Annotated in this window: 51 protein-coding genes and 1 pseudogene (1 of these 52 only partly in view); 23 read left to right on the forward strand and 29 right to left on the reverse strand. The window is 71.6% G+C overall.

What is annotated here, in order from left to right:
- Positions 1–80: 80 nt before the first annotated feature.
- On the forward strand, positions 81–530 hold the full coding sequence (locus ACIRC0_RS06875; RefSeq protein ID WP_403612213.1) for an ATP-binding protein: 450 nt from the start codon (positions 81–83) through the stop codon (positions 528–530).
- On the opposite strand, the gene ACIRC0_RS06880 is transcribed toward ACIRC0_RS06875, so the two are convergent.
- From ACIRC0_RS06880 to ACIRC0_RS06905, 6 genes are all read right to left on the reverse strand, one after another.
- Positions 490–1944 (reverse strand): amino acid permease, encoded by a 1455-nt coding sequence (locus tag ACIRC0_RS06880; protein WP_403612216.1) that lies wholly within the window; start codon positions 1942–1944, stop codon positions 490–492. The two genes, ACIRC0_RS06875 and ACIRC0_RS06880, sit on opposite strands and share 41 nt — an antisense overlap.
- Positions 1945–2093: 149 nt before the next feature.
- Entirely contained in the window at positions 2094–3101 is a 1008-nt protein-coding gene (argF, locus tag ACIRC0_RS06885) for an ornithine carbamoyltransferase (RefSeq protein ID WP_403612219.1), read from the reverse strand.
- A 93-nt stretch (positions 3102–3194) separates the two neighbouring features.
- Complete coding sequence (locus ACIRC0_RS06890; RefSeq protein ID WP_403612222.1) at positions 3195–4424, reverse strand: arginine deiminase; 1230 nt, start codon at positions 4422–4424, stop codon at positions 3195–3197.
- A 356-nt stretch (positions 4425–4780) separates the two neighbouring features.
- Positions 4781–7360: a polynucleotide kinase-phosphatase gene (locus ACIRC0_RS06895; RefSeq protein WP_403612225.1), complete on the reverse strand. Its 2580-nt coding sequence runs from the start codon at positions 7358–7360 to the stop codon at positions 4781–4783.
- Entirely contained in the window at positions 7357–9012 is a 1656-nt protein-coding gene (locus tag ACIRC0_RS06900) for a 3' terminal RNA ribose 2'-O-methyltransferase Hen1 (RefSeq protein WP_403612227.1), read from the reverse strand. Before ACIRC0_RS06900 ends, ACIRC0_RS06895 begins: the two co-directional genes overlap by 4 nt.
- A gap of 104 nt (positions 9013–9116) precedes the next feature.
- The gene (locus ACIRC0_RS06905) at positions 9117–10040 is read right to left on the reverse strand and encodes an LLM class F420-dependent oxidoreductase (protein ID WP_403612230.1); all 924 of its coding nucleotides are present in this window, start codon (positions 10038–10040) and stop codon (positions 9117–9119) included.
- A gap of 223 nt (positions 10041–10263) precedes the next feature.
- On the opposite strand from ACIRC0_RS06905, the gene ACIRC0_RS06910 reads away from it, so the two are divergent.
- Positions 10264–10434: a hypothetical protein gene (locus ACIRC0_RS06910; RefSeq protein WP_403612232.1), complete on the forward strand. Its 171-nt coding sequence runs from the start codon at positions 10264–10266 to the stop codon at positions 10432–10434.
- Positions 10435–10480: 46 nt separating this feature from the next.
- Here ACIRC0_RS06910 and ACIRC0_RS06915 read toward each other — a convergent pair whose 3' ends face one another.
- The 4 genes from ACIRC0_RS06915 to ACIRC0_RS06930 form a co-directional block, all read right to left on the reverse strand.
- Entirely contained in the window at positions 10481–10957 is a 477-nt protein-coding gene (locus tag ACIRC0_RS06915) for a DUF6099 family protein (RefSeq protein WP_403612234.1), read from the reverse strand.
- Positions 10958–11134: 177 nt separating this feature from the next.
- Positions 11135–11488: a nucleotide pyrophosphohydrolase gene (locus ACIRC0_RS06920; protein ID WP_403612237.1), complete on the reverse strand. Its 354-nt coding sequence runs from the start codon at positions 11486–11488 to the stop codon at positions 11135–11137.
- On the reverse strand, positions 11485–12663 hold the full coding sequence (locus ACIRC0_RS06925) for an AAA family ATPase (protein WP_403612239.1): 1179 nt from the start codon (positions 12661–12663) through the stop codon (positions 11485–11487). Before ACIRC0_RS06925 ends, ACIRC0_RS06920 begins: the two co-directional genes overlap by 4 nt.
- 103 nt (positions 12664–12766) lie before the next feature.
- Positions 12767–13156, reverse strand: a complete 390-nt coding sequence (locus ACIRC0_RS06930) for a cell division protein SepF (RefSeq protein ID WP_403612242.1) — start codon at positions 13154–13156, stop codon at positions 12767–12769.
- 246 nt (positions 13157–13402) lie between these two features.
- Here ACIRC0_RS06930 and ACIRC0_RS06935 point away from each other — a divergent pair, with 246 nt between their 5' ends.
- Positions 13403–17425, forward strand: a complete 4023-nt coding sequence (locus tag ACIRC0_RS06935) for a molybdopterin-dependent oxidoreductase (RefSeq protein WP_403612245.1) — start codon at positions 13403–13405, stop codon at positions 17423–17425.
- Between the two features lie 186 nt (positions 17426–17611).
- Positions 17612–19315, forward strand: coding sequence for a hypothetical protein (locus tag ACIRC0_RS06940; protein ID WP_403612767.1), 1704 nt, complete (start codon positions 17612–17614; stop codon positions 19313–19315).
- Positions 19316–19322: 7 nt separating this feature from the next.
- On the opposite strand, the gene ACIRC0_RS06945 is transcribed toward ACIRC0_RS06940, so the two are convergent.
- Entirely contained in the window at positions 19323–19670 is a 348-nt protein-coding gene (locus ACIRC0_RS06945; protein WP_403612248.1) for an ArsR/SmtB family transcription factor, read from the reverse strand.
- Between the two features lie 487 nt (positions 19671–20157).
- Between ACIRC0_RS06945 and ACIRC0_RS06950 the strand changes: the two genes are divergently transcribed.
- The gene (locus ACIRC0_RS06950) at positions 20158–21261 is read left to right on the forward strand and encodes a HoxN/HupN/NixA family nickel/cobalt transporter (RefSeq protein ID WP_403612251.1); all 1104 of its coding nucleotides are present in this window, start codon (positions 20158–20160) and stop codon (positions 21259–21261) included.
- Between the two features lie 22 nt (positions 21262–21283).
- On the opposite strand, the gene ACIRC0_RS06955 is transcribed toward ACIRC0_RS06950, so the two are convergent.
- A complete protein-coding gene (locus ACIRC0_RS06955; RefSeq protein WP_403612254.1) occupies positions 21284–22039 on the reverse strand; it encodes a YcnI family protein in 756 nt (251 codons plus the stop codon).
- Positions 22040–22080: 41 nt separating this feature from the next.
- Positions 22081–22668 carry a hypothetical protein gene (locus ACIRC0_RS06960; protein WP_403612257.1) on the reverse strand — a complete coding sequence of 196 codons (588 nt, stop codon included), beginning with the start codon at positions 22666–22668 and terminating at the stop codon, positions 22081–22083.
- 119 nt (positions 22669–22787) lie between these two features.
- Between ACIRC0_RS06960 and ACIRC0_RS06965 the strand changes: the two genes are divergently transcribed.
- From ACIRC0_RS06965 to ACIRC0_RS06995, 7 genes are all read left to right on the forward strand, one after another.
- Positions 22788–23186, forward strand: a complete 399-nt coding sequence (locus ACIRC0_RS06965) for a molybdopterin-binding protein (protein WP_403612260.1) — start codon at positions 22788–22790, stop codon at positions 23184–23186.
- 181 nt (positions 23187–23367) lie between these two features.
- Positions 23368–24186 carry a molybdate ABC transporter substrate-binding protein gene (modA, locus tag ACIRC0_RS06970; RefSeq protein ID WP_403612769.1) on the forward strand — a complete coding sequence of 273 codons (819 nt, stop codon included), beginning with the start codon at positions 23368–23370 and terminating at the stop codon, positions 24184–24186.
- Positions 24183–25034 (forward strand): molybdate ABC transporter permease subunit, encoded by an 852-nt coding sequence (gene modB, locus ACIRC0_RS06975; protein ID WP_403612262.1) that lies wholly within the window; start codon positions 24183–24185, stop codon positions 25032–25034. The genes modA and modB overlap by 4 nt, the downstream gene beginning before the upstream one ends.
- A complete protein-coding gene (locus ACIRC0_RS06980) occupies positions 25031–26122 on the forward strand; it encodes an ABC transporter ATP-binding protein (RefSeq protein ID WP_403612264.1) in 1092 nt (363 codons plus the stop codon). Before modB ends, ACIRC0_RS06980 begins: the two co-directional genes overlap by 4 nt.
- 229 nt (positions 26123–26351) lie before the next feature.
- Complete coding sequence (locus tag ACIRC0_RS06985) at positions 26352–26771, forward strand: molybdopterin-binding protein (protein WP_403612267.1); 420 nt, start codon at positions 26352–26354, stop codon at positions 26769–26771.
- 116 nt (positions 26772–26887) lie between these two features.
- Entirely contained in the window at positions 26888–27553 is a 666-nt protein-coding gene (locus ACIRC0_RS06990) for a DedA family protein (RefSeq protein WP_403612270.1), read from the forward strand.
- Complete coding sequence (locus ACIRC0_RS06995) at positions 27550–28203, forward strand: phosphatase PAP2 family protein (RefSeq protein ID WP_403612273.1); 654 nt, start codon at positions 27550–27552, stop codon at positions 28201–28203. The genes ACIRC0_RS06990 and ACIRC0_RS06995 overlap by 4 nt, the downstream gene beginning before the upstream one ends.
- A gap of 54 nt (positions 28204–28257) precedes the next feature.
- On the opposite strand, the gene ACIRC0_RS07000 is transcribed toward ACIRC0_RS06995, so the two are convergent.
- The gene (locus ACIRC0_RS07000; protein WP_403612276.1) at positions 28258–29235 is read right to left on the reverse strand and encodes a YbhN family protein; all 978 of its coding nucleotides are present in this window, start codon (positions 29233–29235) and stop codon (positions 28258–28260) included.
- Positions 29232–30743, reverse strand: coding sequence for a hypothetical protein (locus tag ACIRC0_RS07005; protein WP_403612279.1), 1512 nt, complete (start codon positions 30741–30743; stop codon positions 29232–29234). The genes ACIRC0_RS07000 and ACIRC0_RS07005 overlap by 4 nt, the downstream gene beginning before the upstream one ends.
- Positions 30744–31004: 261 nt before the next feature.
- Between ACIRC0_RS07005 and ACIRC0_RS07010 the strand changes: the two genes are divergently transcribed.
- Together ACIRC0_RS07010 and ACIRC0_RS07015 are read left to right on the forward strand one after the other, a co-directional pair.
- The gene (locus ACIRC0_RS07010) at positions 31005–31406 is read left to right on the forward strand and encodes a BlaI/MecI/CopY family transcriptional regulator (RefSeq protein WP_403612281.1); all 402 of its coding nucleotides are present in this window, start codon (positions 31005–31007) and stop codon (positions 31404–31406) included.
- A complete protein-coding gene (locus tag ACIRC0_RS07015; protein ID WP_403612283.1) occupies positions 31403–32305 on the forward strand; it encodes a M48 family metalloprotease in 903 nt (300 codons plus the stop codon). The genes ACIRC0_RS07010 and ACIRC0_RS07015 overlap by 4 nt, the downstream gene beginning before the upstream one ends.
- A gap of 60 nt (positions 32306–32365) precedes the next feature.
- On the opposite strand, the gene tatA is transcribed toward ACIRC0_RS07015, so the two are convergent.
- Positions 32366–32632: a Sec-independent protein translocase subunit TatA gene (gene tatA, locus ACIRC0_RS07020; protein WP_403612286.1), complete on the reverse strand. Its 267-nt coding sequence runs from the start codon at positions 32630–32632 to the stop codon at positions 32366–32368.
- A gap of 147 nt (positions 32633–32779) precedes the next feature.
- Between tatA and ACIRC0_RS07025 the strand changes: the two genes are divergently transcribed.
- Entirely contained in the window at positions 32780–34306 is a 1527-nt protein-coding gene (locus ACIRC0_RS07025; RefSeq protein WP_403612289.1) for an LCP family protein, read from the forward strand.
- Between the two features lie 102 nt (positions 34307–34408).
- On the opposite strand, the gene ACIRC0_RS07030 is transcribed toward ACIRC0_RS07025, so the two are convergent.
- Entirely contained in the window at positions 34409–35083 is a 675-nt protein-coding gene (locus ACIRC0_RS07030; RefSeq protein ID WP_403612292.1) for a lytic transglycosylase domain-containing protein, read from the reverse strand.
- 191 nt (positions 35084–35274) lie between these two features.
- On the reverse strand, positions 35275–36363 hold the full coding sequence (locus tag ACIRC0_RS07035) for a TerD family protein (protein ID WP_403612294.1): 1089 nt from the start codon (positions 36361–36363) through the stop codon (positions 35275–35277).
- A gap of 796 nt (positions 36364–37159) precedes the next feature.
- Between ACIRC0_RS07035 and ACIRC0_RS07040 the strand changes: the two genes are divergently transcribed.
- A complete protein-coding gene (locus tag ACIRC0_RS07040) occupies positions 37160–37990 on the forward strand; it encodes a hypothetical protein (protein ID WP_403612296.1) in 831 nt (276 codons plus the stop codon).
- Positions 37991–38136: 146 nt separating this feature from the next.
- Positions 38137–38913 carry a class F sortase gene (locus tag ACIRC0_RS07045; RefSeq protein ID WP_403612299.1) on the forward strand — a complete coding sequence of 259 codons (777 nt, stop codon included), beginning with the start codon at positions 38137–38139 and terminating at the stop codon, positions 38911–38913.
- Positions 38914–39029: 116 nt separating this feature from the next.
- On the opposite strand, the gene ACIRC0_RS07050 is transcribed toward ACIRC0_RS07045, so the two are convergent.
- Entirely contained in the window at positions 39030–39158 is a 129-nt protein-coding gene (locus tag ACIRC0_RS07050) for a hypothetical protein (protein WP_403612302.1), read from the reverse strand.
- Positions 39159–39577: 419 nt separating this feature from the next.
- Between ACIRC0_RS07050 and ACIRC0_RS07055 the strand changes: the two genes are divergently transcribed.
- Positions 39578–40516 carry a YcxB family protein gene (locus tag ACIRC0_RS07055; protein WP_403612305.1) on the forward strand — a complete coding sequence of 313 codons (939 nt, stop codon included), beginning with the start codon at positions 39578–39580 and terminating at the stop codon, positions 40514–40516.
- Here ACIRC0_RS07055 and ACIRC0_RS07060 read toward each other — a convergent pair.
- The 4 genes from ACIRC0_RS07060 to ACIRC0_RS07075 all read right to left on the reverse strand — a co-directional run bounded on the left by ACIRC0_RS07060 (position 40504) and on the right by ACIRC0_RS07075 (position 43324).
- Complete coding sequence (locus ACIRC0_RS07060) at positions 40504–41160, reverse strand: hypothetical protein (protein WP_403612308.1); 657 nt, start codon at positions 41158–41160, stop codon at positions 40504–40506. The genes ACIRC0_RS07055 and ACIRC0_RS07060 overlap by 13 nt on opposite strands.
- Before the next feature lie 28 nt (positions 41161–41188).
- The gene (locus ACIRC0_RS07065; RefSeq protein WP_403612310.1) at positions 41189–41581 is read right to left on the reverse strand and encodes a nuclear transport factor 2 family protein; all 393 of its coding nucleotides are present in this window, start codon (positions 41579–41581) and stop codon (positions 41189–41191) included.
- 50 nt (positions 41582–41631) lie between these two features.
- Positions 41632–42291 carry a flavodoxin family protein gene (locus ACIRC0_RS07070; RefSeq protein WP_403612772.1) on the reverse strand — a complete coding sequence of 220 codons (660 nt, stop codon included), beginning with the start codon at positions 42289–42291 and terminating at the stop codon, positions 41632–41634.
- Between the two features lie 157 nt (positions 42292–42448).
- Positions 42449–43324, reverse strand: coding sequence for a helix-turn-helix domain-containing protein (locus ACIRC0_RS07075; protein ID WP_403612312.1), 876 nt, complete (start codon positions 43322–43324; stop codon positions 42449–42451).
- A gap of 372 nt (positions 43325–43696) precedes the next feature.
- Here ACIRC0_RS07075 and ACIRC0_RS07080 point away from each other — a divergent pair, with 372 nt between their 5' ends.
- The 3 genes and pseudogenes from ACIRC0_RS07080 to ACIRC0_RS07090 all read left to right on the forward strand — a co-directional run.
- Complete coding sequence (locus ACIRC0_RS07080) at positions 43697–44713, forward strand: zinc-dependent alcohol dehydrogenase family protein (RefSeq protein ID WP_403612315.1); 1017 nt, start codon at positions 43697–43699, stop codon at positions 44711–44713.
- A 195-nt stretch (positions 44714–44908) separates the two neighbouring features.
- Positions 44909–45283 carry a DUF2255 family protein gene (locus ACIRC0_RS07085; protein WP_403612318.1) on the forward strand — a complete coding sequence of 125 codons (375 nt, stop codon included), beginning with the start codon at positions 44909–44911 and terminating at the stop codon, positions 45281–45283.
- 86 nt (positions 45284–45369) lie between these two features.
- Positions 45370–45810 (forward strand): annotated as a pseudogene (locus ACIRC0_RS07090) (cation:proton antiporter); the annotation flags it as partial.
- A gap of 51 nt (positions 45811–45861) precedes the next feature.
- On the opposite strand, the gene ACIRC0_RS07095 reads toward ACIRC0_RS07090, so the two are convergent.
- The 5 genes from ACIRC0_RS07095 to ACIRC0_RS07115 all read right to left on the reverse strand — a co-directional run bounded on the left by ACIRC0_RS07095 (position 45862) and on the right by ACIRC0_RS07115 (position 53001).
- On the reverse strand, positions 45862–46479 hold the full coding sequence (locus tag ACIRC0_RS07095) for a VOC family protein (protein ID WP_403612321.1): 618 nt from the start codon (positions 46477–46479) through the stop codon (positions 45862–45864).
- Positions 46480–46835: 356 nt separating this feature from the next.
- Complete coding sequence (locus ACIRC0_RS07100; RefSeq protein WP_403612324.1) at positions 46836–47363, reverse strand: hypothetical protein; 528 nt, start codon at positions 47361–47363, stop codon at positions 46836–46838.
- Between the two features lie 29 nt (positions 47364–47392).
- Positions 47393–49060, reverse strand: a complete 1668-nt coding sequence (locus ACIRC0_RS07105) for an alpha/beta hydrolase (protein ID WP_403612327.1) — start codon at positions 49058–49060, stop codon at positions 47393–47395.
- 415 nt (positions 49061–49475) lie between these two features.
- Positions 49476–50804 carry a class I SAM-dependent RNA methyltransferase gene (locus tag ACIRC0_RS07110; RefSeq protein WP_403612330.1) on the reverse strand — a complete coding sequence of 443 codons (1329 nt, stop codon included), beginning with the start codon at positions 50802–50804 and terminating at the stop codon, positions 49476–49478.
- A gap of 136 nt (positions 50805–50940) precedes the next feature.
- On the reverse strand, positions 50941–53001 hold the full coding sequence (locus ACIRC0_RS07115; protein WP_403612332.1) for an APC family permease: 2061 nt from the start codon (positions 52999–53001) through the stop codon (positions 50941–50943).
- Positions 53002–53282: 281 nt separating this feature from the next.
- Between ACIRC0_RS07115 and ACIRC0_RS07120 the strand changes: the two genes are divergently transcribed.
- Together ACIRC0_RS07120 and ACIRC0_RS07125 are read left to right on the forward strand one after the other, a co-directional pair.
- Positions 53283–53954, forward strand: coding sequence for a potassium channel family protein (locus ACIRC0_RS07120; protein WP_403612335.1), 672 nt, complete (start codon positions 53283–53285; stop codon positions 53952–53954).
- Positions 53954–54631 carry a TrkA family potassium uptake protein gene (locus ACIRC0_RS07125; RefSeq protein ID WP_103839170.1) on the forward strand — a complete coding sequence of 226 codons (678 nt, stop codon included), beginning with the start codon at positions 53954–53956 and terminating at the stop codon, positions 54629–54631. Before ACIRC0_RS07120 ends, ACIRC0_RS07125 begins: the two co-directional genes overlap by 1 nt.
- 422 nt (positions 54632–55053) lie before the next feature.
- Here the strand turns inward: ACIRC0_RS07125 and ACIRC0_RS07130 are convergent, their stop codons facing one another.
- Positions 55054–55608, reverse strand: partial view of a DUF3159 domain-containing protein gene (locus ACIRC0_RS07130; RefSeq protein ID WP_366028160.1) — the 3' portion only. Its footprint extends 168 nt past the window's final position; only the last 555 of its 723 coding nucleotides appear in the window; its start codon lies off the right edge, out of view — the gene reads right to left on this strand; it ends in the stop codon at positions 55054–55056.

Here is a 55608-nt window from a genome sequence, read left to right on the forward strand (position 1 = left end):
GCCCCCGGCGAAACCCGCCGACCGCCCCGCAGGGGGCGCGCCGTACGATGCCCTTTGTTGAAAGCAGGACCGCCTGCGCCATGAACGGACCCGCCTTGTACGAATCCCCCGCACTCGCCTCCTGGCGCATCGCCCTGCCGCACACCACCGCCGCCGTGCCCGTCGCCCGCGCGCTGGTCCGTACGGCGCTGGCGGAGCTGGAGCACGCGGCCGACAGCGACACCGCGGAGCTGCTGACCGCGGAGCTGGTCGCGAACGCGGTGGAGCACACCGCGGGGGACGGGCCGATCGAGCTGGTCGTGGAGCTGCTGCCGACCGGCTGCACGGTGGAGGTGCACGACCCGGACCCGGCGCCGCCCGGCAACCTCACCCACCCGCTCCCGGTGGCCCCCGACCCCTGGCAGGAGCACGGCCGGGGGCTGCTGCTGATCCGCGCGCTCAGCTCGTCCTGCGGGCACCGCCCCACCGATTCCGGCAAGGCGGTGTGGTTCAGACTGCCTGTGGTTCCCGCTCAGCGGCGTCCGCTGTGACGGCCCCGGCCGTGAGCCGGGAGTGCCGGCGCCCGTAGAGCGCGTACACGAGGGACCCGACCACGAGGAACACCGCGAACTGCGCCCAGGTCGCCCAGCCCGTCTCGTACATCAGGTACAGGCAGAAGCCGACGCCGAGCAGCGGCATCACCGGGTAGAGCGGCACGCGGAAGCTGCGGGCGAGGCCCGGTTCACGGCGGCGCAGCGCGATCACGGCCACATTGACCACCGCCATCGTGGCGAGCGTGCCGATGGTGCACAGGTTGACCACCGAGTCCAGCGAGGCGAAGGCCGCCGGGATCGCGAAGACGATCGCGATGATCAGGGTGCCGCCGACCGGCGTCGACGTCCTCGGCGAGACCCGTTCGAACACGCGCGGGATGAGTCCGTCGCGCGCCATGGACATCAGGATGCGGGTCTGGCCGTACATCACGGCGAGCACGACCGAGGCGATGGCGACGACCGCGCCGAAGGCGATGACACCGCCGCCGACCGTGGAGCCGGTGACCTGGTTGACGACGTACGACAGCGCGGCGGGCCGGCCGCCGACCGCGGGCCCGCCGATGGCGCCGATCGCGGCGAGCGCGACCGCGCAGTACAGCAGGGTGACAAGTGAGATGCAGAGCAGGATCGCGACGGGGATGTCGCGCCGCGGGTTCCGGGCCTCCTCACCGGCGGTGGTGATCGCGTCGAAGCCGATGTACGAGAAGAAGGCGGCCGTGGTGCCCGCGCCGATGCCGCCGAGGCCGGCCGGCGCGAACGGGGTCAGGTTGCCGTGCTTGAAGGCGGTGAACCCGATGGCGCAGAAGGCGACCAGGATCGCCAGCTTGAGGACGGCCATGGCGGCGGTGGCCCGGGCGCTCTCGCGTACGCCGCGTACGAGGAGGACGCAGGCCAGGGCGATGACGATCACGGCCGGCAGGTTGACGATCCCGCCGTCGCCCGGCCCGGCGGAGAGCGCGGCGGGCAGCTGCCACCCGGTGAGACTGTGCAGCAGCTCGTTGACGTACTGGCTCCAGCCGACCGCGACGGCCGACACGGACACGCCGTACTCCAGGAGCAGGCACCAGCCGACGAGGAAGGCCGTGCCCTCGCCGAGCCCGGCGTAGGCGAAGGAGTACGACGACCCGGAGACCGGGATCGCGCCGCCCAGCTCGGCGAAGGCGAACGCGGTGAACACGCAGGTCAGCGCGGCGAGGACGAAGGAGACGACGACGCCGGGCCCGGCCTGGGCGACCGAGTCGGACAGTCCGACGAAGATGCCGGTGCCGACGATCGCGCCGATGCCGAAGCACACGAGCTGGAACAGGCCCATGTGGCGCTTGAGGCCGTGCCCGGCGAGATCGGTACCGGCCTCGGCGACGAGCAGCTGGGGGGACTTGATGCGGAACGGGTTGGCAGGACTGCCGGGCATACGGGTGGTGCTCTTTTCAGTGGTGGGGTGCGACCGGGTGGGCCGCTCGACGGGCGCGGAAGGGGTGGTTCCGGGCCGCCGGAGATCGTACGGGAGGGTGCGGGGCTTGCGCTGTGGCCGTCGTCGCAGCCGGTCAGGCGAGGGCCCGGTCAGGCGAGGGTCGCGACGAGGACCGCCTTGATGGTGTGCATCCGGTTCTCCGCCTCGTCGAAGACGACGGAGTGCCCCGACTCGAAGACCTCGTCGGTGACCTCCAGCTCGGTGAGCCCGTGCCGCTCGTGGATCTCACGGCCGACGGCCGTGCCGAGGTCGTGGAAGGCCGGCAGGCAGTGCAGGAACCTCACCTCGTCGTTGCCGGTGGCGCGCAGCACGTCCATGGTCACCGCGTACGGGCCGAGCAGGGCGATGCGCTCGTCCCAGACCTCCTTGGGCTCGCCCATCGACACCCACACGTCGGTGGCGACGAAGTCGGCGCCGCGCACGCCCTCCTTCACGTCCTCGGTGAGCGTGATCCGGGCGCCGGAGTCCTCGGCGAGCCGCTGGGCCGCCTCGACGACGGTCTGCTCAGGCCACAGCACCCGGGGCCCGACGACGCGGACGTCCATCCCGAGCAGGGCGCCGGTGACCAGGTAGGAGTTGCCCATGTTGTTACGGGCGTCGCCCAGGTAGGCGCAGGCGATCTCCGTCAGCGGCTTGTCGCAGTGCTCGGTCATGGTGAGCACGTCGGCGAGCATCTGGGTGGGATGCCACTCGTCGGTGAGGCCGTTGTAGACGGGGACCCCTGCATGCGCGGCCAGTTCCTCGACGATGCCCTGCCCGTGTCCGCGGTACTCGATGGCGTCGAACATCCGGCCGAGCACGCGGGCGGTGTCCTTGACGGACTCCTTGTGCCCGATCTGGGAGCCTGCGGGGTCCAGGTAGGTGGTGTGGGCGCCCTGGTCGGCGGCGGCCACCTCGAACGCGCACCGCGTACGCGTCGAGGTCTTCTCGAAGACGAGCGCGATGTTCTTCCCCGTGAGGTACCGCGTCTCGGTCCCGGCCTTCTTGGCCGCCTTCAGCTCGGCGGCCAGCTCGATCAGGCCACGGAACTCCTCGGCGGTGAAGTCCAGCTCCTTGAGGAAGTGGCGTCCGGCGAGGGCGGTCGGGACTGTCGCCATGGGGGCGCTCCAGAAGTACGAGGGGACGGTACGAACACGGGAACGGATGGAAGTCTATACGACGCCCCACATTTCTATACGTGCCCGACTCTTTCACGCACCCACCCGGTCCCTCTCCACCGGACAGCTCATGCACCGGGGCCCACCCCGTCCCCTCCCCAGCTCACTCCCCGGAATCTCGATCACTTCGATCCCCCGCTTGCGCAGATACGTGTTGGTGGTGGAGTTCCGCTCGTAGGCGATGACGACCCCCGGCTCCACCGCCAGGACGTTGCACCCGTCGTCCCACTGCTCCCGCTCGGCCGCGTGCACGTCCTGCGTGGCGGTCAGCACCCGGATCTCGCTGAGCCCCAGCGCGGCGGCGATCGCCCGGTGCATGTGCTCCGGCGGATGATCGGTGACCTTCAGCTCCTTGTCCCCGGCGCCGGGCTCGATCGTGTAGGAGCGGAGCATGCCGAGCCCCGCGTACTGGGTGAACGTGTCGCCGTCGACCATGGTCATCACCGTGTCGAGGTGCATGAAGGCGCGGCTCTTCGGCATGTCGAGCGCGACGATGGTCCGGGCCGACCCGGCGGCGAAGAGCTTGGTCGCGAGCATCTCGACGGCCTGGGGCGTGGTCCGTTCGCTCATGCCGATGAGCACCGCGCCGTTGCCGATGACGAGCACGTCGCCGCCCTCGATGGTGGACGGGTAGTCGGACTGGCCCTCGGACCAGAGGTGGAAGTCCTCGTCACGGAAGAGCGGGTGGTGCCGGTAGATCGCCTCGAAGTGCACGGTCTCGCGCTGACGCGCGGGCCAGCGCATGGCGTTGATGGAGACCCCGTCGTAGATCCAGGCGGAGGTGTCGCGTGTGAACAGGTGACTGGGGAGGGGCCACAGGAGGAAGTCGTCGAGTTCCATCACATGGAACCGCACGGAGGTCGGCTCCGGATGGCCTTCGAGGAACTCCCGCTTGGTCATGCCGCCGACGAGGGCCTCGGCGAGCTCCGCGGAGGGCAGGGCGTCGAAGGTGGCCCGGAGGTGGTCGGTGGCGAGCGGACCGTACTCCTTCTCGTCGAAGACCCGGTCCAGGACCAGGGACCGGGCCGCCGGGATGTCGAGGGCCTCGGTGAGCAGGTCACCGAAGAGATGCACGGTCACCCCGCGGTCGCGCAGCACGTCGGCGAACCCGTCGTGCTCCGCGCGCGCCCGCCGTACCCACAGCACGTCGTCGAAGAGGAGCGCGTCCTTGTTGCTGGGGGTGAGCCTTTTGAGCTCGAGATCGGGCCGGTGCAGAATGACGCGCCGCAGCCGCCCGGCCTCGGAATCGACGTGGAATCCCATGCCTCCATCCTGACCATTCGGGCACGCGTTCACCCCTCGTTCGCGCCGAATCGGACGGATACCGATTCGGGCCGACACCGATCCGGGCCCACACCGATCCGGGCCGACACCGATCCGGGCCGACACCGATCCGGGCCCACACCGATCCGGGCCGACACCGACTCGGGCCGACACCGATCCGGGCCCACACCGACTCGGGCCCACACCGATCCCGGCCCACACCGACTCGGGCCCACACCGATCCCGGCCCACACCGATCCGGGCCGGCTGGTTCGAGGCCTCGCGGCACGGGGCCGGGGCTGATGCCCCGACCGCGGCCCCGTGCCGCGTGCCGCGTGCCGGCGACGGTCGCGTCTTTACAGGCGCGGGTCCACCGGCTCCGACTCCAGGGCCAGCACCGCGAACACCGCCTCGTGCACCCGCCACAGCGGCTCGCCCTCCGCCAGGCGGTCCAGGGCCTCGAGGCCCAGGGCGTACTCGCGGATCGCCAGGGAGCGCTTGTGGTTCAGGAACCTCTGACGGAGCCGGGCGAGGTTGTCCGGGCGCGTGTACTCCGGGCCGTAGATGATCCTGAGGTACTCGCGACCACGGCACTTGATGCCCGGCTGCACCAGGCGGCCGGCCGTACTGCGGACCAGCGCCTGAACGGGCTTGACGACCATGCCCTCGCCGCCCCGGCCCGTCAGCTCCAGCCACCAGTCGACCCCGGCCCGCACCGACTCCGGGTCGCCGGTGTCGACATGGAGACGACGGGTCGTCTGCAGCAGGCCGGTTCCGTCGTGCTCGACCATGCGGTCGATCAGCGCAAGCTGCTGGTCGTGCGGCACGGCCGCGAGACTGCGGCCCTGCACCGCCAGCAGCTGGAACGGGGCCAGGCGGACGCCCTCCAGACCGTCCGTCGTCCAGCAGTAGCGGCGGTAGGCCGCCGTGAAGGCCGCCGCGTCGGCAGCACGTTCGCGCTGGCGGACCAGCAGGCCTGCCACGTCGACGCCCCGGGCCGCCGCGCCCTCCAGCGCGGCCAGCGCGCCCGGGAACGCGGCACCGGACGCGGCGCCCACCGCCGCGTACTGACCGCGCAGCAGTCCCGACGCCTTCAGCGACCACGGCATCAGCTCCGCGTCCAGCAGCAGCCAGTCCGTCTCGAGTTCCTCCCACAGGCCCGCGGCACCGATCGCCGTGCGCAGCCGGCCGAGGATCTGCTCCGTCACCGACTCGTCGTCGAAGAACGGGCGGCCCGTGCGCGTGTAGAGCGAACCCGTCGGACCTCCCCCACTCTCGACCACGCTCGAGCGGGAGGTACCCCCGACTCCGAAGCGCTTCCGGGCCGCCTCCGCGTCCCGGCACACCAGAGCCACCGCCCGCGACCCCATGTGCTTCTCCTCGCACACGACCCGCTCGACACCGTCCTCCCGGTACTGCGCGAAAGCCTCCTCCGGGTGCTCCAGGTAGCCCTCGACACGCGAGGTGGCCGTGGGCGCCATGGTCGGCGGCAGGTACGGCAGCAGGCGCGGGTCCACCGCGAAGCGGCTCATGACCTCCAGGGCCGCCGCCGCGTTCTCCTCGCGGACCGAGACCCGGCCCGCGTGCCGGGTCTCCACCACCCTGCGGCCGTGGACGTCCGCCAGGTCCAGCGGACGGCCCTCGTGGCCGCCGGGCGCCTCGGTGGCCAGCGGCCGGGCCGGCTCGTACCAGACCCGCTCCGCCGGTACGTCGACCAGCTCCCGCTCGGGCCAGCGCAGCGCGGTCAGCCTGCCGCCGAACACCGCACCGGTGTCCACGCAGATGGTGTTGTTCAGCCAGGTGGCCTGCGGGACGGGCGTGTGACCGTACACCACCGCCGCCCTGCCCCGGTAGTCCTCCGCCCACGGGTAGCGCACCGGCAGCCCGAACTCGTCCGTCTCCCCCGTGGTGTCGCCGTACAGCGCGTGCGAGCGGACCCGGCCGGAGGTGCGGCCGTGGTACTTCTCGGGCAGGCCGGCGTGGCAGACGACCAGCCTGCCGCCGTCGAGGACGTAGTGGCTGACCAGTCCGTCGATGAACTCCCGTACCTGCTGCTTGAACTCCTCGCTCTCGTCCTCCATCTGCGCGATGGTCTCGGCGAGTCCGTGCGTGTGCTGGACGCCCCGGCCCTTGAGGTACCGCCCGTACTTGTTCTCGTGGTTGCCCGGCACGCACAGCGCGTTGCCCGACTTCACCATCGACATCACGCGGCGCAGCACGCCCGGGCTGTCCGGGCCGCGGTCCACCAGGTCGCCGACGAAGACCGCCGTACGGCCCTCGGGGTGCACGCCGTCGACATAGCCCAGCTTGCCGAGCAGCGCCTGGAGTTCCGAGGAGCAGCCATGCACGTCGCCGATGATGTCGAAGGGGCCGGTGAGGTGGGTCAGGTCGTTGAAGCGCTTCTCGGTGACGACGGTCGCGTTCTCGACCTCCTCCACGCCCCGCAGGACGTGCACCTTGCGGAAGCCCTCGCGCTCCAGGTGCCTGAGCGAACGGCGCAGTTCGCGGGTGTGGCGCTGGATGACCCGGCGGGGCATGTCCGCCCGGTCGGTGCGGGCCGCGTTGCGTTCGGCGCACACCTCCTCCGGTACGTCCAGCACGATCGCGATGGGCAGGACGTCGTACTGCTTGGCCAGGTCGATCAGCTGGCGGCGGGCGTCCTGCTGCACGCTCGTCGCGTCCACGACGGTGCGACGGCCGGCCGCGAGGCGCTTGCCGGCGATGTAGTGCAGCACGTCGAAGGCGTCCCGGGTGGCGCTCTGGTCGTTCTCGTCGTCGGACACCAGGCCGCGGCAGAAGTCGGAGGAGATGACCTCGGTCGGCTTGAAGTGCCTGCGGGCGAAGGTCGACTTGCCCGATCCGGAGGCGCCGATCAGCACCACGAGGGAGAGGTCGGTGACGGGCAGGGTGCGCCCCTTGGTGTCGGTCACGGTCATGCTGCCTTCCCCTCCTTCGCGGTGGTCGTGGTGGCGGTGGTCGTGGTCGCCGTGGCGGTCAGGGTGAACACGGCCATCTGCGTGGGCGGCCCCACCTCGGGGTCGTCTGGGCCCACGGGCCGGAACTCGACGGTGTATCCGTGCCGCTCGGCGACCCGGACCGCCCAGGCGCGAAACTCCTTCCGCGTCCACTCGAAGCGGTGGTCGCCGTGCCGTACGTGGCCGGCCGGCAGGCTCTCCCAGCGCACGTTGTACTCGACGTTCGGCGTCGTCACGAGGACCGTGCGCGGGCGGGCCGCGCCGAACACCGCGTACTCCAGGGCGGACAGCCGGGGCAGGTCGACGTGCTCGATCACCTCGCTCAGGACGGCGGCGTCGTAGCCCTTGAGCCGGCGGTCGGTGTACGCGAGCGAGCTCTGGAAGAGCTTGACGCGGGACGCCTGCCGCTCCCCCATGCGGTCCAGTTTCAGCCGCCGGGAGGCGATGGTGAGGGCCCGCATCGACACGTCGACACCGACGATCTCGGTGAACCGCGCGTCCTTCAGCAGGGCCTGCACCAACTGGCCCTGCCCGCAGCCGAGGTCCAGGACCCGGGCGGCGGCGGACTCCTTCAGCCCCGCGACGATGGCCTCCCTGCGCTGCACGGCGAGCGGGACCGGCTTCTCCTCCGTCCCGGTCTCCTCCTCGACCGCGTCGTCGGCCCCTTCGACCGCGTCGTCGGCGTCCAGGACCGCGTTGTCGATCTCCTCCACCTCGCTGTCGTCCGTCTCCGCGAGCCGCACCAGCTCCAGCCGCTCCATCGCCTGCCGGGTCAGCGACCAGCGGCGCGCCAGGTAGCGGCCGGTGATCAGCTTCTGCTCCGGGTGGTCGGGCAGCCAGCCCTCACCGGCCCGCAGCAGCTTGTCGACCTCCTCGGCGGAGACCCAGTAGTGCTTGGCGTCGTCGAGGACGGGCAGCAGCACGTACAGGTGGCGCAGGGCCTGCGCGAGGGTCAGGGCGTCGGACTCCAGAACGAGACGCACATAGCGGGAGTCGCCCCACTCCGGGAACTCGGCGTCCAGCGCGACCGGTTCGGCGGTGACCGCCCACCCCAGGGGCTCGAACAGCCGCTCTACGAGGGCCGATCCGCTGCTTTTTTCCGGCTCCGCCTCCGGGGCGCCGAAGCCGGGGTCGAGCGGACGACCGTGCTCAGCCCTTCGGGCCTCCGCGCGCTCGTCCGCTCGACCCCGGCGCGCCCCTGCGGCTCCGCGGGCCGGCAGCGCGGGTATCTCGATGCGCAACGGCAGCGGCTGCCCGGCACGTCCCGGCAGGGCCTTGCACACGCCCCTCATCGCGGTGGAGAACACGTTGCTCAGCGCCACGGCGAGCAGGGAGGACGCCGCGTAGGGGCGGTCGTTGACGTACTGCGCGAGCGCCGCGTCGGGCGCGCCGCCGCGGCCCTTGCCCTTGCCCCTGCGCACCAGGGACACCGCATCGACCTCCAGCAGCAGCGCGGCCGTGCAGCGCTCGGCATCCGCCTCGGGGTAGAGGACGTGCGCCGTGCCGTAGGAGGTGGAGAACGCCTGCGCGGTGTCGGGATGCTTGTGCAGCAGGAAGCCGAGGTCGGTCGCGGGGCGCTCGGGCGTGCCGGTAGTGCCGATGGTCAGGAACATGCCCTGAGTCTCCCGGTCCCGGGGCACCGAGGACCACCGGATTTCGCACCGTGCCGCCCCGCCCCGAGGGGCGGGGCGGCACACGTCCCCGGGGGCCGTCCGGGCTACTTCAGCTGGGACTGGACCCGGGAGGAGATCAGCTCCAGGTGGTCCAGGTCGTCCAGGTCGAGGATCTGGAGGTAGACACGCTGGGCGCCGATCTCCGCATAGCGGCCGATCTTGTCGACGACCTCGGCCGGGGTGCCGACCAGACCGTTGGCCTTCAGCTCGTCGACCTCGCGGCCGATCGCGGCGGCACGGCGCGCCACCTCCTGGTCGTCCTTGCCGACGCAGACCACGAGGGCGGTGGAGTACGTCAAGGCGTTCGGGTGCCGTCCGGCCTCCTCCGCGGCGGCCCGGACCCGGCCGAACTGGCGCTCGCTGTCCTCGATCGACCCGAACGGGATGTTGAACTCGTCGGCGTACCGGGCGGCAAGCCGCGGGGTGCGGGTGGCGCCGTGGCCGCCGATGAGCACCGGGATCCTGCCCTGGGCGGGCTTGGGCAGGGCCGGCGAGCCTGTCAGGTCGTAGTACTTCCCGTGGAAGTCGAAGGTCTCGCCGGTCTTGGTCGCCCACAGCCCGGTGACGATCTCCAGCTGCTCCTCGAGGCGGGCGAACTTCTCCGTCGGGAACGGGATGCCGTACGCCCTGTGCTCCTCCTCGAACCAGCCCGCGCCCAGGCCCAGTTCGACGCGTCCGCCGGACATCTGGTCGACCTGGGCGACCTGGATGGCGAGCACGCCGGGGAGCCGGAAGGTGGCGGCGGTCATCAGCGTGCCGAGGCGGATGCGCTTGGTCTCACGGGCGAGGCCCGCCAGGGTGATCCAGGCGTCGGTGGGGCCGGGGAGGCCGTCCACGTTGCCCATCTTCAGATAGTGGTCGGAGCGGAAGAAGGCATCGAAGCCGAGGTCCTCGGTGGCCTTGGCGACGGCGAGGAGCGTGTCGTAGGTGGCGCCCTGCTGGGGCTCGGTGAAGATGCGAAGATCCATACCTCCATCCTGCACGGTCGATCACCGGTCGACCGAACCCTCCCGCCGCTGCCCTGCGACCCCGGGCGGGTGAAAATCCGTTCGTCCGACAGGCCGATCCGCGGATGATCGGTGACCGTGTCCGGTGGTGATCGTTGCTGGTGCGGAGCCGGACCGCCCGGCACCCGTCACCGGCGGCCGCGCCCGGGGACGTCAGGGCCGAGGAGGTCTCAAGTCCCAGCACATGTCCCAGGAAGCCGTGTCCCCCGGCGATGTGCCGCACGAGGCTGCATCCGGGCAGCCCGAGGGGCTGCTGGAGCGGATGGAGAGGCTGATGGCGACGCTCACCGCGGACCTGACGGAACTGGGGGCGGAGCTGCGGGGGCCGAAGACCGGCGACGGCGACCGAGGCTGAGCCACCGCACTCCCGCCCGGGGCCGGGGCGCGGACGGTGCCGTCACTCAGCCCGCCGCCCGGTCCCGCTCGCGTATCTCGCCGTCTCTCGCCGTCAGTCTGCGCAGCATCTCCCTGACCCGGTCCCTCGACTCGTCCGCCGCGTCTATCGCCTCCATGCACTGCCAGTACGTGCCCTCGTCCTCCGCCGAGCTCGCCACCGCGACGAGGGCCATGCCCAGTTCCATGAGGAGGGAGCCAAGGTCCAGGAGCGCCTTGCGGGCGTCGCCCAGCTCGGTGAGCTGGGCCGCGCGCAGATCGGCCACGTCGACGGGCGGCGTGTCCAGCACGCCGCATCCCCTGCCCGCCAGCTCCGTCAACCCCAGTGCCTCGCCGCGCAGTTCGGGTGGGCCCGAGACCGCCAGGCGGCTGCCGATCGCCTGTGCCAGGGCGTACGCCTGCCACGCCTCCGCCATGATCCTCGGCCCGTCCTCGCTCCCCGCCAGGGCGCGCCTGCTCGCCACGATGAGCCGCACCGCATCCATGCCCTGCCCCCGCTCCGTCCGACGCGCGCTCCCGCACGTCTGCCCGCACTCCGGTGTCCACTACCCAGAGTGAGTGCAGTCGGGCCGAAAAGCCAGAGCTGGTACGAAATCTGTGGACAACCAGGGGGATGTGGACAACTCAACGACTCCGGAGAGTGACGATCCGAGCTCCTGTGATCACTCCTGCCCGGGCGCCGGAAACCTCTCCTCGTTGCGGTCGATCTTCGCGTCCAGTGCCGCCAGCGCGTCGATGCCCAGTACCTCGCAGAGCTGGAGCAGGTACGCCAGGACGTCCGCGACCTCGTCCGTGACCCGGTGGGCCGTGTCCGGGTCCTCCATGACGCGCGCGGACTCCTCCGGCGTCAACCACTGGAAGATCTCGACGAGTTCGGACGCCTCCACGCTGAGCGCCGCCACCAGGTTCTTGGGGGTGTGGTACGGCTGCCAGGCGCGGGCGGCCGCGAAGTCGGCGAGCCGGCGCTGCAGCCGCGCCACGGTCAGGTCCTTGCGCTGCCCGGGTTCCTCTGTCACGCGCCCAGGTCTACCACCGTCGCCCCGTCCACCCCCGCCGCCAGGGACGTCTCGCTCACCGCGCCCACCAGCCGGATGTGGCCCCGCTCGCACATCCGCGCCGCCAGCCCGAGCAGTTCGCGTGCCTGGAGCCGGTCCATGCGGCGGTCGAAGCCGTCCGCCAGGACCGTGAGGGTCTGCAGCGCCGCCGGCACCTCTCCCACCGGGTCGACCTCCAGGACCCCCGGGCCGGTGAGCAGGACGAGGGCCAGGGCCACGTACCGCAGTTCGCCGTCGCCCAGCAACTTCAGCGGGGTGCGCCGTCCGTCGCCCCGGTCGAGCAGCGCGCGGACCGTGCCGTCGTCGAGCGGCTCCGCCAGCAGGTCGACGACCTCCCCCGCGCACCCGGCAGCGACCGCCGCCGTCAGCAGGGCGTGCCGCCGGCCGCACTCCGCGCGCGTGCGCCACAGGACGTCCGCGAGGTTGGAGCAGTCCGGCAGCAGCCGGCCCGCGCCCAGCGGGACGGGGGCGCGCATCCGGCGGGGGCTCGGGTCGCAGGCGAAGACCGAGCGCAGGGCGATCACCATCTGCTCGGCGGCGGCGAGCACCCGGCGCTGGCCGTCGGTCTTCCCCGCGACGCGCAGCGGCAGCAGGGCGGTGCCGAGACGGTCGTCGGGGAGCGGCCCCCGGGTGACCGGGGAGGCACCGGCGGTGTGCCAGGCCGCCTGCACCACCGGGCGGCCCGGGTCGCGCAGTGCGGTCTCCAGCAGGACGAGACCGCCGGACGACAACCGTTCGCCGACGATGCGCAGTTCGGGCTCTGCCTGCACGGCGACGTCGAGCCGGACGGGCCCTTCAGGGCCGTCGGCCGTGCAGCCGATCCGGAAGCCGCGCCGCCACTGGGCGTCGGGCCGCGCCCGCTCGGGGACGCAGGCCACCGGGTCCGGGAACACCTCGGCCAGCTCGGCACCGCCGCCGAGCCGCGCGAGCGCCCCGTACGCCTGCAACGCGCGTGACTTGCCCGAACCGCTCGGCCCGGTGAACAGCGTCAACGGGCCCAGTGGAAAGGTGGCCCGCCGATGCCCGGCGAAGGCGGACAGCCGCAGTTCGGTGACGCACGGCCGGTCCGGACGAGGGTCGGCGGCAGCGGCTCGCTCAGGGGCGGCGGACAGCGGTGGCGCAGGTGACAGGGTCATATCCGGGACCGTAGGTCTCCTGCCGACCGGCGAACCGTTCCGGCCCCGTGGGCTTCCTACGATCGAGCGACCGGCCGGGCCCGTCGGGGACCCACACCCCGGCTCAGACGCCCGGAACCCCTGCCTCCTCCATCAGTCCCCGTACCTGCGTGCCCGGCGGCGTCAGCAGGAACACGTTGCGGTCGACCCGGTGCATCCCGCTGGACAGGCCGAAGACGACGCCCGTGCTGAAGTCCAGGACCCGCTTGGCGACGTCCGTCTCCGCGCCGGTGAGGTCGAGCAGGACCGGTACGCCCGCCATCAGGGTCTCGGCGACGTCGCGGGCGTCCGCGAACACATTGACCCTCAGGACGACGAAGCGGCGGCGCGCCTCGGTCTGCGCCTCGGGCGGCGCTCGGTGGTCGACCGCTGACGGCCAGGCGTCCCGGCCCCGCAGCGGAACGACCTGAGCGAGCCCTTCCCACTGTTCGTCGGTGACATCGTGGCTGTTCACCGGCCCTCCCCGTGTCGGCTCGCACTCATCGTCTGCACCGGGCAATTCTTGCGCATGGTCACCCGTTCGGCCCAACAGCGACACGGACCGCGACACTCCGTTCTGTCACTCCGGCCGGACGGCGCCCCTCCAGTACCACGCCGGCGTCGCCTCACACCGGCACCTTGCCTGGTGTGCAGCGCGTGTAACGGCTCAAGATCGCGGCACGTGACATCCGCGTAACGGGCAATTCGTACGGTTGTCGACATGACCACGAGCCCCGGAACGCAGCAGATACGGACCGTCTGCTCGTACTGCGGCGTCGGCTGCGGGATCGTGCTCGACGTCGCGACCGGTCCCGATGGCCGCCGTCGTGTCGTCAAGGCGTCCGGCGACAAGGAGCACCCGGCCAACCGCGGCCGGCTGTGCACCAAGGGCGCCACCACCGCGGACATGCTGGCCGCGTCCGGGCGGCTGACCACGGCGCTCGTGCGCGACGACCGAGGCGCGGAGCCGGTGCCCGCTCCCGTGGACGCGGCCGTGCGCGAGACCGCCCGCCGGCTGCGGGAGATCATCGACGAGCACGGTCCGGACGCCGTCGCGTTCTATGTGTCGGGCCAGCTGAGCCTGGAGGCGCAGTACCTCGCCAACAAGCTGGCCAAGGGCTTCGTACGGACCAACCAGATCGAGTCGAACTCGCGGCTGTGCATGGCGAGCGCGGGCACCGGCTACAAGCTGTCGCTGGGCGCCGACGGGCCGCCGGGATCGTACGACGACCTGGACGAGGCGGATGTCTTCCTGGTCATCGGCTCGAACATGGCCGACTGCCACCCGATCCTGTTCCTGCGTCTGATGGACCGGGTCAAGGCGGGCGCCAAGCTGATCGTCGTCGACCCCCGGCGCACCGCGACCGCCGCGAAGGCGGACCTCTTCCTGCAGATACGCCCCGGCACCGACCTCGCCCTGCTCAACGGGCTGCTGCACCTGCTGCACGAGAACGGGCACACGGACGAGGGCTTCATCGCCCGGCACACCGAGGGCTGGGAGGCGATGCCCGCCTTCCTCGCCGACTACACGCCCACCGCCGTCGCCGAGATCACGGGTCTGGCCGAGGAGGACATCCGTCGGGCGGCCCGGCTCATCGGCGAGGCGAAGGAGTGGACGAGCTGCTGGACCATGGGGCTCAACCAGTCCACGCACGGCACCTGGAACACCAACGCGCTCGTCAACCTGCACCTCGCGACCGGCGCGATCTGCCGTCCGGGCAGCGGCCCGTTCTCCCTGACCGGGCAGCCCAACGCCATGGGCGGCCGCGAGATGGGCTACATGGGGCCGGGGCTGCCGGGTCAGCGGTCGGTGCTCGTGGAGGAGGAGCGGGCGTTCGTCGAGGAGCTGTGGGGGCTCCGGCCGGGCGCGTTGCGTGCGGACGGGGTGGGGCGCGGGACCGTCGAGATGTTCCAGAAGATGGCGGACGGCGATATCAAGGCCTGCTGGATCATGTGCACCAACCCCGTGGCGTCCGTGGCCAACCGGAAGACGGTCATCGAGGGCCTGGAGGCCGCCGAGTTCGTCGTCGCCCAGGACGTCTTCGCCGAGACCGAGACCAACGCCTACGCCGACGTGGTCCTGCCGGGCGCGCTGTGGGCCGAGGCGGAGGGCGTACTTGTCAACAGCGAGCGGGGGCTCACCCTCGCCCGGCCCGCGCTGGACCCGCCGGGCGAGGCGATGGCCGACTGGCGGCTGATCGCTGCGGTCGCGCGGGAGATGGGGTACACGGAGGGCTTTTCCTACGACAGCGCCGAGGAGATCTTCGAGGAGATCAAGCGCGCCTGGAACCCGAAGACGGGATGGGACCTGCGCGGCGTGACCTACGACCGGCTGCGGACCGGGCCCGTGCAGTGGCCGGCCGCCCGGGAGGACGGTCCGGCGCGCAATCCGATCCGGTACGTCGACGGCGGGCTGACGTTTCCCACTCCGAGCGGCCGGGCGGTGTTCCACGCGCGCCCCCACCTGCCGCCCGCCGAACTGCCCGACGATGACTTCCCCTTCCTGCTGAACACCGGGCGGGTGCAGCACCAGTGGCACACGCTGACCAAGACGGGCAAGGTCGAGAAGCTCAACAAGCTCAACCCGGGGCCCTTCGTGGAGGTGCACCCCGAGGACGCGGCCGCGCTCGGGATCGCGGACGGCGACCGGGTGGAGGTGGCCTCGCGGCGCGGGCGGGCCGTACTGCCGGCGGTGGTGACGGACCGGGTGCGGCCCGGGTGCTGTTTCGCCCCGTTCCACTGGAACGATCTGTTCGGCGAGTATCTGAGCGTCAACGCGGTGACAAGTGACGCGCTCGACCCGGTCTCCTTCCAGCCGGAGTTCAAGGTGTGCGCGGTGGCACTGGCGAAGGTGGCCGAGCCGGCGAGTCCTCCGGCGGCCCCCGTCCCGGCGGTCACGCGGGTCCCGGTGCCCGTCGCCCCGACCGCCGCCGACCCCTTCGGCCTCACCCCCGCCCCTCCGCCGGTCCTGAGCTCCCAGGAGCGCCAGTACCTCACCGGCTTCCTCGCGGGCCTCGGTTCCGGCGCCCCCGGGGTGCCGGTGCTGCCGCCGGACGCGCCCTTCAGCCCGGAGCACGCCCTGTGGGTCAACGGCGTCCTCGCCGGCATGTACTCCCGGGCCGGCAGCGCGCCCGAGGAGCGGGAACCGGCCGGCCGTGAGGTCGTCGTGCTGTGGGCCTCGCAGACCGGGAACGCGGAGGAGTTCGCCACGGCCACCGCCCAGCGGCTCTCCGCGACCGGGCACCGGGCCACCCTGGTCGGCATGGACGAGGCCGACGTGGGCCGACTCCCGCGGGGTGCCGATCTGTTGCTGATCACGAGTACGTTCGGCGACGGCGACGCGCCCGACAACGGCTCCGGTTTCTGGGACGCCCTCTCCGGTCACGAGGCTCCGCGCCTGGACGGTGTGCGCTTCGCCGTGCTGGCCTTCGGCGACTCGTCGTACGACGACTTCTGCGGACACGGGCGCCGTCTCGACGCGCGCCTGCAGGAGCTGGGCGGGGTGCGCCTCGCGCCGCGCACCGACTGCGAACCCGACTACGAGCCGTCCGCGGACGCCTGGCTCGAGTCGGTCCTCGCGGCGCTCGGCGGCGCCCCGGCGGCGGCCCCCGCGCAGCCGAAGCCGGGCAAACCCGCCCCGGCGACCGCCCGCCTGGTCGGCAACCGGCTGCTCAGCCTGCCCGGAGCCGGCAAGGAGGTGCGCCGGTTCACCTTCGACACCAGCGGGACCGGCCTCACGTACGAGGCCGGGGACGCGCTCGGTGTGCGCCCGGTCAACTCCCCCACGCTCGTGGAGGAATGGCTGGAGGTGACGGGCATCGACCGCGCCGCCGCCGTCGAGGTCGCGGGAGCCGGCGAGGTGCCCTTCGCCGAAGCCCTGCTCAGGCATCTCGACATCACCCGGATCACCCCGGACCTGCTGCGCTTCGTCGCCGAACGCACCCGGGACGACCGGGAGCTGCGGCAACTGCTGCGCCCCGACAACAAGGACGGCCTGGCGCGCTGGTGCTGGGGGCGGCAGGCCGTCGACGTGGCGGCCGAGTACGCGGTGCGGGCCTCGGCCGAGGAATGGGCCCAAGTGCTCAAGCGGTTGCAGCCGCGGCTGTACTCGATCTCCTCCAGCCCGCTCGTCGACCCCCACCGGGTGTCGCTGACCGTGTCCGTGGTGCGCTACGAGAGTCTGCGCGGGCGACCCCGCGCCGGGGTGTGCGGCGGCTTCCTCGCCGACGCGGAGCCCGATGCGCCGGTGCCGGTCTTCGTGCAGCGCTCGCCCCACTTCCGGCCGCCGGCGGACGGCTCGACCCCGATGGTGATGGTCGGGCCCGGCACCGGGGTCGCCCCTTTCGTCGGCTTCCTCCAGGAGCGCCGCGAACTCGGGCACACCGCTCCGAACTGGCTGTTCTTCGGCGAGCAGCACCGCGCCACCGACCACTACTACGAGGAGGAGCTGACGAAGCTGCGGGAGGACGGCGTGCTCACGCGTCTCGACACAGCCTTCTCCCGCGACCAGCGCGCCAAGGTCTACGTCCAGGACCGGATGCGCGAGCACGGCCCAGAGCTGTGGCACTGGCTCCGGGACGGCGCCCGCTTCTACGTCTGCGGGGACGCCTCCCGCATGGCCAGGGACGTCGACCAGGCGCTGCGGGACATCGCCGTCCTGCACGGCGGCCTGAGCGAGGCGGAGGCGGCCGCGTATGTGAAGCAGCTCGCGGCGGAGAAGCGGTATGTGCGGGACGTCTACTGAGGCGGCGCGCAGTGCCTCGATCGTGGCCGACAGGCAGGACGCAACCGTCGGTGCAACCCCCGTACGAGCCCTCTTCACCTCGCTGATACCGGGCTCTTCACCTCCGGGCGCTCGACGTTCATGATCTCCTCCTAGCGTCCTTCCGTGCATGTGGCAGAAGTGAAGCCGTCGACAAGCGCCCGCTGGGTGCTCCCACTGGTGGCACGGGGCGAGGACGAGCCGGACGGGGCTCCCGCACAGTGGCACCGCGTTCTCACGTTGCTCGCGAACATCAGCCTGCTGATCGGCACGCGCAACGTGTGGAACAGCGCCGCCAGCCATCAGCCGCCGATCGCCGCAGTGATCTCCGTCTGCTACGCGTCGATCCTGGTGACGGGCGTCCTGACGCTGGTGGTGCGGCGCAGCCGCTCGCTGGCGCGCCTGGATCTCGTGGTCCTGGTGACGGCGATCACGCTCGTCTACTGCGCGGCCGGCGCGCTGCACGACTACAGCGACGAGTCGATCCTCACCATCCAGGCCGCCCGCGAACTGCTCCACGGCAACCCGGTGTACGGCCAGGCCTGGCCCTGGCTGTTCGGGCACCACAGCACCGTCGCCTACACCCAGACGGTGGACGGCGGCTACGACTTCACCTACGGCTATCCGCCGCTGACCGCGATCCTCACCGCGCCGCTGCTGTGGATGGGCCACGGCGCGCTGCCCGAGGTCCTGGTCCCCACGACCGCGATCGTGCTCGGCACGATCGTCATGTGGAAGATGCTGCCGACGCCGTGGCGCTCGGCGGCCACCATGGTCTGCCTGGGCTTCGGCATGATCCCGATGTACGCCCGGCTCGGCTACCCGGCGATCGTCGCGCTGGCGTTCCTGATCCCGGTGGTGGTGCGCTGGACGCGGATGGGCACGGGCGGCCCGGCCGACTGGGCGCGGGCGGCCTGCCTGGGCGCGGCCTGCGCCAGCCAGCAGCTGCCGTGGTTCCTGACGCCGTTCCTGCTCGCCGGCGTCTACGCGTTGCGGCGCGGCGAGCTGGGGGCGCGCGGGGCAGCCCGCGCCGTGGGGCGGATCGTGGGCATCGCCGCCGGAACGTGGCTGCTGATCAACGCCTACTTCATCGTGACCGAGCCGCGCACGTGGATCGAGGGCATCGCGCTGCCGCTCACCCAGGGCGCGATCATCCACGGCCAGGGCCTGGTCGGCATCTCCCTGTACTACACCGACGGCAGCGACCGCCTGTCCTGGTACTCGCACGCGAGCATGCTGCTGGCGGCGGGTCTGCTGGCGCTGTTCGTGCTGTTCGTGCGCCGGCTGGGTCCGGCGGCGACCGTGCTTCCCTGGTGCGCGTTCTTCCTGGCGACCCGTTCGCAGGACGGCTACTACCTGATGATGACGCCGCTGTGGCTGGCGGCCGCGGTCACCGTGCCGCCCTCCGCGTTCGCCACCGCCTGGCAGCCCCGGCTGCTGCACGGCCGGCGGACGGCCCGCGCGGTGCTGGCCGGCGCCCTGGTCGCGCCCGCCCTGGTGGCCGCGGCGGTTGCGGCGACCGGTAAGCCGCCGCTTCGGATGCAGGCCGTCGGCTCGACCCGGACGACGCCTCAGACCGTCAAGGCGCTCACCGTCCGTGTGCACAACACCGGCGACTCCGCCGCCGAGCCCCACTTCGCGGTGACCACCGGACAGGGCGTGAGCCGCTATTGGAAGGTGCTCCAGGGCCCGTCGTCCGTGGGCGCCCACACCTCGGCGACGTACCGGATCCAGGCGCCGGGCAAGGGCTTCGCGGTGCCCAAGGAGGGCACCCGTATCCGGCTGCGGGCCTTCACCGCGTCGCCGATGACGCTGTCGAGCCAGGACATCCACCTGGCAGCGCAGAAGGTCCCGCCCTCGCACAAGAAGTGACCTGTCGTCAGGTCACCTGTTTGAGCAGCTCGTTCACCACGGGGTCGATCACCCGGTAGCGGACGATCCGCCCCTCCTTCTCGCCCGCCACCACCTCGGCCGTCCGCAGCAGCCGCAGCGCCTGCGAGACGGCCGGGTCGTTCATGCCCGTCGCCACCGCCAGGTCCGAGACGGCGAGCGGCCCGGCCCGGTGCAGGGCCAGCAGCAGGGCGAGCCGGCCGGGGTCGGCCAGCAGCGAGAAGCGGTCGGCCCAGGTGCGTACGGCCTCGGGTGCGCCGATGGCCTCGATGGCCTCGCAGACCCGGTGGCCGTCGATGGTGCGCCTGTCGGCGCGGTCGGCGGGGACGAGATGCATGCGCACATTCTCCCAGGCGCCCCTGTGTGATCTTCGATACCTCCGGATACCTGCCCAACTATGCAGTCTTGCAGGCGTCGCCGCCCCCGCCCTAAGGTGGCCGGGCCGTGGTGTTCGGGAAGACCGGTGAAAGTCCCCAGGGACTCAGGCCGGAGCGGCCCTCGCCACTGTGATCGGGGAGTTCCCGTCCCGTGCCGCCCGCCTCCAGCGGGTGGCGCCACTGATCGCGGCGGGGCCGGGGAGGTACGGGTGCGTTCCCGCGTCGTTCGGTGCGTGCTATCGGCGTGTTGGAAGTAGGTCTTCGTAGCGGAGCTACGTGGGCCTTCCTCCGGTGCGGCGAGAGTGCGTGCCGGGCGGCGTGGGGCGTGCTCGCACCTCCCCGGCCCCGCCAGATCGGGAAGGTAGGGGCGGGCGCGTTGATCCGTCAGCCAGGAGACCGGCCACGGCATCTCACGAAGTGATCCACGAGGTGCTGGAGCGTGACCGTATGACCCTGACCGACCCTGCCCTGCCCGAGGCCGCCTCCTACCGTTGGCGGCGCGAGGACACCCTGCGGACCGCCGGGCTGCTGGCGGTGATCGCCGCCCTGCACGTGGCCGCGTTCGGCGTGCTGTTCCTTCTGGTGGTGCCCGAGCACTACGAGATGGGCTCCAAGGCGTTCGGCATCGGGCTCGGCGTCACCGCGTACACGCTGGGCATGCGGCACGCCTTCGACGCCGACCACATCGCGGCCATCGACAACACCACCCGCAAGCTGATGGCGGACGGCAAGCGTCCGGTGTCGGTGGGGTTCTGGTTCGCGCTCGGGCACTCCAGCGTGGTGGTGGTGCTCGCCGCACTGATCGCCGGGGGCACCCAGCTGGCCGGGCGGCTGATGAACGAGAACTCCCGTACGCACCAGGTGCTCGGCGTGCTGGGCACGACGATCTCCGGCTCGTTCCTCTATCTCATCGCGGCCCTCAACCTGGTGGCGCTGATGGGCATCCTGCGGGTGTTCCGGGCGATGCGCGCGGGGACGTACGACGAGCAGGAGCTCGAAGCCCACCTGGATTCCCGGGGGTTCATGAACCGGATCCTCGGCCGCTTCACCAGGTCCATCAGCCGCCCCGGGCAGATGTTCCCGCTCGGCTTCCTGTTCGGCCTGGGCTTCGACACCGCGACCGAGGTGACGCTGATGGTGATGGCGGGCAGCGGCGCGGCGGCCGGGCTGCCCTGGTACGCGATCCTGTGCCTACCGCTGCTGTTCGCGGCCGGGATGAGCCTGTTCGACACCCTCGACGGCACGTTCATGAACTTCGCCTACCAGTGGGCCTTCTCGAACCCGGTGCGCAAGGTGTTCTACAACCTCACCATCACCGGGCTGTCGATCGCGGTGGCCTTCCTGATCGGCACGATCGAGCTGGTCGGGGTGCTGCACGACAAGCTGGACCTGCGGGACGCGGTGACGGGCTGGATCGCCGGACTCGACCTCGACAACGTGGGCTTCGTCATCGTCGGGCTGTTCGTGGTGGTGTGGGCGGCGGCCCTCACGTACTGGCGGCTGGCGAAAGTCGAGGAGCGCTGGGCTCCCCGCCCCGCCGACGGCAGGTGACGCCGGCGGGGCGGGGGGCCGGTCACTCGCCGCTGGAGGAAGCGGAGGCGCCGCTGCGGCCGCGGGCGATCGCGAAGCCCGCGGCGGCCAGCCCGAGCACGCCGACGACCAGACCGGCGATGCCGAGCCCGCGGGCGGTGGAGTCACTGGTGGCCGCGGCCTTCGTCGTGTCGGCACTCGGCTTCTCCTCGGTGCCCGCTGGTGCCGCGGTGGAACCGCCGCCCTCCGCCGCGCCCTTGGCGGTCAGCTGGAGCACCGGCGCCGGGTTCTCCGGCTCGTCCTGCCCCTTCTGGGCCTCCTCGATCCAGCGGACGACATTTCCGTCGGAGTAGGTCTGCAGCGTCTTGAACGTCAACTGGTCGGCGTTCTCCGGAAGTTGGCCGAAGGCGACGTTGAAGTCCTGGTACTGGCCGTGCCGGATGCGGCCGCCGGTCCAGGTGATCTGCGAGACCGCGTCGGTGATGGTGCCGTCGTCCGTCTTGACCGGGGTCTTGAGCTTGGTGGTGGTCACCTGCGCCGTCCAGCCGTCCGGCGGGCTGACCAGCACGCCCAGGATCGGGTGGTCGGTGGGCAGGAAGACCTGCACCTTGGTGGTCGCGGCGGTGTCCTCCTCGTTGGGCACCCGGAAGGTCAGCACACCGTCGGTGGCGCCCTTGGCGTAGCTCTCGGGGTGGACGGTGACATGGGCGAAGGCCGCGCCGGCCGCGGTGAGGACACCGGCGGCGGCGAGCGCGGCGACGGTGGTGGCGCGGCGCAGGGTGGTACGCATCGGGAACATGAGTGGGCAAGCTCCGTACTGGTGCTGGGTCTTGGGGGGTCTCAGACGGTGTACGGGACTGCCGGGGGCGGCCCGCGCCGGTGGAGGGCGTGGCGGAGCAGCGCCTGTCCGGGGAGCCGGCGACGGCGGGCGTACGGGCGCGGCGGCCTGACGTACTCGGGCAGCGGTGCCGTACGCCACCGGACGGCGAGGCGCGGGACGAAGGCGGCGGCCTTGCGCAGCAGCGACCACAGGGCGGCCTCGCCGCGCCGCAGACACCAGGAGGCCAGCAGGGCGGCGGCCAGGTGCGCGACGACGGCGTGCGAGGTCATGGCGTGCGGCGGGGCGGCCATGGGCATGTCGTGCGCCATGCCCGGCATGTCCATCGGCATCTGTGCCGGCCCGGCGGCGTCGAAGGCGAGATGGAGCCCGCCCTGGACGAGGAGCATCGCGAGGGCGATGCCGGGCAGCGAGCGCTCGCGTCCGGCGAGCGCCGCACCGGCGGCGAACACGGGCAGGAACCCCGCCGCGTCCGCCCACACCGGCGGCACCGCGCCGGTGGCCAGCGTGTGTCCGCCGACGGCGAGCAGCACGCACACGACGGCGAACACCGCCGCGCGCAGGCTCCGCACCGCCCAGGACACGTCCATGGGGTGGGATCCTGCCACGCGGACACCCGCGATCAGGTCCGTTTCCGCAGATCCGGCGTGCCGCGGCGCCGCGGGGGCGCGTTGCGGAGGGGGTGGCGCGGGCGCCTATCGTGGCGCGCATGCAGTCCTACACAATCGGCCAGGCCGCCCGGCTGCTCGGGGTGAGTCCGGACACCGCGCGACGGTGGGCGGACGCGGGGCGGGTCGCGACCCGGCGCGACGAGAGCGGGCGGCGCGTCATCGACGGCAGGGACCTGGCCGCGTTCTCGGTGGAACTGGCGCGCGGCGGCACCGGCGAGGAGGACGCCCCCTCGTACACCTCGGTCCGCAACGCCTTCCCGGGGATCGTCACCGCCGTGAAGCTGGGTGACGTGGCCGCCCAGGTGGAGATCCAGGCGGGCCCGCACCGCCTGGTGTCCCTGCTGACCCGGGAGGCCGTGGAGGAACTGGGCCTGGAGGTCGGCATGGAGGCCACCGCCCGGGTGAAGTCGACGAACGTCCATATCGACACGGCCTGAGACCGTGGCCCGACGGCACCTCCGTACGAACGTGACGACCGCACACGCCAACCCGATCTGCGGGCAGACCGGCTTTGTGCGATGCAGCAGACCACTTTCGGGTCGCATCTGCGCCAGTATGATCGGCGTATCGGAGGGTGCCCCTGCTCCCTCCCGGACGAGCAGAGGGAGTGGACCCGTGATGACCCGTTCCGCGCGCCGGCCCCGCCGGATGGTGCAGGTCGCCGGTGCGGGGGCCGCCGCGCTGCTGGCCCTGAGTGCCTGCTCCTCCTCGTCGGGTTCCCCCAAGACGGCGGCGTCCGCCGCGGCCCCGTCGCCGAAGCCGTCCGGCACGGTCACCGTCTTCGCCGCCGCATCCCTCAAGGAGAGCTTCACGACCCTGGGCAAGCGGTTCGAGAAGGAGCACCCCGGCACGAAGGTGTCCTTCAACTTCGGCGGCAGCGACACCCTCGCCGCGAGCATCACCGGCGGCGCACCGGCGGACGTCTTCGCCGCGGCCAGCCCCAAGACGATGGCGATCGTGTCGGACAAGAAGGACACGGCCACCGCCCCGGTGACCTTCGTGCGCAACCAGCTGGAGATCGCCACCCTGCCGGGCAACCCGGACAAGGTCTCCTCCCTGAAGGACCTCACCAAGTCCGGACTGAAGGTCGTCCTGTGCGACAGGACCGTGCCCTGCGGGGCCGCCGCACAGAAAGCACTGGCCGCGAGCGGTCTGAAGCTGACCCCGGTGTCGTACGAGCAGGACGTCAAGAGCGCCCTGAACAAGGTGGAGTTGAAGGAGGCCGACGCCGCGGTCGTCTACCGGACCGATGTGCAGGCGGCGGGTGACAAGGTGCAGGGCGTGGAGTTCCCCGAGTCGGCCAAGGCCGTCAACGACTATCCGATCGCCCTGCTGAAGGACGCGCCCAACGCCGAGGCGGCGAAGGCGTTCATCGCGCTGGTGACCTCCGCCGAGGGCCGCAAGGTGCTGACCGAGGCCGGGTTCCTGCAGCCGTGACCCGGATCGACGCGCCCGAGGCCGCGGCCGACACCCTGGTGGGCGGAGCGCGGCGCGGTCGTGTCCGCCGGCCCGGTGTTCCGCTGCCGCTGCTGCTGCCCGCGCTCGTGGGCCTCGCGTTCCTGCTGCTGCCGCTGGTGGCGCTGCTCGTGCGGGCTCCCTGGCACACCCTGCCGGACCAGTTGACCAGCGCGGAGGTGTGGCAGGCGCTGCGGCTGTCCCTGGTGAGCGCCACCGCGGCGACCGCCGTGAGCCTGGTCCTCGGGGTGCCGCTGGCCTGGCTGCTGGCCCGCACGGACTTCCCGGGCCGGGGATTCGTGCGGGCCCTGGTGACCCTGCCGCTGGTGCTGCCGCCGGTGGTGGGCGGCGTGGCCCTGCTGCTGGCGCTCGGGCGCAACGGCGTGGTGGGGCGGTGGCTGGACTCCTGGTTCGGGATCACGCTGCCGTTCACGACGGCCGGGGTGGTGGTCGCCGAGGCGTTCGTGGCGATGCCGTTCCTGGTGATCAGCGTCGAGGGCACGCTGCGGGCCGCCGACCCGCGCTACGAGGAGGCCGCGACGACACTCGGCGCGTCCCGCTTCACCGCGTTCCGCCGGGTGACGCTGCCGCTGATCGCGCCGGGCGTCGCGGCCGGCGCGGTGCTGGCGTGGGCGCGGGCGCTCGGCGAGTTCGGGGCGACGATCACCTTCGCGGGCAACTTCCCGGGCCGCACGCAGACCATGCCGCTGGCCGTCTACCTGGCCCTGCAGAACGACCCGGCGGCGGCGATCGCGCTGAGCCTGGTGCTCCTCGCGGTGTCGATCGCGGTCCTGGCGGGGCTGCGGGACCGCTGGATGACGGCGTCATGACCCACACCGACCGGGCCACCCCCCGCAGCACCGCCACCGACGTGCGCGGCGACGGCCTCGACGCGCGGATCGTCGTCGAGCGTGGTTCCTTCCGGCTCGACGTGGCGCTGGCCGCCGCGCCCGGGGAGGTGGTCGCGCTGCTAGGGCCCAACGGCGCCGGGAAGACCACCGCCCTGCGCGCGCTGGCCGGACTGGTCCCGCTCTCCGGAGGTCATCTGCGGCTCGACGGGGCCACGCTGGAGCGCACTCCGCCCGAAGGGCGCCCCGTCGGTGTCGTCTTCCAGGACTATCTGCTCTTCCCGCACCTGTCGGCGCTGGACAACGTGGCCTTCGGCCCGCGCTGCCGGGGCGCGTCCAAGGCCGAGGCGCGGGCGGTCGCCGCAGGGTGGCTGGAGCGCATGGGGCTCGCCGAGCACGCGGGCGCCAAGCCGCGCCGGCTCTCCGGCGGCCAGGCCCAGCGCGTCGCGCTCGCCCGGGCGCTGGCCACCCGGCCCCGGCTGCTGCTGCTCGACGAACCGCTCGCCGCGCTCGACGCCCGCACCCGGCTGGAGGTGCGGGGCGGGCTCCGCCGCCATCTCGACGAGTTCGATGCGGTGGCCGTGCTGGTCACCCACGATCCGCTGGACGCGATGGTCCTGGCCGACCGGCTGGTGGTCGTGGAGCACGGCCGGGTCGTCCAGGAGGGCACCCCCGCCGACATCGCCCGCCGTCCGCGCACCGACTACATCGCCCAGCTCGTCGGTCTCAATCTGTACCGGGGGACGGCGCAGGGACACACCGTACGGCTCGACACCGGTTGCTCGATCACCACTACGGAGGATCTGTCCGGACCCGTCTTCGTGGCGTTCCGCCCGAGTGCGGTGACCCTGTACCGGGACCGGCCCGACGGCTCCAGCGCGCGCAACCTGTGGCGCTGCGAGGTGGCGGGGCTCCAGACGCACGGCGACCAGATCCGCGCCGACCTCACCGGTGAGCTGCCCCTGGCCGCGGACCTGACCACCGTCGCCGCCGCCGAACTCGGCCTGCATCCGGGCGCCACGGTGTGGGCCACGGTCAAGGCGGCACAGACGCACGCCTATCCGGCCTGAGACGCGGACCGAGACGTATTCGGCCTGACGCGCGGGCCGAGACGTGTCCGGCCGGAAGCGCGGGCCGAAAGGTTTCCGGCCTCAGACGCGGACCAGGCGTATCCGGCCTCAGACGCGGGCCGAGACGTGTCCGGCCTGACGCGCCGTCCGGAGACGGCCCGCGCATCCCGCTACCGTGGGACCGGCCAGGACACAATCAGCCATTCTCCACATTCCGCGAGGGCCGCCCATGAACCTGAGCATCCGCAACCAGATTCCCGGCACCGTCACGTCCGTCACGCCGGGCGAGGTCATGGCGGCCGTCAAGGTCAGGCTGGACGGGGGGCAGGACGTCACGGCGGCGATCACCGCGGAGGCCGTGGACGAGCTGGACCTCGCTCCGGGCGCCTCCGTGTACGCCCTGGTCAAGTCCACGGAGGTGGCGCTGGCCACCGCGGCGGTGGAGGGCGTCTCCATCCGGAACCAACTGCCCGGTACCGTCGACCGCGTCATCACGGGCGGGGCCATGGCGTCGGTGAAGGTCACGATCGTGGGCGGAACGCTCACGGCCGCGATCACCAGGGACGCCGCGGAGGACCTCGGCCTCCTGCCCGGCTCCTCGGTCGTCGCGCTGATCAAGTCCACGGAGATCTCACTCGTGACGCCCTGAAGGGAACGTTCGCCACCCGATCATCGTCTACAGTTCCGTAGACGTCTACATGAATGTAGTCAGCCGCCGGGTGACGCCGCGTCGCGCCCGGTCTCCGCACCGAAGGGCTCGCGACGATGGCCACCTCCTTGTTCCTGGGATCACAACTAGCGGTGAACGTGCTGGACGCCCAGTCCCTGCTCGCCGCTTTCGGGGTGCTGGGCGTGGGTGTGGTGATGTTCGCGGAGACCGGCCTGCTGATCGGATTCTTCCTGCCCGGCGACTCCCTGCTGTTCACGGCGGGCCTGCTGTGCACCGGCTCCGGGCAGCAAGGGGTGAAACTGTCGCTGCCCGCGCTGCTGGTCGCCGCGGCCGTGGGCGCGCTCGCCGGGTCGCAGTGCGGTTATCTACTCGGCCGCAAGGCGGGCGGCGCGCTGCTGGCCCGCAGCCGCTCGGCCCGCCTGCACGAGGGTGCGCGCCGCGCCGAGGAGCTCCTGGAGCGGTACGGACACGCGAAGGCGATCGTCCTGGCCCGCTTCGTCCCCGTGGTGCGCACGGTGCTGAACCCGATGGCGGGCGCGCTGCAGGTGCCGGTGCGGACCTTCACCGTCTGGCAGGTGGCCGGCGGCCTCCTCTGGAGCCTCGGCCTCACCCTCGCCGGGTACGCGCTCGGCTCGTCGGTGCCGAACGTCGACAAGTACCTGCTGCCGATGGTCGCGGTGATCGTCCTGGTCTCCCTGATCCCGGTCGCCCTGGAGGTCCTGCGCTCCCGCCGGGCCGCGAAGGCGGGCATCCGCGGATGACGTACTCCTTCGACGGCGCCCCGATCGACGGCTGGGCCTACACGGACGTGGTGGACCTGGCCCGCCGTACCCCCTCCTGGCTGGACGCGCTGGTCTCCGCCTGGTCGACGTACGGGCTCGGAGTGTTCGCCGTGCTGATGGTCCTCGCCTGGTGGCGGGCGCGCCGCACCGGCTCCGGGGCCGCGCTGCCCGCCCTGGCGGTGCCGCTGCTGGTGGTGCTGGCCTACGCCGTGAACTCCGTGCTGAAGCTGCTGGTGCGCGAGGACCGGCCCTGCCAGAGTCTGCACGTGGTCACGCTGGAGGCGTGTCCGGCGCCGGGCGACTGGTCGTTCCCGAGCAACCACACGGCGATAGCCGCGGCGGCCGCCGTCGCCCTGTTCCTCGTCTCGCGCCGGATCGGGTACGTCGCTCTGGTGGCGGCCGGTGCGATGGGGGTCTCCCGGGTCTGGGTCGGCGCCCACTACCCGCACGACGTGGTGGCCGGGTTCGTGGTCGGCGCCCTGGTCGCGTCGCTCACGATGGTCCCCCTGAGCCGCCGCCCGGACGCCCTGGCCCACCGCCTGGAGACCACTCGGCTGCGTCCCCTGCTGGTGGCGTCCACGGCGACCGACCGGGACACGGCCCCCGAGCGGACGGGCACTCCCACGTAGATCCGGGACCGTGCGCCACAGGTTTCGTCGTCGACCGCCCGGCGGGCACCACTGTCACAGCACCCTGCGCCGTACCAGCAGGCCCAGCACCAGCAGCCCCGGCAGCAGCGGCAGCCAGACCGTCAGCAGGCGGTAGCCGAGGACCACGGAGGCCGCCGCTGAACCGGGCGCGCCGCTGAGCGAGAGGGCGAGGGCGAGGGCGGCGTCCAGACCGCCGATGCCGCCCGGGGTCGGCAGCAGGACCGCCGCGCTGCTCGCCACGAAGTAGGCCAGCGCCACCCGCCCGGGCGGCAGCGGCACGGCGAGGGACCGGGTCACCGCGATCACCACCAGCGCGTGCAGCGACGCGAAGGCGAGCGAGCCGCCCCACAGGGCCAGCGCCCGCCCGGGCAGCCGGTGCACGGCCCGTACGTCCGCCAGCACGGCCCCGGCGGCACGGCGCACCGGCCCGATCAGCAGCAGCCCGAGCGCGGCGGCCACCAGGGCGGCGGCCACCACCAGAGCGGTGGAGGCGCGCGGCAGGCGCAGCAGCCCGGGCCCGGCGAGCGCGAGGACGGCGATCAGCGCGCCGCGCGCCATGCCCCCGGCGGTGGCCTTGACGGCGAGCGCGGTCGCCGAGCGGGTCACCGGTAGCCCGCAGCGGGTCAGGAAGCGCAGGTTGACGGCGCCCGCGCCGACGCCCGCGGGCAGCAGGTGGTTGGCGGCCGACGCGGCGAACTGCACCGCCACCAGCCGCCCGCCGGGCAGCGCCTCGGGCACCGCGCCCTGCTGGGCGAGCGCCGAGCACGCCCAGGTCGCCGTCGCGGCCGTCGCGCCGAGCACCAGCCAGCCCGGGTCGGCACCGGTGAGCCGGTCCGCGCCGGACGCGATCACCGGCCAGTGGCTCAGGGCGAGCAGGGCAGCGGCGGCGAGCACGGCGAGGGTGAGAGCCGCCTGCCAGTGGGCGCGGCGGCGCAGGATCCCGGCCCCGGTCCGGGCGGTCGCCGCCACCTGGGTGTCCGGCGCCGCCTCGGTGGCCGTCGGAGGACTCATCCGCGTCCGCCCCTCGCCGTCGGCGAGACGAGGATGCGGACGCCGTCGACGGTGTGCGCCTTCCAGCCGCGGGTGTACGAAGGCGGGCGGCCCTCGGGGGCGCCCAGGTAGGCGACGGGGATGCGCCCGGCGGTGCTCGCGATGCCGGCGACGGTGGTGTTGGCGTTGTGGCCGCTGGTGGCGGCGGAGGCGCAGCCCGCGTAGAAGGCGATGGGGACGGCCTCGTTCCCGGTGAGCAGGCAGGGCGGACGGACCCCGAGCCGGTGCAGTTCGGCTGCGGTGCGGGACCAGCCGCGGTGGTCGGCGGTGGCACGGGCCACCGTGCGGTGCAGCACCGCGAACTGGACCGCCAGGTGCCCGGCGAGCCCGATCGCCACCAGCGTCGCGGTGACCGGGCGCCACCGGCCGTCCCGCCCGGTGACCAGGTGCAGGAGCGCGTCGGCGACGGGGAGCGCGAGCAGGGCGTAGGAGGGGAGCAGGAAGCGGGGCGCGGCGTAGCCGATGAGGAAGAGGTACGGGAAGGCCGCCGTCGCCGCGCACGCCAGGGGCACCAGGGTGCGGGAAGGGGGTGCCGGGCGGCGGGCCCTGAGTGCGACGGCCGCCGCTAGCACGGCGAGCAGGGGCAGCACGAACCACCAGGCGGTCACCGCCGGGTTGGGCAACGGGCCGGCGCACGGGCGGCACAGGGCGCGCCCGCCGAGGCTGCGCAGTTGGTCGCCTATGGCGATGCTCCAGCCCAGGCCGCCCTGTATCCGGGAGCCCTCGGCGATGCGGTGTGTGAGGCCGCCGTAGTCGGCGTAGGCCTCGATGATCCACTCGGTCGCGCCGGCGACGAGCCCGCCCACCAGGGCCAGCAGCAGCCGCAGCCGGCGCCACCGGGGGAAGAACAGCGCAAGAGCCAGCAGCGGAGCGGTGATCCAGACACCGTCGGTGGGCCGCATCCACGTCATCAGCGCCGCGCCCGCGGCGAGTCCCCACAGGGCCGCCCGGTCGGTGCTGTCGGCGTGGGCGCGCAGGAAACAGCCGGTGGCGACCAGGGCACCGATCGCGACCCAGTAGTTGGGCATGACCTGCGGGCCGTAGAACAGGGTCACCCACAGGCTCGCGAACAGGGCGCCTCCGAGGGCGAGGACGCGGGGCGGGAACAGCCCCCGCCAGACGTGCAGCGCGACGAACAGGGCGGCGGAGGCGAGCACCGCCAGATAGACCCTGAGCAGTGCGGTGGAGGAGGACCACCAGGTGACGGGGGCGACCAGCAGGGATATGCCCCGCGCGCGAGGGGCGCTGAAGTACGCGGCGGGGGCGTGGGCGCTGATCTGGCTGACATAGACCGTCTCGTCCCAGCCGAGTCCCATGCCCGGCCGTACGAGGACGAGCTGGGCCAGCGCGAAGGCGCCCGCGACCGCTGCGATCAGGCTCTGGCCGCGGTCCCGCCACGACATGCCGGCGACCGACGGCGCTGCGAGCCGGCGGACGCCTGCGAGCGTGGTGCGCGAGCTGTTGGCCATGACCCACCTCTCACCCCTACGGGCCGCAGGGGCATCACACCCTACAAGTCGTAGGGTCGACGATGGAAATCAGGAAAGAAGCAGGTAAAACACGGACAAGCTAACGCGCGCGGCCACGGGGTGCAGCGCGAAAACGGCGGTCACCCGGCCTGCCCGTGGGCGGCTTTGCTCCGATGGAGTGAACCGGGCCATGGCGGTGCACGGGCGGCACGACTCCGCCCCACCACTGACGAGCCCCCTACGCGCTGTAAGGTTGCGGGCATGGCCGGCAGAGGCCCTGGGGGCAGGGCGGAACGACGCAGCAGCGGTGAGCTGGAGAGCGAGGTGCTCGCCACGCTGTGGGCCACCGAGGAGGCGCTCACCCCGGCCGAGATCCAGGCCGAGATCGGCGGCGGCCTCGCCTACAACACCGTGCACACCATCCTCAAACGGCTGTACGACAAGGGGTTGGTACTGCGGGACGTGGACGGGCGGCGCGGCGCGTACCGGCCCGCGAAGAACGCGGCCGAACTGACCGCCGAGGCGATGCACGAGGCACTGGACCGCGGCCCGGACCCGATCGCCACGCTCCAGCAGTTCGTCTCCGGCCTCAGCCCCGAGGAGGAACAGGCGCTGCGCGACCTGCTCGGCGGGCGCCCCCTCCCCGAGGCTGGTGGCGCATGAAGATCGACGTCTACCTCCCGCTCCTGCTGTCGCTGCTGCTGGCCGCCCTGAGCCCGCTGGTCGGCCGGCGGGTGGCGCCCGCGCTCGCGGCCCGGGTGCTGACGGTCTCCGCCGTGTTCACCGCGGCCGCCACCGTCTGGTCGCTGGTGCTGCTCGCGATCACCCTGGTGGGCCAGGTGCCGCCGGTCGCCGCGGACGCCCGCGAGGACGGCCACCGGCTGCCGGACCCGGTCCCGGAGGCGATCGCCGTCGCCGCGATCCTGGCTCTCGCAGGGGTGGCCCTGCGCGTGTACCGGGCCGTCCGCACGGAACGCGTGACGCGCCGCACGCTGCGGGCACTGTGCGCCGGGCAACCGCCGGACACGGAACTGGTCGTCGCCGCCTCGCCCGTGCCGCGGGCGTTCGCCATCCCCGGCGGTGGCGGCGCTCCGGACCGGATCCTGGTCACCTCGGCGATGCTGAGCGCGCTGGAACCGGCGGAGCGCCGGGTGCTGCTGGCGCACGAACGGGCCCATCTGACCCACCGGCACGCGCTCCTGTCGACGGCCGTGGCGCTCGCCACTGCGGCCGACCCCCTGCTGGCGCCCGTCCGCAGCACCGTGACGTTCCTGGTGGAGCGGTGGGCGGACGAGCGGGCGGCCGACGCGGTCGGGGACCGTGGCACCACGGCCCGAGCCCTGGCGCGCGCCGCGCTCAGTGCCGGGCGCCGTGCTCCGGTGTGCGCGTTGACCTTCACCGACCGCGCGGTCACCCGCCGCATCGCGGCCCTCCAAGCGGGCCCGCCCCCGCACCTGTGGCCGCTGGCCGCGACCACACTGGCGCTGGGCGCCCTGCCGGCGCTGGGGGCGGCGGACGCCACGGGGGATCTGCTGCGACTGCTGGGGCACGCTCCGGTGTGACACGGCTCAGCCCGTCAGGCGCCTGACGCTCAGTCAACTTCGAGTCGCCGCCTCGGGAGTTCAGCGGTACGTGTCGCTCTCCCCCACCGGGCGGGCCGAGGCCGTCTCCCCGGGGGCCGCCTGGATCAGGCGCTGCGCCGACGGCTCGGCCGTGGCGGACCGCGCGGTGTCGCCGTCCTCCTTCATGGCCTTGGCCTCGCTCTTGAGGATGCGCATCGACTTGCCCAGCGCGCGAGCGGTGTCCGGGAGCTTCCTGGAGCCGAACAGCAGGATGATGACGATCGCCACGATCAGCAGGTGCCAGGGTTCCAGGCCGTTGCGGAGCATCCCCGCCCACCCCTTCCCTTCCTCGGACCGGGGTGCCCGCCGGGCGCATGGCACCACCTGAGATTATTGCTACATTGCGCAACTGTACAACCATCAGGTGGGGCCGGTCGTCCCCTCCGTATGAGTCTCACGGATGAGGGCGCAGCCATGCCGACGAGCCGCCAGGCCACCCCGTCCCGCCACCGCCGCGGGAGCGAGTCCCCGAGCCACCGCGGCAGTGCCGCACGGCGCCGCAAGCGGGGCACACTGCGCATAGCCCTGGCCGTCGCCCTGACCGTCGTGGTGCTGGGTACGGCCGGCCTGGGATGGATCTACCTCAAACTGAACGGTGACATCGACACCTTCGACGCCGGGGGCCTGTCCAAGAACCGGCCCGAGGCCGGGGCGTCGAAGGGCGAGAACGTCCTCGTCATCGGCACGGACGCGCGCACCGACGGCAACTCCGCGCTCGGCGGCGGCGACAGCAACGACATAGGCCGCTCCGACACCACCTTCCTGCTGCACATCTACGCCGACCACCGGCACGCCGTCGCCGTCTCGATCCCCCGCGACACACTGGTGACCATCCCGCCGTGCAGGCTCCCGGACGGCACGTGGACCAAGGCGCAGCCGAACACGATGTTCAACGCGGCCTACTCGGTCGGGGAGACCGCCAAGGGCAACCCCGCCTGCACGCAGAACACCGTCGAGAGCCTCACCGGGCTGCGCGTCGACCACACGGTCGTCGTCGACTTCAAGGGCTTCGCGGCCCTGACGGACGCGGTCGGCGGGGTGCAGGTGTGCGTGCCGCAGGACGTGTACGAGAACGATCTGAACCCCAACCTCAGCACCCGGGGCACGCTGTTGTTCAGGAAGGGCGTGCAGACCGTGTCGGGGCAGAAGGCCCTGGACTACGTGCGCATCCGGCACGGCATCGGAGACGGGTCGGACATAGGCCGGATCAAGCGGCAGCAGGCGTTCGTGGCCGGCCTGATCAAGAAGGTGAAGAGCGACGGCCTCACCCCGGCCAACCTGCTGCCGCTCGCCGAGGCCGCCACCAAGTCCCTGACCGTCGATCCCGGACTCGGTTCGGCGAACAAGCTGATCTCCTTCGCCATGTCGCTGAAGGACGTCGACCTGCACAACACCAAGTTCGTCACCATTCCCTGGCGGTACGTCGGCGAGCGCGTGGCGATCGTCGAGCCGGACGCGTCGGAGCTGTGGGCCGGACTCAGGGCGGACCGCACGATCGACGGCAAGGACGCCGCCGGCACGAAGGGCAAGGCCGCCGCCTCCGCCTCACCGAGCCCGAGCGCGGACGTTTCCGGGGCCGGCATCGACGTCACGGTCTACAACGGCACCACCACCGGCGGCCTGGCCTCCCGCGCCGCGGCGACCCTGACCCGGCACGGCTTCACGGTCACCGGCACCGCCAACGCGAGCAGCCAGGACCACGCCACCACCGTCATCGAGTACGGCGCGGGCCTGGAGACCCAGGCCGAAACGGTCGCCCGGCTCTTCCCCGGCGCACAGCTGAAGCCCCTCACCGGCGCGGGCATCGATGTCGTCCTGGGCCGGACCTATGCCACCGTCACCCCCTCGGCCTCCCCCACACCCACCGCCCTGCCCTCCTCGGTGGCGGCCGACGCCCGCTCCGCCGACGAAAACCCGTGCTCCGACCTCTCGTACGGGTGACAGAACGTCGGGGTCTTTCGTCGGGGGTGCCCCCACGCCGTCAAGGCAGTGGGGGGAGTGCGTGCCAGGGCCCGCGAGCCCGGCGTGATCCAAACGAGAGGCCTAGGCGCCGACCGCCTGGCCCGCCTTCGTCCAGTTGGCGTGCAGGCGGTCGAGGTAAGAGCGGGCCTGGGTACCCGGGGTCGCTCCGCGCGCGAAGGCGAGCATGTTGCCCACGCCGGCGTTGTAGCCGAGGGCCAGCAGGTCGTCCTTGGTGTAGGAGGCGGGCCAGGTGGCGGGCAGTTGCGCGGCCAGGTCGTGCAGGTACCAGGCCGCCGACTCGACGGCCAGGTCCCGGTCGTCGGGCAGTTCCTCCCAGCGGCGGCCGGCGAAGTCCCGGCCCCGTTTGACCGCGTCGAAGGTGGCGCGATGCATGTTGGCGATGCCGAAGGAGGCGTCCGGCTTGTACTTCTGCCAGGCCCGTTCCAGGGCCGGATCGTGCGGTTTGTAGGCCTCGTTGTAGAGGATCGCCATCAGCAGCCGGGCGTCGACCCCCGCCTGGCGGGCACGGGCCCGGACCTGCGGGGCGTAGTCGGCCGGGTCGTACGCCGACGCGCTCTTCGACCCGGACGGGCTCGGAGAGGGGGACGCGGAGGACGGGGTGGGGGCGGGGGTGGACGCAGCGGCCGGGGGCGGCGCGCTGGACTGCGGGGTGCCGGCGGCACGGACGATGACGTACAGGGCGAGGGCCAGCACCAGCACGGGAAGCCACTTGCGCCGCAGCCGGGACTCGGCCATCTCTCGCCCCTCTCCCCCTGCTCCTTCGCACCCGGGGAACCGGCGGGCACCCGACGCACCGCGTGCCCGTACCGAAACGTACTCCCGCCCCTTCTACACCCGGCGCATTAAGGCCCGTGTGAGCGACAGTCGGTGGCGTGCGCGGGGCGCGGGCCCCGAGGTCGGTCCCTCCGGTGCCGCCGCCCGCACCGTCAGTCCTCGTAGTAGTTGTTGACCACGACCTCCGGTTCGTCGTCGTCGAACGCCTCGTTGAGCAGCGCTCCGCCGATCAGTCCGGCCGCGCCCGCACCGATGAGCGCACCCGTGCCGAAGCGGCGGCCGCCCCCGTGCTGGTGGTGGTCCGCGTACTGGTCGGGGTGGCCCTGCTGCGGATACCCCTGCTGTACGGGCTGGGGGTAGCCCTGCTGCACGGGCTGGGGGTAACCCTGCTGGGGCGGGGTGTAGAACGGCGGGACCGTCGTCTGCACGCGCTGCGCACAGCCGCCGCAGGTCTGGATCTGCCGGGGCACGCCCCACTGCGGCGACCAGGTCACCGTCGTCGTGCCGGGTCCGTGGGTCGGGTCGAAGAAGCACGTCACGGGGGAACTCCCTGGGGGTTGCGGCGACGCGGTGACCGCCTGCGGCTGCGGGGCGGTGGTGGAGGCGGACGGGAACGACGGACCGGTCTTCGCTGCGGACTCCGGGACGGTGACGGGTGGCGCCGGGCTCGCGCTCTCCTTCAGCACGTTCACCCCGTAGTCGGTGGCGATGCCTGCCAGTCCGGCGGCGTAGCCCTGGCCGACGGCGCGGAACTTCCACTCCGCGCCGTGCCGGTACAACTCGCCGAAGACCAGAGCGGTTTCCGCGGACAGACCGGCGGTCGTGAGGTCGTAGCGGGCCAGTTCGGCGCCGCCGTCCTCGTCGACGACCCGGATGTGGGCGCCGCCGAGGTGCTCGAAGACCTGGCCGCGGGCCGGGGCGTCGTAGAGCGACACCGAGAAGACGATCTTCGCGACCTCACCCGGGACTCCCAGGAGGTCGACGTGGATCTGCTGGTCGTCCCCGCCGACCGGGCCGCCGCTGCCGGAGTGGCGGACCGAACCGTCCGGGCTGCTCAGGTTGTTGAAGAAGACGAAGTGCTCGTCGGACAGCACCTTTCCGTTCCGGTCGCACAGCAGTGCGCCGGCGTCCGGCTCGTAGCCGGTGTCCGCCTGCCAGCCCAGTCCCACCGTCACGGCAGTCAGGCCGGGGGCCTGCTTGCTCAGCGACACGTTGCCGCCCTTGGTCAGGGCCACACCCATCGACGTCCTCCACCGCCATGTCGTTGTCCGCGTCCACCATGATCGACGCTTCCGGACGCCCATCAGTTCCCGGATTGCGCAAGAGACAAAGCAAGCGAGGGCGACCGTCACCCGGGCGGCGCCATGCGGGCCCTCCGCAGGCGGACCGGGGGCATGCGGGCCATCACGATGCGTACCCCTTCGCCACGACCCGAGGACCTCGCCGCGGGCACGGCATCCGCATCGGCCCGGTCGCCGACGCCTGCCCTCGGCCCGGTCGCCGACGCCCGCACGGCCCGTTGCGCGGCTCGCCCGGTATGGGCGGGCCCGCCCAGGGATCCGCCCCCGACATCGCCGCCCGGGACCCGACGCGATCCGATCGGTGCCATCGCCCCGCGATCGGCGGCCCAAGGATTTTGACGATGCGTCGCGTGACGCCCACGAAATCGCGTTCAAGTGACTCTTAAGGCAACCGAGTTGACTGCCCGTCGACCGGGCCTTCGTGCCCGGGCGGCCGGCCTCCCGGTCCTGCGGCGACCTGATGCGGCGTCATCGGAGCGACGAGTGCGGCACATCGATGTCCGGACGCGCTCCCCCCCCCGCGTCCATTCGTGGTCGGACTAGTACTAACGGGTGTGCTGCCGACCGGGTTACTTTTCGGCCCGCAGACACCCGGAGGGAGTACGAGCTAGCTCGCTTGCCGTGTTCTGCGGTGGTGAGAGGCGGTCCTCGGGTTGAAGGTGATCACGTCACCGCTGCGATTTCCCGTGCCGACGTGGTGTCGGCCTTCGTGGTGGCGATGAAAGGACTACCTCTCATGCGAGCGACCCGGACCATGTTCGCCTCCGCGGCGATCGCCGCTGCCGTCGTGTTCTCCGCTCCCGCCGCGTACGCCCTGTCGGCGCCCGAGCTTCGGGCCGCGGACGGCGGTTCCTACGGCGGCGAGGAGCACGGCGGCCACAAGGGCAAGGAGCACGGCCACCACAAGGGCGAGGAATCCAAGGACGACGAGTACGGCGGCAAGAGCGAGGAGTACAGGGGCGAGGAGAACGGCGAGGAGTCCAAGGGCGAGGAGCACGGCGGCAAGGGCGAGGAGCACGGCGGCAAGGGCGAGGAGCACGGCGGCAAGGGCGAGGAGCACGGCGGCAAGGGCGAGGAGAACGGCGAGGAGTCCAGGGGCGAGGAGTCCGGGGGCGAGGAGCACGGCGGCAAGAGCGAGGAGTACAGGGGCGAGGAAAAGGGCGAGGAGGGCGACAACGACAAGGGCGGGGAGTCGAAGGGCAAGGAGCACGGCCGTTCGAAGGACAAGCCGCGCGGTGGGGTGAAGGCCGGTGGCGGCGCCCTGGCCATGGCCAAGCAGGAGGAGGGCGGCTGGTCGGGCGAGGACGAGCAGTTCTCGCAGGACGACGAGCAGGGCGGCGAGCGCGCCCATGGCGGCTCGCGGTCGCAGGGCGAAGAGGAGGAGGGTGCGAGCGGCAGCGAGGAGCGCGGGTCGAAGAAGCCCCGCGGTGGGGTGAAGGCCGGTGGCGGCGGGCTGGCGGAGTCCGGCAGCGGCCTGGCCGCGGGCTCGGTGCTGCTCCTCGGCGGCCTTGGCGCGGGGGCGTACATGCTGCGGCGCCGGGGCGCGTCGAGTGTCGCCGGTGCCTGATCGGCGGGCACTCGCCGATTGCTGCGCGGTCGCGGCCGCCATCGCCCTGGGAAGGGTGACGGCGTCCGCGGCTGCGGCGCTTGTGCCGGCCGCTGCCGGCACCTGAAGTACGACCCTCGCCCCCGTCGATGAAGAGGCATTGTCCGATGGCCCCCTCGCAGCCCACCCCACCGGATCGGCCGCGGAGCGGAACCGCGCCCCGCCGTACCGCCGGCCGAGCACTGCTGTGGCCGGCCGTGGCGGTGGGGCTGGGCGTTCTGCTCATCCACAACTCGCTGACCGGCACCCCGGCGGATCCCAAGCCGGCGGCCCCACCCGCGGTCGCGGTCTCGCCCGCGAATCTGGACCCTCCCGTGGACGCCGCTCCGCCCGTGGACGCCGCCCCGCCCGCGGCCGTCACCCCGGTGGCTCCGGGGCCGGACGCGACGGCAAGCCCTCAGAAGCAGGGGCTGCCGCGGTCGGCGCCGAAGCGGATCGAGATCCCGCAGATCGGGGTGGACGCGCCGTTCACGGAACTCTCCCTGGGGGCCTCCGGGCACCTGAACCCGCCGCCCGGGAACAACACCAACCTGGTCGGCTGGTACCGGGGCGGCGCCTCCCCGGGCGAGCGGGGCACGTCGATCGTGGTGGGGCATGTCGACACCAAGACCGGCCCGGCGGTGTTCGTACTGCTGCGCACCCTCAAACCGGGCAGCAAGGTGGACATCACCCGTACGGACGGCACCGTCGCCAGGTTCAAGGTCGACTCGGTCGAGACCTTCAGCAAGGCCGGCTTCCCGGACAGCCGGGTGTACGCCGACGCTCCGACCCCTCAGCTCCGGCTGATCACCTGCGGCGGCGACTACAACCGCAGCGCCCACGACTACGAGGCCAACGTGGTGGTGTTCGCCCATCTCGTCTCGGTCAAGCGCCCCGCGGCATGACCACGCGGCGGGGCGGACGGGCGGCCCGGGACACCTGGTGACCGGTCGTCCGTGACGCGGTGCTGTCCGCGCCCGCCTCCCAACCCGGCGCGGACAGCACCGTTCGTGTTGGTCGGTCAGTCGTCGAGGGTGACGACGACCTTCTCCGCAGCACCCGGCGTCAGTGCCGGCTCGAAGGCGCGGTCCGCCTCCGTGAAGGGCACACGGTGGCTGACCAGCTCGGCGAAGCGGTCCCGGTGCTCCACGAGTTCGGCGGACCTCGAAGATCTCGGTGGCACAGCCCTGGGACGCGATGAGGGTGAGCTCGCTGCGGAGCATGCCGCCCAGGTCGATCCCGGAGGGCCGACCTGCTCGCCAAGCTCCCCCACAACCGGCCCCGCCCGTCCGACCTGGACGCCACACTCGCCCGGCTGCGCGGCATCCGACACGGGGAATCTCAGTGAAGGGGCTGGCGTACCGGGGCGGACACCGGCTCCCTGTTACGCCGTGCATCGTGCAGGGTGGATGGTCCTTGCGAGCAGTCGCTGTGTCGAGCGGTCGCAGGGGGTGACCGTATGTCGATGCCGCCAGGACCTCGATGACGTGGGGCTGCGCCCATCGCAGGTCGCCGTAGCGGCTGAGAAAGCCTCTACGATCCGGTTGATCACCGAACCGGGGAGGGGACATGGCCGAGGGCCTGGAAACGGACGCAGTCGCCGAGAGACCGGTGGAGCTGGCCTACCGGCCGACCGTCGGCGAATTGGCGTCCGCACTGCGGGCACGCGCGAGGAGCACCGGCGCGGGACGCTTCCAGCGCCGGGCGCTGGTCTGGACGATGGCGGTCACGACCGTCGGCGCCCTGCTGTCGGCGGCCGGCTCCGGCCACCGGGACACACGGTGGCCGCTGTATGCGGGGGTGGTGGTCTTCGCCGCCTTCATGACCGCGGTGCCGTGGTTGCAGGCGCGCCACCTCCACCGGCTCTCCGAACGGCAGGGGGACATCCGCGGAACGGTCGACGACACCGGGGTGCGGCTCACCACCGCGCACAGCTCGGCCAGCGTCGACTGGCACCTCTACTCGCGCTATGTCGAGACGCCGGAGCTGTTCGTGCTTCTCAGCGCCGACAAGTCCGCGGTCGGCTTCGTCGTCCTGCCCAAGCGGGCCGTGGCGGACCCGGAGGAGGTGGACCGGCTGCGGGCGGTCCTCGACCGGCGGCTCCTGCGCGCGGACGCCGCCGAGGCGCCCGGAAGGCCACGGAGCCGGGGCCGGGCCGTCGGCCGCGGGGTCGGCTCCGTCGGACTGTTGCTGCTGGGGCTGCTGCTGTTCTTCTTCGCCTTCGCCGGCGTCCAACAGGCCGCGCACCCGGACCGCTTTCCCGGGATCCAGAACAACACCGCCCCGGTATCGGCCGTCATGCTGGGGCTGGGGACGCTTGCGGTCGCCGGGGCTTGGCGGCTCGTACGGCGGATGACGGCCATGCGGAGGGTGACCGCCGTGCTCGCCGTCCTTGTCCTGCTGGCCGGTGGCGCCGCCCTGTACCGCGTTGGGCCGATGCTCCACTGCTGGGGCTCGGACCGGATCGCCCGCGAGCCCGGGGGCGCCTACGTCTGCTACGACTTCTGAGCGGGCCACGGTCTCCGAGCGGGCCCTGCCCAGGACGCCAGCAGGCGCAGACCGTCGTGGGACGGCGTGCCGGGTTCGGCGGTCCAGACGATGATCTGCAGGTCGGGGTCGGCGGCCCAGGTGACGGCGTTCCAGTCGAGATACAGGTCCCCGACGACGGGGTGGCGCAGGTGCTTGGCCCCGGTGTCCCTGATCGCGACGTCGTGGGCGGCCCACCACCGGCGGAACTGCTCGTCCCGGACCGAGAGTTCGCCCACCAGGGCGGCCAGCCGCGCGTCGCCGGGGTTGTTCGCGTTGTGCATCCGCATCTGGGCGATGCCGAGCCGGGTGGCGCCCTCCCAGTCGGCGTACAGTTCGCGCATCGCGGGGTCGGTGACGAGCAGCCTGATGTAGTACCGCTCCTTCTCGGGGATCTCGGCGAAGTCGGTGATCAGGGCGGCGCCCATGGCGTTCCAGGCGACGATCTCGGTACGCGGCCCGATCACGAACGCGGGGGTGTGCGCCATGTCGTCGAGCATGCGCCGCAGCTGCGGCTGGACCTTGGGGCGCGGCCGGCGCCGGGGCGGGCGGGCGGATGACCCGTGTCCGGCCGGGGTGACGTGCGCGAGGCGCCATGTCACCTGGCCGACCTCCGGGTCGGTCATGGGCTCCAGGGACGTCCCGGCACCGGTGTCAGGCGTTCAGGACCCGGTCGACGACGAGGCTGTCGCCGGCCTGCTGCAGCTTGACGAGCTTGCCGTCGCGGGCGGTCCAGATGTGGACGAACCTGACGTCCGCGCTGTTCCCCTTCTTGGTCACCGCGTGGTAGTGGCCGAGGGCGAAGACGTGGCCCTCGTCGTCGGCGAAGTACTCTTCACCGACCGGGTAGAAGGCCTCGAAGTTCTCCATGAGCGGGCCGAAGAAATCCCGGCCCACGCTCTCCAGGCCGTGGTACACACCGCCGCCCGGGAAACCGGGGGTGATGTCCCAGACGAGTTCCGGGTCCATGACCTCCTGGAGGACCTCCGGGGCGGCCTTGGACTCGTAGACCTTGCGGACGAGGGCGATGTCGGCGGATGCGGACATGAATGGGTCTCCTTGAGGAAGTGACGCGTGCCGGGATGAGGGGCTGACCGTCAGGCCGCGACTGCGGCGCGGCCGGCGAGGAAGAACGCGGTCTGCTCGGCCACGCGGGCGCCGAGGCGCTCGGCGGTGGCGATGTCGGACTTGTGGACCGCGTCCGGCCCCGCGTCGACCGGCGTCTGGGCACCGGCGCCGACGAAGTAGCCCAGGCGGTTGAGGTCGTCCTCGCTGCTCGTGGTGGAGCCCCAGCCCGGCTGAAGACCCAGGCTGACCCAGTGCATGCCGTGCTGGGCGGCCATGGTGAAGAAGTAGCCCAGGGTCGAGGACTTGTCGCCGTTCTTGGCGCCGGAGTCGGTGAAGCCGGCAGCGATCTTGTCGGCCCAGGTCTGGGTGTACCACCGCTTGCTGCTCGCCTCGGCGAAGGTGTGGAAGGCGGCGGAGGCGGTGCCCATGTAGGTGGGAGCACCGAAGATGATCGCGTCGGCGGCGTCCAGCTGCGCCCACTGCTCGTCGGTGATCGTGTCCACGGCGATGGACACCACCTCCGCACCGGCGTCCGCGGCGCCACGCGCGACGGCCTCGGCCATGACGGCGGTGTGACCGTATCCCGAGTGGAATGCGACGGCGACATTTGGGCGGGGAGTGGAGGACTGGGAGGTATTGCTCCTCGAAAGGGAATGTGCGAGTCGCGCCCCTGAAGCATTGCACGGAATGCGGGTGCCGAAGGTAGGAAAGATTCGTCCCTGTTCGAGCGACGCCCAGAATGGCACGCTGCTGTTCACAGGCTCTCATTCACACACCGGGAATCCCATGCCGATTTCCTGTACAGCGGCCTTCCCGCAGCCCTTGCAGAAGAAATCCACGGCCCCGTCAGTTGATGGTGTCGGACGCCGACCGTTCCTGCCGGGCCCCCGCCCAGGAGGAGAGGAAGCGCAGCCCCTCGTGGGAACGCGAGCCGGGTTCGGCGATCCAGATGATGAGCTGCTGGTCGGGGTCGGCCTCGCAGGTGAGGGCGTCCCAGTCGAGGGTGAGTTCACCGGCGACCGGATGGTTGAACACCTTGATGCCGCCGGTGCGGGGTGCCACTTGGCGGCCTCCCCACCACTGGCGGAACTGGTCGTCCTGCACCGACAGCTCGCCGACGAGGACGGCCAGTCCCGGGTCGTCGGGACGGGCGGCGGCCCGTCGGCGCAGCACGGCCACGGCGTTGCGGGCGGAGTTCTCCCAGTCCGCGTACAGGGACTTCATGGCCGGGTCGGTGAAGAGCTGCCGGATGTAGTTGCGCTGCCGCTCCGGGACCTTCGTGAAATCGGTGCCGAACAACGCGGCGGCCATCGGGTTCCACGCCAGGATGTCCAGGTACCGGCCCAGGATCATGCCCGGGGTCACACTGAGCTCGTTCATCACCGTGCGCAACTGCGGCAGCACCTTCTGCGAAGCCCTCCGCCGCGGTCGGCCGACCTCTCTCCCGGCCAGCTCGAACAGATAGTCCCGCTGGTCGTCGCTCAGCTGCAGAACGCGGACGAGCGCGGACAGCACGGACGCGGAGGGGGTGATGCGGCCCTGCTCCAGGCGGGTGTAGTAGTCGGTGCTGATGGCGGCCAGCACGGCCACCTCCTCCCGGCGCAGGCCGGCCACGCGCCGCCGCCCGTCGGTGTCCGGCAGCCCGACCGCACGGGGGCCGAGCTCGGCCCGGCGGGCCTTGAGGAATTCACCCAGCTCGTTCAGGTGCGCACTGCTGGCCATGCCTGACAGTGTGCCACCGCCCGCCGGCCCGCAGGGTAGGACAGTTCTGTCCCTGGATAGGCCGCGCCCGAGATGGAATTCTCTTCCGTGCGGGCCCTGCGGCCGGTGACAGAGTCGAGGACGAGGCCCCCGGTGGCTTCACATCGACGGATTATATTCACCCCTGCTTCACCGTTACGGGGTGGGATTGTTTTTGCACGGCCCGGGTATTCGGTATTCCCTGCTTCGGGCTTCCGTATTCAGCGGTGCGCGCACGCCGCCGACTCACGTGCCGCGCACGCCGCTGATGACGGCGGAACCGCACCGTCCCGGCGCGTGGTCGCCGCGTGACCGGCCCCACCCGCTCCGAAAGAACAGACCAGGAAAAGACTCATGCGAGCAACTGTCATTCACGCCCCCGGTGACATCCGGGTGGAGGACGTTCCCGAGCCGAAGATCATCAAGCCGACCGACGCGATCATCCGTACCGTCGTCACCTGTGTGTGCGGCTCGGACCTGTGGGCCTATCGCGGCCTGGATCCCGTCGCCCAGCCGCAGCCGATGGGCCACGAATACGTCGGCATCGTCGAGGAGGTCGGCAGCGACGTCACCTCCGTCAAGCCGGGACAGTTCGTCATCGGTTCCTTCGCCACCTCCGACAACACGTGCCCGAACTGCCGCAACGGCTATCAGTCCAACTGCGTGCACCGGGAGTTCATGAGCACCTGCCAGGCCGAGTACGTCCGCATCCCGCAGGCCCAGGGCACCCTCGTCGCCACCGCCGAGCACCCCGCCGAAAAGTTCCTGCCCAGCCTGCTGACGCTGTCCGACGTCATGGGCACCGGCTGGTACGCCGCCAAGGCCGCCGAGGTGCGGCCCGGCTCCACCGTCGTCGTCGTCGGTGACGGCGCGGTCGGCCTGTGCGGTGTGATCGCCGCCAAGGAACTCGGCGCCGAGCGGATCATCGCCATGAGCCGGCACGAGAGCCGTCAGCGGCTCGCCCTGGAGTTCGGCGCCACCGACATCGTCACCGAGCGCGGCGAGGAAGGCATCGGCCGCGTCAAAGAGCTCACGGACGGTGTCAGCGCCGACAGCGTGCTCGAGTGCGTGGGCACCGAGCAGTCGATGCAGCAGGCGCTGCGCTCCGCCCGGCCGGGCGGCAATGTCGGCTTCGTCGGTATCCCGCACGACGTGGCGATCGACGGCCAGGAGCTCTTCTTCTCCCACGTCGGCCTGCGCGGCGGCCCGGCTCCCGTGCGCGGCTACCTGCCCGACCTGATCGACCGCGTCCTCACGGGCCGCATCAACCCCGGCAAGGTCTTCGACCTCACCCTCCCCCTGGAGCAGGTCGCCGAGGGCTACAAGGCCATGGCCGAACGCCGCGCCATCAAGACCCTGCTCAAGCCCTGACCCTGCCCCTGCCCCTGCCCCACCCAGCCCCCTCGCGGGCGTGGGCCCGCTCCCCCGTCAGCGCTCACGCCCACGAGGGCCCAACGCCCCGTTGTACGGCCGCGGCCCGGCAGCCACTCGGCGGCGTCCCTCACAAGATCCGCACCCCGCACCCATCCCGCACCCCGCGCCCCGCACCGCGAAGGAGACGTGCCGATGACGACCTGGACGAACGACGAACTCAACCGCATCGAGCACGCCGACGAACTCGAGATGGCGCCCCTGCGCAGCGACGGAACGCCGCGCAAACCGGTGCCGATCTGGGTCGTCCGCGACGGCGACGACCTCTACGTCCGCTCCTACCGGGGAAGCGCCGGCTCCTGGTACCGCGCAGCCCGGGCGAGCCACGCCGGCCACATCCGCTCCGGCGGCGTCGACAAGAACGTCAGCTTCGTCGAGGTCACCGACACCGACGTCAACGACCGCGTCGACGCCGCCTACCGCACCAAGTACGGCCGCTACGGCGCCGGTTACGTCAACCCGATGGTGGCCTCGCGGGACACGACCCTCAAGCTCGTCCCGACCGGCTGACCCGCCCGACCCGTCCGTCCCTCCCACAGGAGAAACACCCCTTGCTCGGTCTTGAACTCGTCGTGGTCCTGGGCGTGGCCGTGCTGGTGGGCAACGCCGTGGCACAACGCTTCGGCATCGCCCCGCCCGTCCTGCTGCTCGCGACGGGTGCGGCCCTGGGATTCGTCCCGGCGGTGCGGCAGGCACAACTGCCGCCGGAGGTCGTGCTGCTGCTCTTCCTGCCGGTGCTGCTGTACTGGGAGAGCCTGACCACCTCCCTGCGGGAGATACGCACCAACCTGCGCGGTATCGCGCTGCTGAGCACCGCACTTGTCATCCTCACGGCCTGGGCCGTCGCCGCGGCCGGGCACGCCCTCGGGCTGCCGTGGGGGCCCGCCTGGGTGCTCGGCGCGGCCGTGGCGCCCACGGACGCGACGGCGGTCGGCGTCCTGGCCCGCGCCCTGCCCCGCCGCCAGGTCACCGTCCTGCGCGCGGAGAGTCTGGTCAACGACGGCACGGCCCTGGTCGTCTACGGCCTCGCCGTCGGCATCACGGTCGGCGAGGAACACCTGAGCATCCCGCACGTCACATCCGCACGCTCACGAGGGCGGTTCCGTCCCGGCCTGCTCGCTGACCATGTACCGCGCGTACCAGTCGGGCCAGTCCGGGTCCTCCGCACCGATGCGCGCCTCGTGCTCGCCGTGCGCCGCCGCGGCCCGCCGCAGGGCGCCCGCCAGATCCTCGGCCGAGGAGAAACAGGTGGTCGCGGGATCCACCCGTCCCGGAAGCCGTGTGGTGACCTCCTGCAGGAGCCAGTCGTTGCCGTCCGGGTCACTGAACGAGAGGTAGGAGCCGTAACTGCCGTGGTGCGGATCAGGACCGGGCACCCGGGCATCGGTGCCGGCGTGGTGGAAGACGCCGCCGGCGTCGTGGAACACATCGCTGGGGTCGGCGCCGTGCCGCGCCAGCTCGTCGTGGGCGGCTTCGATGTCGTCGACGACCAGGTGCAGGCCTCGCGCCGAACCCGGGGCCTGATCGGTGACCGATCTGCCGAAGATGACCGACGCCGGGGAACCCGGAGGGGTCACCTGCACCACCCTGAAGTCGCCGTCGGAGGCCATGTCCGCGTCGAGTCTCCAGCCCAGCGCCGTGTAGAAGTCCTTGGCCCGGTCGACGTCGGACACCGGCACGACGACGACCTCGAGTTTCATGTCCATGGATCACGCCTCCCTGTCTCGGAGGGGACACCGCCTGACGACCGGATCCGCGGTGAGGCCGGGCTCGAAGGACGCATCCCACGGAACTCGAAACACGATGCGGGCGCATCGTCTCACGCCCGGCGCGGCGGCACCCTGACGCCTCGGGCGAACGGGCTGTGCCTTCTTCCAGCGTAGACACGCGTTCGATCAGGCCGCATGCGGACGCTCACCCACTTCGCCGCCAGTGGATCACGAAAGGCGCCGGACCGGGCGGTACCCCGTGCAGGAGCCCGGCGCGGCCGGCGGCAGTCACCTCCGCGGCCCTCCACGGGGAGCAGCATCGATGGTGTCCGCCAAGGTGGAACAAGCTCAGCTCAGAATTGCTGCTGCTTGGCTCCCGGGGGGAGGAAGCAAGGGGTGGAGACGGAGAGCCGGAGAGTCCCGGGAGGGTTTACCGAGTCCGCGATGAGCGAGTAGCCCTCACTGTCACTTCTCCCGTACATGATGGCTTCAGGCGTTGTCGGGCGCTCGGTGTGGCTCGTGATGCGGACCCCGTGCTGCTCAAGCGCTTTACGAAGCTTGCGGATGGCGGGGATGTGCTGCTCTTCGGGGAGCTTCGCATAGCTGGTATAGGTGAGCGTGTACCGCCCGTCCTCGGCCACTTCGTCCTTCTTGCCCACGCAAGTGTCGAAGCGCTTCCTCGGCGCGGGATCACCGGAGATCTCAACGTCGGCATATCGCGCCATGGTCGAGGTGTACTTCTTGGCCCACTCCAGAGATTCCGCCCTGCTCTTGCGAGGGAGGGGCTTGTTGATGTCGTCGGTCTGCCGGGACATGCAGGCTCCGGTGAAGAGAGTGGTGGTGATTGCCACGGCGGCTATGAGGGTGGTCTTGCGGAGCATCGTTCTCGCTTTGAGACAGCGGCGCCTGATCACAGGTGTCCGGGTGGTTGAGCCGGTATCGAGGGCGGAGGATTGTATGCGCTCGGCTGACGGCCGGCGATGATCCGGCCTTGGTTTGCTAGGCTTTCGCTCATGCCGTCACTGTTTTCGTCCCAGTAGCCGCTGTGGCCACTGGTGTCGGTTTCGAACCGTGTAGCGCCGAAGTAGTCGGAAGTCACGTTATGACCCACGCTCAGGTCTTGAGCATCTCTGACAGGGTCGTCTTCAGCCAGACCCACGTAGACATGGCTCGGGTCGATATTGAGCTCTTCAGCTCTATCCACGGTCATGCCGGGGCTGCCGACAACAGCAATGTTGTCGGCGTCCAAACCGTCGTCTCCGGCTGCTGCTGCACCTACAGCGGTGGATCCGTAGCTGTGGCCCAGCACAGTGAGGTTTGCCCTCTCGCCTTCACGGGAGGCGCGTAGGCCGTGGGTGAAGTCCCTCAGGTCCTGGGCACCGTCTTCGGCTCGGCCCGGGCCGGCGACATCAAGGTTGTTGGCCTCGCTGACCGGAATCTCAGGGGCGTCGTAGCCCAACCAGTACACCATTGCGGTATCCGCCGTAGGGTCTGCTTCCCCAGCCGAGTCCTGCAGCTTGCTGACGCGCTCCAATTGCCCACGTGTGGAGTCCATCGTCGTTCCGGTGCCCGGCACTTGGACACCGACGTTGTCGGCGGTGTCCGGGTTGCCCATGGCGATGATGGCCCGTCCGTCGTCCTTGGAGTCGTAGCCAAGGAGGTACAACTCCTTGCCCTTGGGCGCGCCGTCCGCGGCTTGGAGCTGGTCGTTGAGCACCTGGAGGTTGTGCAGACGCCTGCTGACGGTTTCGTCGCTCTCCCCAGGGAACCCTTCGTCCCAGTTGCCCTCCTGGGCCAGATTGAGCTCCTGGGCGAGGGCCGTGCGATTGGCGTCGTCGCGTACATCGGTCGGCAGACCGTCGGTCGCGCCGATCTCCTTCGGATAGAGCGTGGTGTAGGCCTGACGCTCCTCGGGACTGAGCGCCTTCCACCACTCGGCGGCGGCCTTCGGGTCGTCGTCGGGGATCTGCGGGGCCTGGACGCCCACCGCCTTCATCGCCTTCTTGACGTCCTGGGCGGATTCGGCTGCCGCGTCATGGCTGAGCGGGTCGGTGAGGATGTCACCGTTCAACTCAGCAAGGGCCTTCGCGCCGTCATCGCTCGCCTTGTGCGCGGCGGTCAGGGCCTCTTCGATGGCCGCGCGGTGCTCCCCGAGCAGGGCGCTGCGGTCAGCGATGATCTGCCGTGCGTCGGGGTCCTGGCGCGGCAGGCCGGTGGTCGTCGGATCGCTGACCCAGCCGTCGCCGTCGACCTCGAAGTGGTCCTCCTCCGCACGCCGCACCGCGTTGCGGAGGTCCGTTTGCGCCTGCTCCATCCAGAACTTCGTGGTGTCCAGGACCTCGGCGATGGCCATGGCCTCCGTCTCGACCACACCGATCCGCGATTCGACGTCCTCCAGGTAGAAGAGGGCCGCGTCGGCGTCGTCACCCTTCCAGGACTGGTGCAGCGGTCCGGTGACCTGCCGACGGTGGCGGTCGGTGAGGGAGTCCATGGTCGTCGACAGATTGCGCCAGACCTTGGCAGCGGCTTCCAGGTCGGAGAAGTCCTGCTTCATCAGCCGCGAGAAGTCAGAAGCCACATCGGCTCCCGGCCGGCCGGCTCAAGGGTCTTTCGAGGCGCAACAAGCCGACACAACCAGGCATAAGGCAACCCCCGTTGCTACTCACTCATGAGTTCGAGGCGTTCAGCCTAGCCGAAGCCTTCTCCCCCACAGGAACGAACTCGATCTTCACCTCCGGTCGACGACGCACAGCGGCAACCGCCACCCCAGCTCACCATGACGTCGGCCGCCACGAGGATGGCCAGCACTCCACGTGCGAGGTCATCGGAAGCGTGTCACTGCACGGGGAGGCGAGAGAACCATACTCGGCAAAGCAGCACGTCAAGCGCTTGTCCGAACCGGAGCCGGGACGCTGGACCTGTCGACATGATGGCGCTGCCGAAACAGGTCGGGACATGCGGCCCCACCGCCGCCGGCATCGACGAACCGCAGGTCAGACACCTTTGGCAACAGGCTCCAGAATCGCCACGCACTCCACGTGATGCGTCATCGGAAACAGATCGAACGCCCGCAGCGTCCGCACCCGGTACCCGCCCTCCCGGAAGTACGCCAGGTCCCGTGCCAGGGCGGCCGGGTCGCAGGCGACGTAGGCGATCCTGCGTGCGCCCAGCGTGGAGAGGTGGGCGACCGTACCGCGGCCCGCGCCCGCTCGCGGGGGGTCGAGGACGATCAGGTCCACCTCCGTGATGCCCGTGCGCGGCAGGACCGATTCGACCTTGCCCTGTTCGATGCGGACGCGCGGGAAGTCGGCGAGGTTGTGCCGGGCGTCCTCGACCGCGCGCCTGCCCGACTCGATGCCGAGCACCGCGCCCTGCTCGCCGACCCGGTCGGCCAGTGCGCCCGCGAAGAGGCCGACGCCGCAGTACAGGTCGAGCGCCATGTCGCCCTTGCGCGGCAGCAGGCCCTGCATCACCGCCGTGACCAGGGTGTCCGCCGCCTTGGGGTGGACCTGCCAGAAGCCGCCGGCTCCGACGCGGTGCGTACGGCCGTCGGCGCGTTCACGGACGAAGGGGCGGCCGTGGACGCGGTGGATGCCGCCCGTCTTCTCGTCGACGCGCAGGACGGAGACCGGCTTGTCCAGTTCCACCAGCGGCAGGCGCGCGCCCGGCTTCGGGGTCAGGATGACCTGGCGGTCCTGGGAGCCCGTCGCCGCGATCGCCTCGACGGAGTCCATCCCCGTCCAGTCCCGCTTCTCGATGCCCAGTTCGCTGACGCCCTCGGCGGCGATCAGGCAGTGGTCGATCGGCTCAACCTCGTGCGAGCGGTGCCGGCGCAGGCCCGCCCTGCCGGACGCGTCCACCGCGTACTGCATCCGCGTACGCCACTGGGGCACCTCGCCGGCCGGCAGCTTGTCGCCCTCCGCCGGCACCACCGTGCCGTCCCAGCCCGCCTCCTCGGGCGTGAGGTCCGCGAGCCGGCGCAGCTGCTCGGCGATCACCTCGGCCTTCAGCCTGCGCTGTGCGCCCGGCTTGGCGTGCTGCCAGTCGCAGCCGCCGCAGCGGCCGGGACCGGCGTAGGGGCAGGGTGCCTCCACGCGGTCCTTCGACGCCTCCAGCACGCGTACGGCGTCCGCGCGCAGGAAACGGGCTCCCTCCTCGCCCTCGGTCACCCGGGCCACGACCCGCTCGCCGGGCAGTGCGTGCCGGACGAAGAGGACCTGACCGGCGTCCGTACGGGCGATGCAGTGGCCGCCGTGGGCGACGGGGCCGATCTCGACCTCGTACTCCTCCCCCACCAGCGACTTCTTCGGTTCTGCCTGCATGGGGGGCGACTCCAGATCCAGAAATGCGGGAAACGGTCGCGAGCACGACGACGGCGCGTCAACGGCTCGGCCGGACAACAGCCCACCAGTCTACGTGGGTGCCGTCCGGCCGTTCACCATGGTCCGGGGGCGGGCCTCAGCTCTGCGACGACCGGGTGGCCGACGACTCCCGCGTCCGCTCCTGCGCCGGTCCGCGCCGCACCGCGCCCGGCGCGTTCCACTCCTGCCGCTTGCGGGCGCGCCGCCTGGCCGCCTCAGAGGACGCCAGCTGGTACGGCACCGAGGTCACCATGATGCCCGGCGTGAACAGCAGCCGGCCCTTGAGCCGCAGCGCGCTCTGGTTGTGCAGCAGATGCTCGTACCAGTGGCCCACCACGTACTCGGGGATGATCACGGAGACGGCGTCGCGCGGGGACTCGCGGCGCAGGCCCTTGACGTACTCGATCACGGGACGGGTGATCTCCCGGTACGGCGAGTCGAGGACCTTCAGCGGTACGTCGATGCCGCGCCGCTCCCACTCCTCCCTCAGCGCCTTCGTCTCCGCCGGGTCGACGTTGACGCTGAGTGCCTCCAGGGTGTCGGAGCGCAGCAGTTTGGCGTAGGCGAGGGCGCGCAGCGTGGGACGGTGGATCTTGGAGATCAGGACCACCGAGTGGACCCGGGAGGGGCGCACGCTGTCGTCGCTGGGGCCCTCGGGCGCGGCGAGCTCCTCGGCCACGCCGTCGTAGTGGCGGCGGATCGCGGTCATCGTCGCGTAGAAGATGCACATGCCGAGCAGGGCGACCCAGGCGCCGTGCGTGAACTTCGTGACCAGGACGACGACCAGCACCAGGCCGGTGAAGAAGGCGCCGAAGGCGTTGATGGCGCGCGAGCGGATCATGTGGCGGCGCTTGAGCTGGTCCTTCTCCACGGCCAGGTGGCGGTTCCAGTGCTTGACCATGCCGGTCTGGCTGAGCGTGAACGACACGAACACGCCCACGATGTAGAGCTGGATCAGCCGGGTCGAGTCGGCGCCGTAGATGAAGATCAGCAATGTCGCCGCGCCGGCGAGCAGCACGATGCCGTTCGAGAAGGCGAGGCGGTCGCCGCGGGTGTGCAGCTGGCGCGGCAGGTAGCGGTCCTGGGCGAGGATCGACCCGAGCAGCGGGAAGCCGTTGTAGGCGGTGTTCGCGGCGAGGAACAGCACCAGTGCGGTGGCGGCGGCCAGCACGACGAACAGGAAGCTGCCCTTGCCGAAGACGGCCTCGGCGACCTGCGAGATCACCGGGTTCTGGACGTATCCGGAGCCGAGCGGGTTGCCGTTGTGGAGCAGGTCGGTGGCCGGGTTCTCGGCCATGCGGACGTTGGTCGTCATGGCCAGGACGATGATGCCGCAGAACATGGTGACGGCGAGCAGGCCCATCATCGCGAGCGTGGTCGCCGCGTTCTTCGACTTGGGCTTGCGGAAGGCCGGGACGCCGTTGGAGATCGCCTCCACGCCGGTGAGGGCGGCGCAGCCGGAGGAGAAGGCACGCAGGAGGAGGAAGATGAGCGCGAAGCCCGCTATGCCCTGGTGCTCGGCCTTGATCTGGTACGCGGCCGTGGGCGCCCGCATGGTGTCGTCGAGGACCAGCCCGCGGAACGCGCCCCACGCGATCATGATGAAGACGCCCGCGACGAAGACGTAGGTCGGGATCGCGAACAGCGTGCCGGACTCCCTGACGCCGCGTAGGTTCATCAGCGTGAGCAGCACGACCACGGCGACCGCGCAGAACACCTTGTGCTCGACGACGAACGGGATCGCGGAGCCCAGGTTCTCGATGCCGGAGGAGATCGACACGGCGACCGTGAGGACGTAGTCGACGAGCAGGGCGCTGGCGACGGTGAGGCCGGCTTTGGGGCCGAGGTTGGTGGTGGCCACCTCGTAGTCGCCGCCGCCACTGGGGTAGGCGTGCACGTTCTGCCGGTAGGAGGCGACCACCGTGAACATGAGGACGACGACGGCGACGGCGATCCAGGGGCTGAAGTGGTAGGCCGACACGCCCGCGATGGAGAGGACCAGCAGAACTTCTCCTGGCGCGTACGCGACGGAGGAGAGCGGGTCGGAGGCGAAGACGGGGAGTGCGATGCGCTTCGGCAGGAGCGTTTCCCCCAGCCGGTCGCTGCGCAGTGCGCGCCCGATCAGGATCCGTTTGGGCACGTCGGTCAGTTTGGACACAACAGAGGATCGTAAGGGGTCGTTCGGGCGCCCCTCCACCCGCCGGAGGAGATCTGCCTCACGAGTGAAATACGTGTGAGGGCGCGCTACGGATTCCGCAGGTGGGAGTTCGGCATGCCTCTATGACAAAACCCCTTCGGCTGGCGACCCGGAGGTTGCCCGCACGACGGGGCGGCATGGTGCACGGGGGTCCCCTGTACGGACCGCGCGTGTGTAGCTTGGGCGGCGGTCTGAGAACCTGTTTGGACTGAGTCGTAACCATTGACATCGGAAGGACGGTCGTGCACATCGTCATCATGGGCTGCGGAAGAGTGGGTTCCGCTCTGGCCCAGACCCTGGAGCAACAGGGGCACACGGTCGCCGTGATCGACCAGGACCCCACCGCCTTCCGACGACTGGGCTCCGGGTTCGGCGGCCGTCGTGTCACCGGCGTCGGCTTCGACCAGGACACCCTGCGCGAGGCGGGCATCGAGGAGGCCGGTGCCTTCGCCGCCGTCTCGAGCGGCGACAACTCGAACATCATCGCGGCGCGGGTCGCCCGCGAGATGTTCGGCATCGAGAACGTCGCGGCCCGGATCTACGACCCCCGCCGCGCCGAGGTCTACCAGCGGCTCGGCATCCCGACCGTCGCCACGGTCCGCTGGACGGCGGACCAGATGCTGCGGCGTCTGCTGCCGTCCGGTGCGGAGCCGCTGTGGCGCGACCCCACCGGCGGGGTCCAGCTCGCCGAGGTGCACGCGTCGCCGAAGTGGGTCGGCCACAAGATCAGCAAGCTGCAGGAGGAGACCGGCGTCCGGGTGGCGTTCCTCACCCGGCTGGGCGAGGCGATGCTGCCCTCCTCGCAGACGGTGCTGCAGGAGGGCGACCTCGTGCACGTGATGATGCGGACGGACGACGTCGAGAAGGTCGAGGCGGCGTTCGCCGAGGGCCCTGAAGAGGAGAGCGGTCACTGATGAGGGTCGCCATTGCCGGTGCCGGCGCGGTCGGTCGCTCGATCGCGGGCGAACTGCTGGAGAACGGCCACGAGGTCCTTCTCATCGACAAGGCGCCGACCGCGATCTCGGTCGAGCGCGTCCCGCAGGCGGAGTGGCTGCTGGCCGACGCCTGTGAGATCACGTCCCTGGACGAGGCGGCGCTCCAGCGCTGCAACGTGGTGATCGCCGCGACGGGTGACGACAAGGTGAACCTGGTCGTGTCGCTGCTGGCGAAGACGGAGTACGGCGTCCCGCGCGTCGTCGCCCGGGTCAACAACCCGAAGAACGAGTGGCTGTTCAACGAGGCGTGGGGCGTGGACGTGGCCGTGTCCACCCCGCGTCTGATGTCGGCGCTGGTGGAGGAGGCGGTGAGCGTCGGCGACCTGGTCCGTCTGCTCCGCTTCAGCCACGGCGACGCGAACCTGGTCGAGCTGACCCTGCCGCCCGAGTCGGCCCTGGCGGGTACGCAGGTGGGCGATGTGCAGTGGCCCGAGGACACGTCCCTGGTGACGATCATCCGCGGCACCCGGGTCCTGACCCCGTCCCAGGAGGACTCCCTGGAGGCGGGCGACGAACTGCTCTTCGTGGCGGCCCAGGCACGCGAGGGTCAGCTGGAGGAACTGCTGTCGGTGCGCAGGGAGGACGCGGCGGGCTAGGCCGTGTCGCGGAAGTCCCGCCTGCCTCGCGACGCCATGCACGCTCCCCCAAGCTCTTCGAGCAGGGGGCACCCCCACTCGCCGCACCGGGCGAAACCCCGAGTACATCCAGTACGAGGGCTTCCGCCCGGCACTCCCCCAAGCTCTTCGAGCAGGGGGTACCCCCAGAGCACGCACGTGACGCCGCGAGGGTGCGGGCTTCGGGTGCGCCCGGCGTGTCCGGGCGCATGCACCCTGGGCGGCGCACCCTGGGCAGCGGCCCGCTTGAGTGGGGCCACCCGGCAGCCGGGGCCGGCGACAGCCGGCCCGTCCGGGGTCCCCCTGCCCGAAGAGCTTGGGGGAGATCGAGGACGAGGCCGTTCAGGCCGAAGCGGGGGTCTGGGGGCGGCAGCCCCCGGACGGCCACCCCACCCACCGGGGGACTAGGCCTCCCGACGGTGCCGCCCGGCCCCTTCGCTCTTGGCGGCAGCCTCTTCGGCCTCCATCTCCGCGAACACGTCGATCGGCGCGGGCGCCTTCGCCAGGAACACCCACGTCAGCCACACGGCGAGCAGGAACGGCGGGATCTTCAGCGCGATCAGGACCCAGCCCAGTTGGGCGGTGTTCGCCCACCAGTACAGGGGGAACAGGATCGCGCACTTGCCGAGCAGGATCAGCCCCCAGGCCCAGCTGGCCTTGGCGTAGGCCTTCTTACGGCCCGGGTTGCGCGTGCGCCAGGAGAGGTTCTCCTTGAAGACCGGGCCGAGGATCAGGCCGATCAGCGGGACCCCGGCGAGCGTGGTGATGATGTACGCGAGGCCGAGGCCCAGCGTGTAGAGCATGCCCGGCAGGTAGAAGTCCTTCGCGTTGCCGGTCATCATCGCGAAGACCACGCCGAAGGCCACGCCGAAGACACCGCTGAACGCGTGCTTCACGGTGTCCCGCATGGCGAGGCGGACCACCACCAGCAGCAGGGACACCGCGAGCGCGACGATCGC

This window comes from Streptomyces sp. NPDC093984 (assembly GCF_044764595.1).
GTDB lineage: Bacteria > Actinomycetota > Actinomycetes > Streptomycetales > Streptomycetaceae > Streptomyces > Streptomyces cynarae.

Coding starts and splice junctions, on each gene's coding strand:
- ACIRC0_RS06950 (WP_403612251.1), top strand. CDS start 20,158: ATGACCCTGACCGACCCTGCCCTGCCCGAGGCCGCCTCCTACCGTTGG.
- ACIRC0_RS06925 (WP_403612239.1), bottom strand. CDS start 12,663: ATGACCCTGTCACCTGCGCCACCGCTGTCCGCCGCCCCTGAGCGAGCC.
- ACIRC0_RS07080 (WP_403612315.1), top strand. CDS start 43,697: ATGCGAGCAACTGTCATTCACGCCCCCGGTGACATCCGGGTGGAGGAC.
- ACIRC0_RS06905 (WP_403612230.1), bottom strand. CDS start 10,040: ATGGATCTTCGCATCTTCACCGAGCCCCAGCAGGGCGCCACCTACGAC.
- ACIRC0_RS07040 (WP_403612296.1), top strand. CDS start 37,160: ATGCGAGCGACCCGGACCATGTTCGCCTCCGCGGCGATCGCCGCTGCC.
- ACIRC0_RS06935 (WP_403612245.1), top strand. CDS start 13,403: ATGACCACGAGCCCCGGAACGCAGCAGATACGGACCGTCTGCTCGTAC.
- ACIRC0_RS06965 (WP_403612260.1), top strand. CDS start 22,788: ATGCAGTCCTACACAATCGGCCAGGCCGCCCGGCTGCTCGGGGTGAGT.
- ACIRC0_RS07125 (WP_103839170.1), top strand. CDS start 53,954: ATGAGGGTCGCCATTGCCGGTGCCGGCGCGGTCGGTCGCTCGATCGCG.
- ACIRC0_RS07005 (WP_403612279.1), bottom strand. CDS start 30,743: ATGGCCAACAGCTCGCGCACCACGCTCGCAGGCGTCCGCCGGCTCGCA.
- ACIRC0_RS06980 (WP_403612264.1), top strand. CDS start 25,031: ATGACCCACACCGACCGGGCCACCCCCCGCAGCACCGCCACCGACGTG.
- ACIRC0_RS07000 (WP_403612276.1), bottom strand. CDS start 29,235: ATGAGTCCTCCGACGGCCACCGAGGCGGCGCCGGACACCCAGGTGGCG.
- ACIRC0_RS07045 (WP_403612299.1), top strand. CDS start 38,137: ATGGCCCCCTCGCAGCCCACCCCACCGGATCGGCCGCGGAGCGGAACC.
- ACIRC0_RS07035 (WP_403612294.1), bottom strand. CDS start 36,363: ATGGGTGTGGCCCTGACCAAGGGCGGCAACGTGTCGCTGAGCAAGCAG.
- ACIRC0_RS07100 (WP_403612324.1), bottom strand. CDS start 47,363: ATGCTCCGCAAGACCACCCTCATAGCCGCCGTGGCAATCACCACCACT.
- ACIRC0_RS06915 (WP_403612234.1), bottom strand. CDS start 10,957: ATGGATGCGGTGCGGCTCATCGTGGCGAGCAGGCGCGCCCTGGCGGGG.
- ACIRC0_RS07030 (WP_403612292.1), bottom strand. CDS start 35,083: ATGGCCGAGTCCCGGCTGCGGCGCAAGTGGCTTCCCGTGCTGGTGCTG.
- ACIRC0_RS06945 (WP_403612248.1), bottom strand. CDS start 19,670: ATGCATCTCGTCCCCGCCGACCGCGCCGACAGGCGCACCATCGACGGC.
- argF (WP_403612219.1), bottom strand. CDS start 3,101: ATGGCGACAGTCCCGACCGCCCTCGCCGGACGCCACTTCCTCAAGGAG.
- ACIRC0_RS07055 (WP_403612305.1), top strand. CDS start 39,578: ATGGCCGAGGGCCTGGAAACGGACGCAGTCGCCGAGAGACCGGTGGAG.
- ACIRC0_RS06955 (WP_403612254.1), bottom strand. CDS start 22,039: ATGTTCCCGATGCGTACCACCCTGCGCCGCGCCACCACCGTCGCCGCG.
- ACIRC0_RS06995 (WP_403612273.1), top strand. CDS start 27,550: ATGACGTACTCCTTCGACGGCGCCCCGATCGACGGCTGGGCCTACACG.
- ACIRC0_RS07065 (WP_403612310.1), bottom strand. CDS start 41,581: ATGTCCGCATCCGCCGACATCGCCCTCGTCCGCAAGGTCTACGAGTCC.
- ACIRC0_RS06900 (WP_403612227.1), bottom strand. CDS start 9,012: ATGTTCCTGACCATCGGCACTACCGGCACGCCCGAGCGCCCCGCGACC.
- ACIRC0_RS07110 (WP_403612330.1), bottom strand. CDS start 50,804: ATGCAGGCAGAACCGAAGAAGTCGCTGGTGGGGGAGGAGTACGAGGTC.
- modA (WP_403612769.1), top strand. CDS start 23,368: ATGACCCGTTCCGCGCGCCGGCCCCGCCGGATGGTGCAGGTCGCCGGT.
- ACIRC0_RS06875 (WP_403612213.1), top strand. CDS start 81: ATGAACGGACCCGCCTTGTACGAATCCCCCGCACTCGCCTCCTGGCGC.
- ACIRC0_RS07010 (WP_403612281.1), top strand. CDS start 31,005: ATGGCCGGCAGAGGCCCTGGGGGCAGGGCGGAACGACGCAGCAGCGGT.
- ACIRC0_RS07025 (WP_403612289.1), top strand. CDS start 32,780: ATGCCGACGAGCCGCCAGGCCACCCCGTCCCGCCACCGCCGCGGGAGC.
- ACIRC0_RS06985 (WP_403612267.1), top strand. CDS start 26,352: ATGAACCTGAGCATCCGCAACCAGATTCCCGGCACCGTCACGTCCGTC.
- ACIRC0_RS07060 (WP_403612308.1), bottom strand. CDS start 41,160: ATGACCGACCCGGAGGTCGGCCAGGTGACATGGCGCCTCGCGCACGTC.
- tatA (WP_403612286.1), bottom strand. CDS start 32,632: ATGCTCCGCAACGGCCTGGAACCCTGGCACCTGCTGATCGTGGCGATC.
- ACIRC0_RS06990 (WP_403612270.1), top strand. CDS start 26,888: ATGGCCACCTCCTTGTTCCTGGGATCACAACTAGCGGTGAACGTGCTG.
- ACIRC0_RS07085 (WP_403612318.1), top strand. CDS start 44,909: ATGACGACCTGGACGAACGACGAACTCAACCGCATCGAGCACGCCGAC.
- ACIRC0_RS06890 (WP_403612222.1), bottom strand. CDS start 4,424: ATGGGATTCCACGTCGATTCCGAGGCCGGGCGGCTGCGGCGCGTCATT.
- ACIRC0_RS07075 (WP_403612312.1), bottom strand. CDS start 43,324: ATGGCCAGCAGTGCGCACCTGAACGAGCTGGGTGAATTCCTCAAGGCC.
- ACIRC0_RS06880 (WP_403612216.1), bottom strand. CDS start 1,944: ATGCCCGGCAGTCCTGCCAACCCGTTCCGCATCAAGTCCCCCCAGCTG.
- ACIRC0_RS07095 (WP_403612321.1), bottom strand. CDS start 46,479: ATGGACATGAAACTCGAGGTCGTCGTCGTGCCGGTGTCCGACGTCGAC.
- ACIRC0_RS06895 (WP_403612225.1), bottom strand. CDS start 7,360: ATGACCGTGACCGACACCAAGGGGCGCACCCTGCCCGTCACCGACCTC.
- ACIRC0_RS07015 (WP_403612283.1), top strand. CDS start 31,403: ATGAAGATCGACGTCTACCTCCCGCTCCTGCTGTCGCTGCTGCTGGCC.
- ACIRC0_RS06960 (WP_403612257.1), bottom strand. CDS start 22,668: ATGGACGTGTCCTGGGCGGTGCGGAGCCTGCGCGCGGCGGTGTTCGCC.
- ACIRC0_RS06910 (WP_403612232.1), top strand. CDS start 10,264: ATGTCCCAGGAAGCCGTGTCCCCCGGCGATGTGCCGCACGAGGCTGCA.